Annotated in this window: 56 protein-coding genes and 3 tRNA genes (2 of these 59 cut by a window edge); 29 read left to right on the top strand and 30 right to left on the bottom strand. The window is 63.1% G+C overall.

The window, feature by feature from the left end:
- Together greB and C8C95_RS14935 are read right to left on the bottom strand one after the other, a co-directional pair.
- On the bottom strand, positions 1-442 hold the 5' portion of the coding sequence (gene greB / locus C8C95_RS14940) for a transcription elongation factor GreB (protein ID WP_116749087.1). It extends 125 nt beyond the left edge of the window; only the first 442 of its 567 coding nucleotides appear in the window; the start codon lies at positions 440-442; its stop codon lies beyond the left edge, outside the window.
- Between the two features lie 79 nt (positions 443-521).
- Positions 522-598 (bottom strand) — tRNA-Arg (locus C8C95_RS14935).
- A 429-nt stretch (positions 599-1027) separates the two neighbouring features.
- Between C8C95_RS14935 and C8C95_RS14930 the strand changes: the two genes are divergently transcribed.
- The 9 genes from C8C95_RS14930 (at position 1028) to C8C95_RS23855 (ending at position 6874) form a co-directional block, all read left to right on the top strand.
- A complete protein-coding gene (locus tag C8C95_RS14930; protein WP_116749086.1) occupies positions 1028-1651 on the top strand; it encodes a helix-turn-helix transcriptional regulator in 624 nt (207 codons plus the stop codon).
- Positions 1652-1782: 131 nt separating this feature from the next.
- The gene (locus C8C95_RS14925) at positions 1783-2427 is read left to right on the top strand and encodes a helix-turn-helix transcriptional regulator (protein WP_116749085.1); all 645 of its coding nucleotides are present in this window, start codon (positions 1783-1785) and stop codon (positions 2425-2427) included.
- Entirely contained in the window at positions 2424-2570 is a 147-nt protein-coding gene (locus C8C95_RS23715) for a hypothetical protein (protein ID WP_158274175.1), read from the top strand. Before C8C95_RS14925 ends, C8C95_RS23715 begins: the two co-directional genes overlap by 4 nt.
- A gap of 528 nt (positions 2571-3098) precedes the next feature.
- A complete protein-coding gene (locus C8C95_RS23710) occupies positions 3099-3260 on the top strand; it encodes a hypothetical protein (protein ID WP_158236081.1) in 162 nt (53 codons plus the stop codon).
- Positions 3261-3464: 204 nt separating this feature from the next.
- Entirely contained in the window at positions 3465-4697 is a 1233-nt protein-coding gene (locus tag C8C95_RS14920) for a phage/plasmid replication protein, II/X family (RefSeq protein ID WP_165836545.1), read from the top strand.
- A 25-nt stretch (positions 4698-4722) separates the two neighbouring features.
- Positions 4723-5031 carry a hypothetical protein gene (locus C8C95_RS14915; RefSeq protein ID WP_116749083.1) on the top strand — a complete coding sequence of 103 codons (309 nt, stop codon included), beginning with the start codon at positions 4723-4725 and terminating at the stop codon, positions 5029-5031.
- Positions 5032-5149: 118 nt separating this feature from the next.
- On the top strand, positions 5150-5662 hold the full coding sequence (locus C8C95_RS23705) for a hypothetical protein (RefSeq protein ID WP_165836544.1): 513 nt from the start codon (positions 5150-5152) through the stop codon (positions 5660-5662).
- Between the two features lie 10 nt (positions 5663-5672).
- Positions 5673-5897 (top strand): DUF4224 domain-containing protein, encoded by a 225-nt coding sequence (locus C8C95_RS23700; RefSeq protein WP_165836543.1) that lies wholly within the window; start codon positions 5673-5675, stop codon positions 5895-5897.
- Entirely contained in the window at positions 5897-6874 is a 978-nt protein-coding gene (locus tag C8C95_RS23855) for a tyrosine-type recombinase/integrase (protein ID WP_116749081.1), read from the top strand. The genes C8C95_RS23700 and C8C95_RS23855 overlap by 1 nt, the downstream gene beginning before the upstream one ends.
- Before the next feature lie 9 nt (positions 6875-6883).
- Here C8C95_RS23855 and C8C95_RS14900 read toward each other — a convergent pair whose 3' ends face one another.
- The 3 genes from C8C95_RS14900 to hrcA form a co-directional block, all read right to left on the bottom strand.
- Positions 6884-7363 carry a hypothetical protein gene (locus tag C8C95_RS14900; RefSeq protein ID WP_133246239.1) on the bottom strand — a complete coding sequence of 160 codons (480 nt, stop codon included), beginning with the start codon at positions 7361-7363 and terminating at the stop codon, positions 6884-6886.
- A gap of 70 nt (positions 7364-7433) precedes the next feature.
- Positions 7434-7510 (bottom strand) — tRNA-Ile (locus tag C8C95_RS14895).
- A 51-nt stretch (positions 7511-7561) separates the two neighbouring features.
- Positions 7562-8566 (bottom strand): heat-inducible transcriptional repressor HrcA, encoded by a 1005-nt coding sequence (hrcA, locus tag C8C95_RS14890; RefSeq protein WP_056060538.1) that lies wholly within the window; start codon positions 8564-8566, stop codon positions 7562-7564.
- A 28-nt stretch (positions 8567-8594) separates the two neighbouring features.
- Here hrcA and C8C95_RS14885 point away from each other — a divergent pair, with 28 nt between their 5' ends.
- Genes C8C95_RS14885 through rapZ form a run of 3 tightly spaced genes read left to right on the top strand, consistent with a single transcriptional unit; the run spans position 8595 to position 12066 of the window.
- Entirely contained in the window at positions 8595-9491 is an 897-nt protein-coding gene (locus C8C95_RS14885; RefSeq protein WP_056060503.1) for an NAD kinase, read from the top strand.
- A 2-nt stretch (positions 9492-9493) separates the two neighbouring features.
- A complete protein-coding gene (recN, locus tag C8C95_RS14880) occupies positions 9494-11203 on the top strand; it encodes a DNA repair protein RecN (protein WP_116750296.1) in 1710 nt (569 codons plus the stop codon).
- Entirely contained in the window at positions 11203-12066 is an 864-nt protein-coding gene (gene rapZ / locus C8C95_RS14875; protein ID WP_056060499.1) for an RNase adapter RapZ, read from the top strand. The genes recN and rapZ overlap by 1 nt, the downstream gene beginning before the upstream one ends.
- 116 nt (positions 12067-12182) lie before the next feature.
- On the opposite strand, the gene mutY is transcribed toward rapZ, so the two are convergent.
- The 3 genes from mutY to mutM all read right to left on the bottom strand — a co-directional run bounded on the left by mutY (position 12183) and on the right by mutM (position 16128).
- A complete protein-coding gene (mutY, locus tag C8C95_RS14870) occupies positions 12183-13253 on the bottom strand; it encodes an A/G-specific adenine glycosylase (RefSeq protein ID WP_116749079.1) in 1071 nt (356 codons plus the stop codon).
- Positions 13250-15211, bottom strand: a complete 1962-nt coding sequence (locus tag C8C95_RS14865; protein WP_116749078.1) for a dynamin family protein — start codon at positions 15209-15211, stop codon at positions 13250-13252. The genes mutY and C8C95_RS14865 overlap by 4 nt, the downstream gene beginning before the upstream one ends.
- A gap of 101 nt (positions 15212-15312) precedes the next feature.
- Entirely contained in the window at positions 15313-16128 is an 816-nt protein-coding gene (gene mutM, locus C8C95_RS14860; RefSeq protein ID WP_116749077.1) for a bifunctional DNA-formamidopyrimidine glycosylase/DNA-(apurinic or apyrimidinic site) lyase, read from the bottom strand.
- A gap of 29 nt (positions 16129-16157) precedes the next feature.
- Here mutM and C8C95_RS14855 point away from each other — a divergent pair, with 29 nt between their 5' ends.
- The 7 genes from C8C95_RS14855 to pth all read left to right on the top strand — a co-directional run bounded on the left by C8C95_RS14855 (position 16158) and on the right by pth (position 22126).
- Positions 16158-17936: a tetratricopeptide repeat protein gene (locus C8C95_RS14855; protein WP_116749076.1), complete on the top strand. Its 1779-nt coding sequence runs from the start codon at positions 16158-16160 to the stop codon at positions 17934-17936.
- Positions 17937-18046: 110 nt separating this feature from the next.
- Entirely contained in the window at positions 18047-18463 is a 417-nt protein-coding gene (locus C8C95_RS14850) for a lipoprotein insertase outer membrane protein LolB (RefSeq protein ID WP_243415697.1), read from the top strand.
- A gap of 70 nt (positions 18464-18533) precedes the next feature.
- Entirely contained in the window at positions 18534-19391 is an 858-nt protein-coding gene (ispE, locus tag C8C95_RS14845; RefSeq protein WP_116749075.1) for a 4-(cytidine 5'-diphospho)-2-C-methyl-D-erythritol kinase, read from the top strand.
- Positions 19392-19421: 30 nt separating this feature from the next.
- A tRNA-Gln gene (locus C8C95_RS14840) sits at positions 19422-19498 on the top strand.
- Positions 19499-19544: 46 nt separating this feature from the next.
- Complete coding sequence (locus C8C95_RS14835) at positions 19545-20519, top strand: ribose-phosphate pyrophosphokinase (protein WP_116749074.1); 975 nt, start codon at positions 19545-19547, stop codon at positions 20517-20519.
- Between the two features lie 160 nt (positions 20520-20679).
- Complete coding sequence (locus C8C95_RS14830) at positions 20680-21315, top strand: 50S ribosomal protein L25/general stress protein Ctc (RefSeq protein ID WP_056060476.1); 636 nt, start codon at positions 20680-20682, stop codon at positions 21313-21315.
- Between the two features lie 202 nt (positions 21316-21517).
- Positions 21518-22126: an aminoacyl-tRNA hydrolase gene (gene pth, locus C8C95_RS14825; protein WP_116749073.1), complete on the top strand. Its 609-nt coding sequence runs from the start codon at positions 21518-21520 to the stop codon at positions 22124-22126.
- Positions 22127-22227: 101 nt separating this feature from the next.
- On the opposite strand, the gene C8C95_RS14820 is transcribed toward pth, so the two are convergent.
- Positions 22228-22485: a YfhL family 4Fe-4S dicluster ferredoxin gene (locus C8C95_RS14820; protein WP_056060470.1), complete on the bottom strand. Its 258-nt coding sequence runs from the start codon at positions 22483-22485 to the stop codon at positions 22228-22230.
- A gap of 208 nt (positions 22486-22693) precedes the next feature.
- Here C8C95_RS14820 and C8C95_RS14815 point away from each other — a divergent pair, with 208 nt between their 5' ends.
- The 9 genes from C8C95_RS14815 (at position 22694) to C8C95_RS14775 (ending at position 33219) form a co-directional block, all read left to right on the top strand.
- Entirely contained in the window at positions 22694-23656 is a 963-nt protein-coding gene (locus tag C8C95_RS14815; protein ID WP_116749072.1) for an ABC transporter permease, read from the top strand.
- A gap of 5 nt (positions 23657-23661) precedes the next feature.
- Positions 23662-24540: an ABC transporter permease gene (locus C8C95_RS14810; protein WP_056060465.1), complete on the top strand. Its 879-nt coding sequence runs from the start codon at positions 23662-23664 to the stop codon at positions 24538-24540.
- Positions 24541-24573: 33 nt separating this feature from the next.
- On the top strand, positions 24574-25611 hold the full coding sequence (locus C8C95_RS14805) for an ABC transporter ATP-binding protein (RefSeq protein ID WP_116749071.1): 1038 nt from the start codon (positions 24574-24576) through the stop codon (positions 25609-25611).
- Positions 25608-26489 (top strand): ATP-binding cassette domain-containing protein, encoded by an 882-nt coding sequence (locus C8C95_RS14800; RefSeq protein WP_116749070.1) that lies wholly within the window; start codon positions 25608-25610, stop codon positions 26487-26489. The genes C8C95_RS14805 and C8C95_RS14800 overlap by 4 nt, the downstream gene beginning before the upstream one ends.
- 106 nt (positions 26490-26595) lie before the next feature.
- Entirely contained in the window at positions 26596-28086 is a 1491-nt protein-coding gene (locus C8C95_RS14795) for an ABC transporter substrate-binding protein (protein WP_116749069.1), read from the top strand.
- A 131-nt stretch (positions 28087-28217) separates the two neighbouring features.
- The gene (locus tag C8C95_RS14790; RefSeq protein WP_116749068.1) at positions 28218-29621 is read left to right on the top strand and encodes an amidase; all 1404 of its coding nucleotides are present in this window, start codon (positions 28218-28220) and stop codon (positions 29619-29621) included.
- Between the two features lie 106 nt (positions 29622-29727).
- Positions 29728-30336, top strand: a complete 609-nt coding sequence (locus C8C95_RS14785; protein ID WP_099731067.1) for a hypothetical protein — start codon at positions 29728-29730, stop codon at positions 30334-30336.
- A gap of 23 nt (positions 30337-30359) precedes the next feature.
- A complete protein-coding gene (locus C8C95_RS14780; protein WP_116749067.1) occupies positions 30360-31703 on the top strand; it encodes a tetratricopeptide repeat protein in 1344 nt (447 codons plus the stop codon).
- A 745-nt stretch (positions 31704-32448) separates the two neighbouring features.
- A complete protein-coding gene (locus tag C8C95_RS14775) occupies positions 32449-33219 on the top strand; it encodes a hypothetical protein (RefSeq protein WP_133246238.1) in 771 nt (256 codons plus the stop codon).
- Between the two features lie 15 nt (positions 33220-33234).
- Here C8C95_RS14775 and C8C95_RS14770 read toward each other — a convergent pair whose 3' ends face one another.
- From C8C95_RS14770 to C8C95_RS14735, 8 genes are all read right to left on the bottom strand, one after another.
- A complete protein-coding gene (locus C8C95_RS14770) occupies positions 33235-33906 on the bottom strand; it encodes a histidine phosphatase family protein (RefSeq protein WP_116749065.1) in 672 nt (223 codons plus the stop codon).
- Positions 33907-34296: 390 nt separating this feature from the next.
- Positions 34297-34527, bottom strand: coding sequence for a hypothetical protein (locus tag C8C95_RS14765; protein WP_116749064.1), 231 nt, complete (start codon positions 34525-34527; stop codon positions 34297-34299).
- A 91-nt stretch (positions 34528-34618) separates the two neighbouring features.
- Entirely contained in the window at positions 34619-35467 is an 849-nt protein-coding gene (locus C8C95_RS14760) for a DUF429 domain-containing protein (RefSeq protein ID WP_116749063.1), read from the bottom strand.
- Entirely contained in the window at positions 35464-36345 is an 882-nt protein-coding gene (locus C8C95_RS14755; RefSeq protein WP_116749062.1) for a DMT family transporter, read from the bottom strand. The genes C8C95_RS14760 and C8C95_RS14755 overlap by 4 nt, the downstream gene beginning before the upstream one ends.
- A 206-nt stretch (positions 36346-36551) precedes the next feature.
- Complete coding sequence (locus C8C95_RS14750; RefSeq protein WP_056060427.1) at positions 36552-36974, bottom strand: BLUF domain-containing protein; 423 nt, start codon at positions 36972-36974, stop codon at positions 36552-36554.
- Between the two features lie 2 nt (positions 36975-36976).
- Positions 36977-37702: a GTP cyclohydrolase I gene (gene folE, locus C8C95_RS14745; protein WP_056060424.1), complete on the bottom strand. Its 726-nt coding sequence runs from the start codon at positions 37700-37702 to the stop codon at positions 36977-36979.
- A 117-nt stretch (positions 37703-37819) separates the two neighbouring features.
- Positions 37820-39064, bottom strand: coding sequence for a cardiolipin synthase ClsB (gene clsB / locus C8C95_RS14740; protein ID WP_116749061.1), 1245 nt, complete (start codon positions 39062-39064; stop codon positions 37820-37822).
- 37 nt (positions 39065-39101) lie between these two features.
- A complete protein-coding gene (locus C8C95_RS14735; RefSeq protein WP_099731073.1) occupies positions 39102-39839 on the bottom strand; it encodes an endonuclease/exonuclease/phosphatase family protein in 738 nt (245 codons plus the stop codon).
- Positions 39840-40195: 356 nt separating this feature from the next.
- Between C8C95_RS14735 and C8C95_RS14730 the strand changes: the two genes are divergently transcribed.
- Positions 40196-41962 carry a tetratricopeptide repeat protein gene (locus C8C95_RS14730; protein ID WP_056060415.1) on the top strand — a complete coding sequence of 589 codons (1767 nt, stop codon included), beginning with the start codon at positions 40196-40198 and terminating at the stop codon, positions 41960-41962.
- Between the two features lie 52 nt (positions 41963-42014).
- On the opposite strand, the gene nudB is transcribed toward C8C95_RS14730, so the two are convergent.
- The 13 genes from nudB to C8C95_RS14665 form a co-directional block, all read right to left on the bottom strand.
- Positions 42015-42494 carry a dihydroneopterin triphosphate diphosphatase gene (gene nudB / locus C8C95_RS14725; RefSeq protein WP_116749060.1) on the bottom strand — a complete coding sequence of 160 codons (480 nt, stop codon included), beginning with the start codon at positions 42492-42494 and terminating at the stop codon, positions 42015-42017.
- Between the two features lie 10 nt (positions 42495-42504).
- On the bottom strand, positions 42505-43332 hold the full coding sequence (locus C8C95_RS14720) for a CsgG/HfaB family protein (protein WP_116749059.1): 828 nt from the start codon (positions 43330-43332) through the stop codon (positions 42505-42507).
- 138 nt (positions 43333-43470) lie between these two features.
- Positions 43471-45288: an aspartate--tRNA ligase gene (gene aspS, locus C8C95_RS14715; RefSeq protein WP_056060406.1), complete on the bottom strand. Its 1818-nt coding sequence runs from the start codon at positions 45286-45288 to the stop codon at positions 43471-43473.
- Between the two features lie 53 nt (positions 45289-45341).
- Positions 45342-45962, bottom strand: a complete 621-nt coding sequence (locus C8C95_RS14710; RefSeq protein ID WP_056747297.1) for a DUF502 domain-containing protein — start codon at positions 45960-45962, stop codon at positions 45342-45344.
- 8 nt (positions 45963-45970) lie between these two features.
- Positions 45971-46321 (bottom strand): FmdB family zinc ribbon protein, encoded by a 351-nt coding sequence (locus C8C95_RS14705; RefSeq protein ID WP_116749058.1) that lies wholly within the window; start codon positions 46319-46321, stop codon positions 45971-45973.
- Positions 46322-46386: 65 nt separating this feature from the next.
- On the bottom strand, positions 46387-47832 hold the full coding sequence (locus tag C8C95_RS14700; protein ID WP_056060397.1) for a sodium:solute symporter family protein: 1446 nt from the start codon (positions 47830-47832) through the stop codon (positions 46387-46389).
- A 99-nt stretch (positions 47833-47931) separates the two neighbouring features.
- On the bottom strand, positions 47932-49497 hold the full coding sequence (gene ubiB / locus C8C95_RS14695; RefSeq protein WP_056747295.1) for a ubiquinone biosynthesis regulatory protein kinase UbiB: 1566 nt from the start codon (positions 49495-49497) through the stop codon (positions 47932-47934).
- Positions 49494-50132 (bottom strand): hypothetical protein, encoded by a 639-nt coding sequence (locus C8C95_RS14690; protein WP_108498344.1) that lies wholly within the window; start codon positions 50130-50132, stop codon positions 49494-49496. The genes ubiB and C8C95_RS14690 overlap by 4 nt, the downstream gene beginning before the upstream one ends.
- Positions 50133-50193: 61 nt before the next feature.
- Entirely contained in the window at positions 50194-51231 is a 1038-nt protein-coding gene (locus C8C95_RS14685) for a Tim44-like domain-containing protein (RefSeq protein ID WP_056060388.1), read from the bottom strand.
- A gap of 36 nt (positions 51232-51267) precedes the next feature.
- A complete protein-coding gene (gene ubiE / locus C8C95_RS14680) occupies positions 51268-51999 on the bottom strand; it encodes a bifunctional demethylmenaquinone methyltransferase/2-methoxy-6-polyprenyl-1,4-benzoquinol methylase UbiE (RefSeq protein WP_116749057.1) in 732 nt (243 codons plus the stop codon).
- 214 nt (positions 52000-52213) lie between these two features.
- On the bottom strand, positions 52214-52636 hold the full coding sequence (locus tag C8C95_RS14675; RefSeq protein WP_099731079.1) for a DUF971 domain-containing protein: 423 nt from the start codon (positions 52634-52636) through the stop codon (positions 52214-52216).
- A 79-nt stretch (positions 52637-52715) separates the two neighbouring features.
- Positions 52716-53147, bottom strand: coding sequence for an HIT family protein (locus C8C95_RS14670; RefSeq protein WP_116749056.1), 432 nt, complete (start codon positions 53145-53147; stop codon positions 52716-52718).
- A protein-coding gene (locus C8C95_RS14665) for an FAD/FMN-binding oxidoreductase (RefSeq protein ID WP_116749055.1) crosses the window boundary here: on the bottom strand, positions 53147-56900 show its 3' portion. The gene runs 161 nt beyond the window's last position; the window shows 3754 of its 3915 coding nt (coding positions 162-3915); its start codon lies off the right edge, out of view; its stop codon occupies positions 53147-53149. The genes C8C95_RS14670 and C8C95_RS14665 overlap by 1 nt, the downstream gene beginning before the upstream one ends.

Genomic DNA, 56900 nt, shown 5'->3' with positions numbered 1-56900 from the left:
AAATCCAGCTGACCTGACCCATACGGCTGTCGGCCTCGTCGATGCCCATGATGGTGATCGTGCGCTCACCATCCTCGTCGTCCGAGTAGGTGACGGTAGACCCGAAGAAGACCTGCTCACTGCCTGCATGCAAACTGGGATCCACCACTTCGGCAATCTCCAGCCGCTTGGTCAAAAAACGGATGCGCCGATCAATTTCGCGCAGACGCTTCTTGCCGTAGAGGTAGTCGCCGTTTTCAGACCGGTCTCCATTGCTGGCAGCCCAGTGCACCACATCCACGATCTTCGGCCGCTCGTTGTCGATGAGATCCAACAGCTCCGCCCTTAGACGCGCATACCCAGACGGGGTGATGTAGTTTTTGCCGCCCGGTGGCAAAGGAGGTAGTGCCAATCCTTCGTCATCGTCAGCACTGTCGGTTTCCTTGGTAAAAGCCTTGCTCATTGCCAGAACTCTCCAATCAGCGCAAAGCGCCTGGACAAATGAAAAAGCCTGCAATCTCACGATTGCAGGCTTTAAACATTGGTGCGGCTGGCAGGAATCGAACCCACGACCCCTTGGTTCGTAGCCAAGTACTCTATCCAGCTGAGCTACAGCCGCTAAGCTTCGAATTATAGCATGATTTCTTGGCGACCCTTGAAATTTGCTTTCTTTCTGATTGCTTTCCTGAATCAGGCCATGCAAACAGACAGTCAATTCAACGCAAGCCGAGATTGTAATGCACGATGAAGGCTCCAAAAACAAACTGAGCGATTTGGATCACAAAACACATCGTTTTTTGATGGATTCACCCTGCAAGCGAGGGTGGTAGGGCGTGTTGGACTTGAACCAACGACCAAAGGATTATGAGTCTGCCCGGAAACTCTGGCCCAACAACGCTTTGGCACACGCCGCCATCTACAAAAGAATGCGGCTTGCCATGGCCGCAGAGCGCTCTGGTGCTTGCGTTCACAAAGAGTTGTAGAGGATCGCGGCTCCCCAAGAACCGCGGCTTGTTTGGCAGATAGGCTCGCGCTGTAAACTGCCACGATGGTGACTCGCAAGACCCCTCAACAACCTCAAGGTTCAGCCCTCGATAGCCTTGCTGGGTTAGCGGCTCAGGCCGACGCTTTAGCGATAGAAGCAGGGGAAAGGAGCAAGCGACAGCCGCCCGGAACGAGGCAACCCGGCAGATTCCGCAGTGCGCCAGAAGATGATCTTGGGCAGCGGATTCAAGAAAACCGCAAAGCAAAAAATCTAACGCAGGGCGATCTGGCCGATCTAACTCGCAGTCTCGACTCTGAAGACAAAGGCATCTCTCGTGCAGTTCTTTCACTGTACGAATCGGGCACCAACCGCCCTTCCCCCCGGGAAATTCGCTTGCTCTGCGAAGCTCTCACGATCACGCCTAACTATCTGATCTATGGCGACGATGCGCCATTTCACGAAAGCAATGACTACCAGAGGTACGGGATGCTCTCCCGTTCAGAGCCTGAAGGCTATGCCTGGATGGCCTACGTGCTGGCAAGCGCGCACCTGAGTCACGCCGAAGCTGCGATGCGCCTGCTGGTTGATCTAGCTCGCGGAACGAACAAGAAGTTTGATCAGGGCGCCCAAGAACGAGCCAATCAGTTACTGCTCGATATGGCCGACGAGCTACGCAAGCAACGCTAGAACACTCGCGATAGGCAATTTTTCATTTCACTCTTGCAATTAAAAATTGCAAGCGGTATTCTTCGCACATCCTCGAAACAATACATTGCAATCTCGCAATGATGCATTTCGCGGAATGACGAAGGAATCGTATGAGTGCATCAAAAAGGGGCGTCACGCCCGAACAGCTGCAGCAAGCAGCAAAAGACCTCAACCTGACGGTTGCGGCAATTGCAGAGGGTTCCGGCCTGTCAAAGGCCTACATCAGCGAGTTTCGCAACGGGAAGCGAAACTTCAAACCCTCAGAGCAAGCCCTGCTCCGCAGCTACCTTGAAGCTGAATATGCAGAACAGGGCGAGGACTTCCCCGAAGAGCAAGAGGCCAGCGACCAAGAGCTGCTGAATGGTCTGGGAGGCATGGTCAAGCGCATCACCCGCCCTGCCATCCTGCTGTCTGAGGATGTGCCCGCCGCCCAGGTGGAAAAGCTCACCGATCTGATCGAGGCCAACCGCCTCAAGGTGGGCGACATCCTGAACACCGAGTTCGCCAAGGGGGGTTTTTTCGGTGGCGAATTCTCGGAAACCACCGAGAACGCGATCCGCGAAATCTTCGCGCTGCTGGCCTTGAACTACGTGGCCATCCTGATGCTGCAGGGCCGGAACATCGCCCGCAAGTTGCCCGAAGGTGCCCAGCCCAAGACCATGGGGGACTGGCTGTCGGGCTACCTGGCGGCATCGCCACTGGCCGATCTGCTGCCCGAGGCTGACCCTGCCGATGCCGAAGCGGAGGCAGCATGAACACCTTCACCACGCCTATCTCGATGGTGGCTGGCTCAGGCAAGGGCGCAGCCTTGGCCGCTGGCGTGATCGGGCTGCTTTTGATGCTGGCGCTTGCGTCCAAGAGCGATCCGACAGCACGCAATCAGACCACCGGACGGTGATTTTGATGCGGTCAGAACCGTCAAAACCCAGTTCTGATGCGGGTTTCGGGTCTGTTGCGTCTGCGGCGGTCGCGCAGACAGCAGCGGGCACCGACTGGCCTACGCGCAACGACTGCGACCGTCGCGCGCGCAGCAGCCAGGCGGCCCCCTTCAATGCCGAACAGGGTGCCTTCGCATTCCCCCGCCCTGCCCAGACGTGGCGCCACAAGGCGCCGACCGGGGCACCCGCTTGCACGCCAGTGCATGCGGGGGGGGAGGGAACCAGGTCCGCCAGGGCGGTGGATCAGGCAGACGGCGGCGGGTGGATCGCCAGGGCCACGCTACCCGATGGCCGGTGCAAGCGCTTCCGCCAGCTTCAGTGCTTCGACGGCTACGTGGCCGTTTGGCGCGCTGCCGGTTTTCTCCTGACCTGGCAGGACCCCCGCACGGTTTTCATCACGCGCGGTGGGCTGGACGCAGGTCCACAGCGCCCCGCAGCAGACCCGGCCGAGGTCACCCCATCAACACCACACACAGAGGCTCTGAATCATGGTCAAGCTCGATTTGGGCATTGCCAAGCTCGATTGGTACGTGCTTTCCAACCCCTCGGCCAACACCGGCCCTTTCTCGTTCTCCATCGATCACGAGGGCGTCTTCCTGTTCCTCAAGCCCGTGCAGCTCGCGCTGCTGTGGCCCTGGGTGAAGGTATGAGCCAGAAGCCCGCACAGCCCTCCTTCGCCTGGTGGACCACCCCCACCACCCGCGCGTTGCATCGCGCGCCCACACAGCCCGCCACGGGCCCATATCGCCGTCCCTTTTCTGGCGCAAAGACCACGCCTCAACGCCCTCTGGAGGCTCGCCGTGCAACAGCACAAATTCTCCCCTTCACGGGCAGTAACACCCCGTATGAGTCTCATGAGTGAGACAGCAGCCAGCGAAGCGCAGCAGCTCATGGGACTCGATACGGTACGGATCAAAAGCCCTTACATGGCGAAGAACATCGTGGACAAAGTGAAAGCCAAAGGCATCAACTATTGCCAGGTGCTCAACGAAACCGGGGAAATGCAGTGGGAGATGACTCGCACCAGTCTCCAAGGGTCATTTGACTCTCGGATCATGGTGAAGCCGATGTACAAGGATTTCAGCAAGTCCAAGAGCGGGCGAGTAGAGGAGCATCCCAGTCCACCTTATGTGATCGTTGAATGCTCGATTCCCAAGGCCATGCACGGCCAGAACGTCTATGGCGTGATCGAGGACATGCAGACGGCCTGCGAGAACGTGCGCACGCTGCTGCAGCAACTCATGGGCATCGAACTGCCCCACACCGGCAATTGGACCGTGCAGCGTGTGGACTGGGCCGAGTCCTTCCGGTTGCCCTACCAGGCCGTGCAGGAGTTCTTTGAGGGCATCTACCACGTGGCCTTTCCGCGCCGGAAGATGCAGAAGTACGGCAACGAATCGATCTTCGTGCCAGGCACCACCACCACGATCAAGATTTATCACAAGGGACCGGAGTTTCAGAAGAACGACAGCAAGCGCTTGGCCTGGGTGCTACGCAATCTCTTCTTTCAAAACAGGCCACTCAATTCACCGTCGGATTGGGCGCAAAGACAGGCTTATCGCAAGGTTGCGGCTATACAGCGCCTAGCAAACAACCGTCTGCGCGCCGAAGTGGAGATCCACGCGGAAAAGCTCGACTACGACTTCGGCCACAAACCCAAGGTCCGCGAGGTGACCACGGAATACCTGCAGGCCGTTTTCGACAAGGAAATGGCTCGCCTGCTGCGTGAGGGTCGAGAGGGTGTGAACGTAGTCCGTTCCAGCTTGGCTGTGCGTGATCGACTTGAAGCCCGTTTCTCGCCCGAGCTGGCAGGGCTGCTGCATGGCTTTTGGCTGGGAATGTCCGCCCATGGCGAAGACGACATGAAGAAGCGCAGCACCCGCGCCACGTTCTACCGCCGTCGCAAACTGCTTGTCGATGCTGGTGTGTCCTGGCTCGCCACCGACATGCAACTCATTGAGCGTCAGGGGCAAATGCTGCCCGCTGATTTCTCCCCCGTTCGTGCAAACGCCAGGCGCTGTACCAGCCTGGTGCGCGAAAGACCCGCCTTCGACTACCGAAGCGGACTACTCCAACTGGCCGCGTAAGGCCATCTTTCCAAAGGAAATCATCATGAGCGAAACCGTTCTCGTATTACGTGCCGACCGGTACGAATTCCCCAGTGAAAAAACCGGCGAAATCATCAAGGGCGCCAACGTCTATTTCATCAGCGACACCCAGGTCGAAACGCCCAACGCTGTAGGCGACAAGCCGATGAAGGTTGCCATCAGCGACGAGGTATTCAACGACATCAAGCACTACGGCGCCCCGGCCATCTACGACATCACGACCAAGACCAGGCCGGGAAAAGATGGCACAGCCACTGTGACGCTGGTGAAAGCCAAGTTCCAGCAGCCATTCAAGCTGCCCGAGTCGGAATAAAAAAAGCGCTCACGTGCAGCAACACATGAGCGCCCACCGAACCACAAAAACCACTCCGTGATCGGCCCTGACAGCTTACTGCATGTAGGCCGTCAGAGGCCACGAATCGAGGTTCTCCATGTTCTTTCACGCACCCCACAACATCTATGGGCCCCAGCTCTTGCGCATGTTCATTGACGAGCTGGGCGGCGTCAAACACGTCCACAAATACTTGGGCGTTACAGAGCGATCTGTCCTCCGGTGGCTCGATACCGGCCGCGTCCCTCGCGCAGCCGTTCTCGCCTTGTTTTGGGAGTCGAAGTGGGGACGCTCGCACATTTTTACGGACCAGGTGAATGAAATTCGCATGCTGTATCAGCAACTCTGCCTGGTACGCGAGCAGTACCAAAAGGCCAAGGACATCATCACGGGACTGCGCGCCATGCACGTGGGGTCGGCGAATGAGCCGGTGTTTGATGAGCTGCCGAATCTCTCCTTCGCGCTCAATGTCGCTTTCAACCTGGGCGATGGCCTGCCGATGCCGCTACCGCCCGCCCCATCCAATCCCGACACCACGACCGCGCCTGTGTCCTCACGTGCTGCCAAGGCAATGCACGCACTCGATCGCACCCGCGCAGCAGCTCGCCGGTGAAGGATTCAACGTGGACGCGCCACTCTTTCTCACGTCCGATGAGCTCAGTACGCTCACGGGGTTTAAGACCCCGAAGAAGCAGGTGGACTGGCTGCGCTCGAAGGGCTGGCGCTTCGAGGTCAACGGCAATCGCCGCGCCATCGTGGCACGCAAATACGCCGAAAAGATGCTTGGATGCGGTGCACCCGAGGCCCATACCTATCAGCCGAACTTCGGCGCAATGCAGGGGGCGTGATGGGGCGGCGTAGACAGTCCAACTTCGATGATCCCCCGCGCTTTCACCGCAAGGGCAACGTCTGGTATCACGTGAGCGGCACCCTGCCCCGCGTTTGGACCAAGCTATCCAACGACCGGGCCGAAGCCCTGCGCCTCTGGGCCCAGCGTGAAGGGGTGCGCGAGGATGAATCCACCCGGCTTTTCTCGGTGGTGGCCAGGCGGTACGTGCGGGAGGTGTTCCCCACCAAGAGCGCTCAGACCCGGCGCGACAACGACAAGGAACTCGCCAACCTGCTGCGCGTGTTCGGCCACATGCCCATCGAGGCCATCGCGCCCATGCACATCCGTCAATACATGGACCTGCGCGGCCAGGTGGCAAAGGTGCGCGCCAACCGCGAGAAGGCCCTGTTTTCGCACATCTTCAACAAGGCCAGGGAATGGGGCTTCACCACCGCGCAGAACCCCTGCCAGGGCGTGAAGGGCTTCAAAGAAACGGGGCGATCACGCTATGTCACCGACGAGGAATTCGACCGCGTGCGGGCCAACGCACATTGCACTGTGGTGGATGCCATGGACATTGCCCTGCTCACCGGTCAGCGGCCCGCCGATGTGCTCAAGATCAAGCGCACCGACATTCGGGATGGGGCCCTATGGATTGTGCAGAACAAGACCGGGGCACGCCTGGGCATCGAGATAACCGGCGAGCTGGCGGCGGTCATCGACAGGATCAACCAACGGCCCAGGAAGGCCATCAGCGCGTTTCTGATTCAGGACGAGAACGGCCAGCCACTCAGCCAGGGGGCGCTACGCTCACGCTTTGACAAGGCCCGCACGCTGGCGAAGGTGGATTTTCAGTTTCGGGACATTCGGGCGAAGGCTGCGACCGATACGGGGGACTTGGCGCACTCGCAAAAGCTGCTGGCGCACAAGAACCGAGGTATGACCGAGCACTACGTCAAGGCGCGAACCGGGGAGCGAGTAATGCCCTTGCGGTAGCAGCGACAGTTAAGAATTCCTCAAGTCGCCACGGACAGCTTCATCTTTGACTTTGTCCCACTCTCTCTTAAGCATGACCTGAGTGGCTGATATGAGCGCTTTGCGTGTACCTTGGAACTCGTCCCCAGGCCCGTAAGTCCAACTTGGAAAACGGTCCAGCAAACCGGTGATTTGAAGGTCCAGAGGATCACTCGGATTCATCATCAGCCGCAGTTCATCTTGCAACTGGAACATCTGCTTCTGTCTCTCAAGCTCCATGTTTGAGCCTGACCTCATCCACTCATCGGACAAGGCACAGAGTTCGGAAACGATGCCCCTGACCTTGGATATCCACTTCACCCGCTCATTGGTGACTGTATTTACGAACGCCGCTCGCTTACCCGCGCGCAGGTTGAAATACAGGTTAAACAACCCAAGGAGCAACGTAACAACCACCCCGGCACCGAGAACAATGTCCTTTATCTCGATCACTGGTGGAGGTGCAGTCATTTTTGTAGAACAACCTCTGCTTTTGTAGAAACGCAACGCGGCATCTTTTGACGCCAACACTGCGGAATACTGGTAGGGCGTGTTGGACTTGAACCAACGACCAAAGGATTATGAGTCCTCTGCTCTAACCAACTGAGCTAACGCCCCCAAGCCATGCTCCAGCGCTATACAACGGGGCAAGCGCCGTATTGTAGGGGCTTACTTGCGGTGGCTGAGCGCGTTGGACACCAGCTTGGAGGTGATGTCCACAATCTGGATCATGCGGTCGTATGGCATGCGCGTAGGACCAATCACGCCCAAAGTCCCCACCACCTTGCCATCAACCTCATAGGGGGAGCTGACGATCGAAAGCTCTTCAAAGGGCACAACCTGGCTCTCGCCACCGATGTAGATGCGCACCCCTTCCGCTTGGCTGGAGATGTCCAGAAGGCGAAGGATTTGTGTCTTCTGCTCAAACAAGTCAAATGCCCTGCGCAGGTTGCCCATGTCGCTGGAGAAATCACTGACGGACAGCAGGTTGCGCTCTCCAGAAATCACCACCTCGTCCTGCGCCTCGGACAGTGCCTCAGAGCCTACGTTGACTGCCGCCTGCATAAGCGATGCGATCTCTCCGCGCAATACATCGACCTCGGACTTCAAACGTTCTCGCACCTGCTCCATTGCGAGTCCGGCGTAGTGGGCATTCAGGAAGTTGGAGGCCTCTACCAGTTGCGACTGGGAGTGATCCACCTCGGTGAAGATCACGCGATTCTGTACGTCACCTTCCGGCGACACGATGATCACGAGGAAGCGCTTTTCGGAGAGTCGAAGAAACTCTATGTGGCGAAATACCGAGGTACGCCGAGGTGCCATCACCACTCCAACGAACTGGGAGAGGTTGGACAACAGCTGTGCGGCGTTGGCGATGACTTTTTGCGGCTGTTCAGGTGCCAGCTGGGGCGGCATGACAGACTCCCGCTGCACCGTGAGCATCGTGTCCACAAACAATCGGTATCCACGCGCTGTGGGAATACGGCCAGCGGAGGTATGGGGACTCGCAATCAGCCCCAGCTCTTCCAGGTCCGCCATCACGTTTCGTATCGTGGCAGGCGACAAATCCAACCCGGACGCGCGCGAAAGGGTACGCGACCCTACGGGCTGCCCATCAGCGATGTAACGCTCGACCAGGGCTTTGAGCAACAACTTGGCACGGTCATCGAGCATGGAATGATTTTAATGATGTAATTTCGCGATGACGTCCAATTTCCGCCATGTCGCACTTATAGGCAAGTACCAGACTTCAGCTGCAGGCGCCCCCGGTGATGGCTCTCGCCGGGCTTTGGAGGATATTGCGCATTTCTTGGAGCGCCAGGGATGTGAGGTGGTGCTGGAAGCGGAGACCGCCAGCAATACCGGATTGACACACTACCCTTCCTTGAATGTAGACCAGATCGGTGCACGGTGCGATTTGGGGCTGGTGGTGGGGGGGGATGGAACGATGCTCGGCATTGGCCGACGCTTGGCGCGTTTCGGAACGCCGCTGATCGGCATCAATCAGGGCCGGCTCGGATTCATCACTGACATTCCCTTCGACACCTATCAGACCACATTGCCACCGATGCTGCGAGGTGCATACGAAGAAGACCAGCGGCCTTTAATGCACGCAACAGTCGTTCGCGATGAACGTGTGGTGTTCGAAGCCTTGGCCATGAACGATGTGGTGGTCAACCGTGGCGCGACATCGGGCATGGTGGAATTGCGTGTCGAAGTTGGTGGGCAGTTTGTAGCCAATCAAAGGGCCGACGGCCTCATCATCGCCTCCCCCACCGGATCGACCGCATATTCGTTGTCTGCGGGCGGCCCCATGCTTCACCCATCCATCCCGGGCTGGGTGCTGGTTCCTATAGCGCCACATACGCTGTCCAATCGCCCTATCGTGCTCTCCGATGCGACTGAGGTGGCTGTCGAAGTAGTGAGCGGGCGCGATGTCAGCGCGAACTTTGACATGCAGTCCCTTGCGTCTTTGCTGCATGGCGACCGCATCCTCGTCAAACGCTCTGAGCACCGCGTGCGATTTCTACACCCTCAAGGCTGGAACTACTTCGCGACTTTGCGCAAGAAGCTGCGCTGGAACGAAGGGGGCTCATGACCATGGCACTGCGGCGGATAACCCTGCGGGATTTTGTGATCGTTCAAACGCTGGAACTTGACTTGCGCAGCGGCTTTACCGTGTTGACTGGTGAAACCGGGGCGGGCAAGTCCATCTTGATTGACGCATTGCAACTGGCACTGGGAGCACGCGCGGATGCCGGGGTAGTACGGGAAGGATGCAGCAAAACCGACATTTGCGCGGAATTCGACTGCCCTGCCCATGCCCGCCCATGGCTGGAAGAAGCCGGGTTTGAAACCGATGACTGGCTGCTACTGCGCCGTACCGTCGACAAACAGGGCAAGAGCCGCGGTTGGATCAATGGGACACCAGCGACAGCTTCGCAGCTACGTGCCTTGGGCGAGATGCTTCTCGACATCCATGGTCAGCACGCATGGCAAAGCCTGACCCGCCCAGAGTCGGTGCGCGGCTTGCTGGACGCTTTTGCCGGTGTGAATACCCGCGATACAGCATCGCGTTGGACGCAATGGCGCGCTGACCTCAAGGCATTGCAGCAGGCACGCGCAGCACAGGCAACGCTTCAGCAAGAGCGCGAGCGCCTGCAGTGGCAAATCAGCGAAGTGGACAAACTCGCGCCAAGTGACCTGGAGTGGGAGGATCTTGACGCTCAACACAAGCGCCTATCGCACGCGCAGGCTTTGCTGGATGGGGCCCATGGAGCGCTTCAAGCTTTGCAAGAAGACGACGCGGGAGCCGTTTCCGCACTGACCCACGCACATTCGCTGCTTCAGGCGCAAGAACACATTGAGCCAGAGTTCGCCAATCTGGCCGATATCCTGGCGTCGAGTCTGGCGCAGACGACAGACGTGGTGCATTCTCTGCACACCTATTTACGCCATGCGGACATTGACCCCCAACGTTTGGCAGAACTGGACGAACGCATGTCCTTGTGGATGGGACTGGCTCGCAGGTACAAACGCCCTCCGGCGGAACTGCCCGCTCTGCTCAAGGACTGGAAAGCATCCATGCGCCAGCTTGATGCCGCCACCGATCTGGAAAAGCTGCAAGCCAACGAATCCGCCAGCGCCAAGGCGTACCATGCGGCGGCGCGCGCACTGTCTCTGGCTCGCGCCAAAGCAGCACCAAAGCTCTCCGTGTCCATCTCTCAGGCCATGCAAGGTCTCGGGATGGAGGGCGGCAAATTCGAGGTGTCAGTGACAAAGGCGTCGGAGCCCTCTCCAGACGGGATCGATGATGTCGTGTTTTTGGTGGCAGGACACCCCGGCATGACCCCCAAGGCGGTCGGCAAAGTCGCCTCCGGCGGGGAGTTGTCCCGCATTTCGCTGGCTATCGCAGTCACAACCAGTGAATTGGGCTCAGCCCCCACACTCATTTTTGACGAGGTGGACTCCGGCGTGGGTGGCGCAGTCGCCGAAACCGTGGGACGTTTGATGCAGCAGCTGGGACGCGACCGCCAAGTGCTGGCAGTAACTCACCTGCCCCAAGTAGCCGCATGTGCGCATCACCACCTCAAGGTGGAAAAAAATAAAAGCGCTCAAGGCACAACCAGCACCGTGCTGGTCGTGCAGCAAGACGAGCGTGTGGCAGAAATCGCCCGCATGCTGGGTGGGGAGCGCGCTACCGAAACCACGCTGGCGCACGCGCGTGAAATGCTGGGCACTGCGACACCGGAGTTGGTCGCGGCGCCTACCCCGCCCGCTCCCTCCTCTAACGCCGCTAGGAAACGCTGATGGCCCTTGAAATTGTTGTCATCACGGGCATGTCGGGATCTGGAAAATCCGTCGCCTTGCACGCACTGGAAGATGCTGGCTACTACTGCGTAGACAACCTGCCGCCGGAGCTACTGCCAGCCTTCGTAGCGCTCGAACACAAACACCATGGCAACCGCGTAGCCATTGCAGTGGATGTCCGCAGCGCAACGTCCTTACACCAAGTGCCTCAAGAGTTGAGCCGTTTGCGCAGTCAGGGCGTGGCCGTGAAATCCCTTTTTCTGGATGCCACGATTGATACCCTGGTGCGGCGTTTCTCCGAGACGCGCCGCCGCCATCCCCTGTCGCACGACGACCTCCAGCAAGGACGCAGGGCATTAGTTCAGATCATTGAGCTGGAGCGGGAGTTGCTGGCTGAACTGCGCGAACAGTCACACGTGATCGACACCAGCACCATCCGCGCCTCCCAGTTGCAAAGTTATGTCAAAGGCCTGATGTCCACAGCGCAAGGGCAATTGACCTTGGTTTTCCAGTCATTTGCTTTCAAACGCGGGATTCCCATGGATGCCGACTACGTCTTCGACGTCCGCATGCTGCCCAACCCACACTATGAGATCGCGCTCCGGGACCTCACAGGACTGGACCAGCCGGTGGCTGACTTTCTGGACCTGCAACCCGAGGTAGACCTGATGCGGGCCCACATTGAAAAATTTCTAGCGCACTGGCTGGACATGCTGGATCGCAATCACCGAAGCTACGTCACTGTAGCCATCGGCTGCACCGGCGGACAACACCGCTCTGTCTATCTGGTGGAGAAACTGGCGCAAGCGTTCAGCGACCGATGGACTGCATTGAAGCGGCATCGTGAACTGGATGGGCGCTGACCATTGCCTTCACAAGTGAGCTCTTGGAGCCAAACCCCTTGGGAACAAGTTGTAGAGCTTGGCGCCAACGAAACGAGACGAGCCCCCCGCGACTGAGAGCGCGCTCCCGTTTGAATTCACCATAGCGAAGATTGCGTAGTGTCCAGCAACTTACGAATGGGCGCCGGCAACCCCACCAAGGACCACTGATCTGGCCCCAGCCACTCTCCGCCCTCCACGGTAGGCACCATTCCGTCGGTCTGTATCACCAAGGGGTGAAGATGCAAGTCCCGGTGCGTGAGGACATGCACAAATGGCTGCAACTCTTGCTGCGCATACTGCCCATCGCTACCCAAAGCACTCACAAAAATATCCCGCGACTCCAGGTCAGCAAACACGGGCACGCAGTGCATTCCCGCCCAGATCCCAGTGGGTGGGCGGCGTTGCAGCCAGATGCGCCCCTCGCCATCGCGCAGGATCACCAATTGCCAGGATTCAGCCCGGCGTGACAGTTTGCGGGTTCTGACGGGATAGCGTTCAGCCCCCCCCTCCTTGAAAGCTGCGCAATCGCCCATCAAAGGGCAATCGGAGCATTTTGGAGAGCGGGGTGTGCAAAGGGACGCCCCCAGGTCCATCAGGCCCTGGGTGTAACGAGGCATCGCCACATCAAGATCGCGCACTGGCAACAGCGCATCGGCATGCTCCCATAGAAGGCGTTCGTTTTTGGCAGAAGCCAGATCTTGGCCAAAGCCCAGCAGGCGCGTGAGCACCCGCCGCACGTTGGCATCCAGAATGGGCACGCGCTCTGAAAAACAAAACGCGGCAATAGCGCCTGCGGTTGAACGCCCAATGCCCGGCAAAGACGCCAATAGCGACGCCTTTCGCGGGAAGGCGCCACCATGGTCGGTCATGATCTGCTGAGCGCAGCGATGGAGATTGCGTGCACGACTGTAGTAGCCCAAACCACTCCACAAGCCCAGGACCTCATCTTGAGGGGCTGCCGCCAGGGCGCTCACATCAGGAAATCGGCCCAGAAAGCGGGCGTAGTAGTCCAGCACAGTGGTGACCTGGGTCTGCTGCAACATGATCTCCGACAACCAAACCCGGTATGGATCGCGGGTCTGTTGCCAGGGCAGATGGTTGCGCCCATGTACAGCTTGCCAAGCGACTACCCGCGCGGCCACACCCTCCAGGGATTCAGCACTCATGCGGCAACCGGATGCGCGTCAGTCAATGCCGGTGCAGCCCCTGGCAGAGCCACCAACTTGGAAGTCAGCTCATGCAACTTGTTCTCTAACTGGCCGAGTTCCTCCTCGCCAGCCTCGATCTCCGAGATGCGCTCCACCAAGCCGCTGGCAGCCTGTTGTATGCGGTCTACGGCCTCCATGCGGCGAGTAAAGCTGCGACGCCGTTCTCGCAGCTGTGCGTCCAATTGCGCAGTGGCTGATTTGCTCCACAGTTCCAGGTCGTTGGCGGCCGACTCATAGACGGTACGCAAACGCATCGCCAAAGCGCGCACCAGACGCTCGGCAAACTCGGGTTGCGCCAGCTTGAGCGCATTGCCCATGCCCAGGTACTGCAAATGGCTCTGCTCGATCTGGTGCAGGTCTTGCGCAAAGTGTTCAAGCTGCGGCGGCGTGGGCACCTGCAAAGAAAAACCGAACTCTGCATTGAGCTGCCTGAAGGTGCCGCTGAGCATGGCCTGAATCTCGGTACCAGAGGCTTGCGCCTTGTCCAAGGTGCCGCGCAGTTTGTCAAAGGTCTGGACGTATATTTTCTTCACGCCCAGCTTGAGCCCCTTTTGCTGCAATGTCTGGGCCAGCTCAGCCAGCTCTGCTTTGAGCGCCTTGGCGCCCAACTGCTGAAAAACGTCACGCAGCAACTTGAGGTGAACCGCACGCACCGCCTGGATCTTGGCAGTGCTGAGATCAAACTCACGCTGCTCCTGCTCAATGCGATGGCGCATGGATTCGATCACCGATGCGTTCTTACCCCGCAGACTGCGCAACTCGGCCATTTGGTCATCGAGGTCGCGGCGTCGGATATTGATGACCCGCGACGTTTCTGTACGCAGGCTCGCCACCCCCGCTGCTACCGCGGCGCGCAGTATGGACTGCCGTCTGCCCATGATACCTTTGGCAAGGGCCTCTTCCAACGCTGGCAGTCCACTGGTTTCCAGCAGAACGTCGTCCGCAGTGATCTTGGCCACCAGGCCTTTTTGCGCAGACACAGGCACCACACGGTCTAGAGACACGCCGAGCATCTCAGCCGAGGTCGCGCACTGCCGCTCCATCTGCGCCTGGACCTGCTCGGCGCTGTTGAGCGTATCCCAAAGGGTGTCGATCTTGTTCAGCACCACCAAACGCGCTTCCATGCTCTCGGGAGAGATGGCCAGGTGCTCGCGCCAGATCGACAGGTCCGAGCGCGTCACGCCGGTGTCGGCACTCAGGATGAACACCACTGCATGCGCCTGGGGGATGAGGTTGACCGTCAGCTCGGGCTCTGCACCCACTGCGTTCAGGCCAGGCGTATCCAGAATCACCAAACCCTGCTTCAAGAGCGGATGGGGAATATTGATGATGGCGTGGCGCCACATGGGCACCTCTACCAAGCCCTGCGCGTCCGGCACAGGGTTTTCATCTGTCAGATCGTCATGCCAGAAACCCAGCGCACGCGCATTGTCCAGACTGACCTTGCGAACCTCGGCCACTTTTTCCAGTGCTTTGGCAATCTGGTCAGCGTTGCCAACATCCAGCGGGATCTCCTGCCAACGGTCGGTTTTGACCCGCCACTCCGCCAGGCTCTGCATCTGAAGTCGAGTCTCAATGGGCAATAGCCGCAAGCTGGGTGCAACATTGGCGTCATACCCCAGTTCGGTGGGACACATGGTCGTGCGGCCCGCACTGGCAGGCATGATGCGGCGACCATAGTCAGCAAAAAAGATCGCGTTAATCAGTTCGGATTTTCCACGCGAAAACTCCGCCACAAACGCCACCATGACCTTGTCGCTGCGTACCTGCTCTTCCAGCCGCTGCAGGCGCTCTTGCACTGCTGCATCCATCAGGTCGTGCGTGGCCATCCAATCGGCCAGCCGCTTGAGCTGCTGGGCGAACTCCCGTCGCCAGACGCCATGCTGGTCAAACTGTTCGTTGAATGAAGGTCCCACTTTGCTCCCAGAGATCTATGGATGGCCCGCGAGGCAGGTATACACAAAATATAGCATCGACCGTCCGCCAGCTGTCACAAACCGTCCATCGGCGGCAGCATCTATGGGCGCTGGCACTGGCGGCAGAAGTAAGTGCTTCTCTGTCCCTGGCGAATCAGCTCGATGGCGGTACCGCACACATGGCAAGGCTGACCATCGCGGCCATACACGTTCGCGGCCGTCTGAAAGTGGCCAGCCATTCCTTCGGCATTCGAAAAATCGCGCAGCGTGCTACCTCCCATCTCCACAGCGCGGGCCAGCACCGAGCGAATGGCCTGATGCAGCTTATGTACTCGTGCCGGACCAATGCGTGATGCAACGGTAGTAGGACGGATGCCAGACAAAAAAAGCACCTCAGAGGCGTAGATATTCCCGACCCCCACGACCACGCGCCCCGCCAGAAGCAACTGTTTGATAGGCATCCGGCTTTTCTTGAGTCCTGCCTGAAAAGTCGGAAGTAGAAACTCTTCAGACAAGGGCTCCATACCTAAGCCGCCCAGCAATTTGGCGGCTGCCGGCGAGTTCTCTGATGGCGCATAGACCACCGCGCCAAATCGGCGTGGGTCATGCAGGCGCAGCGTGCCCCGGTCGGTGACAAGGTCAAAGTGGTCATGCACCCCCGCTTCTGGCATGTCTGCAGCAAAACGCAGGCTTCCCGACATCCCCAAATGCAGAAGCAGAACGCCTTGGTTCATATCGAGCAACAGATACTTGCCCCGCCGGCGCAATCCGACCACTTGTTGGCCTCCCAGCAACTGCGGGTCACAACCCAGAGGCCACCGCAGGGGCTTGCCCATCATCACAGCCTCGATCCGGGCTCCAGCGATCGCGGTAGCAAAACTGCGCCGCGTCACTTCCACTTCAGGCAACTCAGGCATACAAACAACCGGGCAACGGCTTAACAGGCATGGATTATTATGGCCCGATGGTGTTATCCCACAGCTTTCGTACCGTCGCCTTGGTCACCGTGATTGCGGCGTCCGCCCACTCAGCTTGGGCCCAAAAGCCCGCCGGCGAAAACCGCCCCCCGAGCGAGCCCCCTGCGGTAGAGTCCAACCCCGCGTTGGACGCAGAGCTGTTCTACGAAATCTTTCTGGGCGAGATCAGTGCACGAACCGGGGACCCAGGCGCAGGCTACGCGTTCATGCTGGAGGCTGCGCGCCGAAGCGCTGACGGGCAGCTCTACCAAAGGGCTGCAGACATTGCATTGCAATCACGATCAGGCGAATACGCCCTGGCCGCAGCCCGAGCCTGGAAGGAAGCCCTGCCCCAGTCGCGCGAGGCCAATCAATATGTGCTGCAGATCCTGATCGCATTGAACCGCATCGCAGAAACACCGGACTTGCTGCGCCAGGAACTGGCACAAGCCTCTCCTAGGACCAAGGCGTCAACGCTGGCATCTTTGCCACAACTGTATGGACGCGCGAGTGACAAAGCGCTGGCCGCCAAGGTGGTGGAACAGGCCCTGGTCAATGAACTCACCAATCCCGCCACCGGGCCCGAGGCCTGGGTGTCGCTGGGCCGCTTAAGACTTGCAGCGGGCGACAAGGCCGGTGCGCTCGACGCAGCACGCAGGGCCCAGGGCCTGGACAATGCCAGCGAAAGCGCGGCCCGGCTGGCGCTGGAGCTGATGGACGAAGGCCTGCTGGACGCAGAGCCCATCGTGACGCAAACGCTGTCCAGGCAACCCATTCCGGACCTGCGCATGGCGTATGCCAGGGTATTGCTGGGCCTTCAGCGCTACCCCGAGGCTAGTCGCCAGCTGGAGACGGTCACCAAGGAAAAGCCTGACCTGGCAGAGGCATGGTTGGTGGCCGCCACCTTGCAGTACCAGGACAACCGCCTGCCTGCCGCAGAGGCATCGCTGCAACGGTTCATGGAACTGGCATCTGCAGCTGGTGACACCGACCTGCGGCAAAAGAGCCTCACGCAAGCGTACCTGCTGCACGCGCAGATTGCCGAGAAAAAGAAAGACTTTGCAGGCGCAGAAGCCTGGCTCGCACGGATCGACAACGCAGAGGAAGTCTTTGGTGCGCAGACGCGCCGCGCATCCTTGCTGGCACGCCAGGGCAAGCTCACCCAGGCGCGGGCCTTGTTGCGCAACCTGCCAGGCAATTCAGCAGACAGCCAACGCATGAAGCTGATGGCCGAAGTGCAGCTGTTACGCGACCAGCGCCTGTACCAGGAAGCCTACAAGGTACAAGTCGAACTGGTGGCCCTGGCGCCGGACGACGCCGAGCTGGTCTACGACCAGGCCATGCTGGCCGAAAAGGCGGGCCAGCCAGACACGATGGAGAAGCTGTTGCGTCAGGTGATCGCACGCCAGCCAGAGTACCACCACGCCTACAACGCCCTTGGCTATTCGCTCGCAGACCGCGGAGTGCGGCTGGCCGAGGCCAAACAGCTCATCTTGAAGGCATTGGAATTCGCCCCCAACGATCCCTTCATCATGGACAGCCTTGGCTGGGTGGAGTTTCGCCTGGGCAACAAGGCAGACGCCCGCAAACACCTTGAAGTAGCCTTCAAGGCACGGCCCGATGTGGAGATTGCTGCACATCTGGGCGAGGTGCTCTGGAGCATGGGCGACAGGGACGGTGCGGCACGCGTCTGGAAAGAAGGTCAGCGTGCCAGCCCTGACAACGACACCCTCAAAGAGACCCTGAAACGCCTCGGGGCCTCCCTCTGATGCAAGGCCTTTTCAGCGCCACTTCAAACAGTCGGCTACGGACTCTTCCTCACCGGTGGGCATGGTGGCTGGTGTTGTGGGCGCTGTGGCTCACAGGTTGTGCGCAGCCAATGGCCAAAGCCCCCCTGGCTGAAGACAGCTGGAGTGGGCGCATTGCCCTGCAGATCGACGGGCAGGCCTCGCAGTCTTTTTCCGCCATGTTCGAGCTGCGCGGCACCGCCCAGGCGGGTGGACTCGTTTTGCTCAGCCCCTTTGGCAATCGCATTGCGCAACTCGACTGGAAAGATGGTCACGCGCAGCTGCTTAGCGGTCAGGACACCCGTACCTCTGATTCCCTGGACACGCTGCTCCAGGACGTGACCGGCACTCGCATTCCCGTGACCGCCTTGTTCAGCTGGCTCAAGGGCACCCAGGCCAGTGCGACGGGGTGGCAAGCAGACCTTACCGGCATTGCAGACGGGCGGCTGACGGCACGCCGCAGCGACCCGCAGCCTACCGCCACGCTGCGCATTGCGCTGACTCCCTGACGGCCTGCAAACTGCTGCGGCCAGCAGAGCCGTTCGCACAGCAAAACCTCGCTCCCCACTCTTTCGCCCCATGCAAGCCTTGTATGACGTGCCAGCCCCGGCCAAGCTCAATCTTTTTTTGCACATCACCGGACGGCGTGCTGACGGCTATCACCTGCTGCAGTCCGTGTTCATGCTTGTGGACTGGTGCGACACCCTGCACTTCCAACGCCGCACGGATGGATTGATTTCGCGGGAAGACCTGTCCACAGCGCTGCCCGAAGTGGACCTCTCGGTCCGCGCTGCACATGCACTGCAGGCTGCAACGGGCTGCAGCGAGGGGGCTCACATTGGCGTTCTGAAACGCGTGCCTGCGCAGGCAGGCATGGGAGGCGGCTCTTCGGATGCTGCCACCACGCTGCTGGCTTTGAACCGGCTGTGGGGGCTGAACCTGCCAAGACACGCATTGGCAAAGATCGGTTTGCAGCTGGGCGCTGACGTCCCGTTTTTTTTATGCGGTCACAACGCTTGGGTGGAGGGAATTGGTGAGACAATCACGCCGCTTGAGAAAGTGCACCAGCTACCGCAAGCGAGCTTTGTGATCGTGAAGCCCGCAGCAGGTTTGGAGACAAAAGAAATTTTTTCGTCACCAAGTTTGAAACGCGATTCAGATAGTGCTACAATCTTAGGCTTTGCTGCAGCACACTTTGACTTCGGTCGAAACGACTTGCAGCCAGTTGCTCAGGCTCTTTGCCCCGATGTTTTACAAGCCATTGAATGGCTCAAAGATCGCGGCCTCAAAGGCAGAATGACAGGCTCAGGCAGTGCGGTGTTTGCGCATATGTCACACGCAGTTGACTTGAGCGGAGCCCCCGAGGGCTGGCAAGTGAAGGCATGTGAAAATCTGATGGTTCATCCTCTGGCAGGTTGGGCATCAGGAGAAATTTAAGGTTGGTTGCCCTCGGCAATTGACCTGTGTAGGGGAGTCGCCAAGCTGGTTAAGGCACCGGATTTTGATTCCGGCATGCGAAGGTTCGAATCCTTCTTCCCCTGCCAAACGCTTTCCGCGTACGGGCTTTTATTTCAGACTGCTGGGACGCTCATGCAAGCCAACCACCCCGACTTCATGGTTTTCACCGGCAATGCCAATCCTGGCATGGCAGCTGAAATTGCCCAACACCTCGGCACCACCCTCGGTGCGGCTGACGTGGGTCGCTTCTCTGACGGTGAAGTCACCGTCGAAATCAAGCAAAACGTGCGTGCACGTGACGTTTTCGTGGTGCAGTCCACCTGCGCACCCACCAACGAAAACCTCATGGAACTGCTGATCATGGTCGATGCGCTCAAGCGTGCATCGGCTGAACGTATCAGCGCTGTGATTCCTTATTTCGGTTACGCCCGCCAGGACCGCCGCCCCCGCTCGACCCGTGTGCCCATCACGGCCAAGGTGGTGGCCAACATGCTGCAAGCCGTGGGCGTGGCCCGCGTGCTGACCATGGACCTGCACGCCGACCAGATCCAGGGTTTCTTTGACATCCCCGTGGACAACATCTACGCGTCGCCAGTGCTGCTGGGTGATCTGCGCCAGAAGAACTACGAAGACCTGATCGTCGTTTCCCCCGACGTGGGTGGCGTGGTGCGAGCCCGTGCACTAGCCAAGCAGCTGGGTTGTGACCTGGCCATCATCGACAAGCGCCGCCCCAAGGCCAACGTGTCGGAAGTCATGCACGTGATCGGCGAAATCGAAGGCCGCAACTGCGTGATCATGGACGACATGATCGACACCGCCGGCACGCTGGTGAAGGCTGCCGAAGTGCTCAAGGAGCGCGGTGCCAAGAAGGTGTACGCCTACTGCACGCACCCCATTTTCTCGGGTCCTGCCATCGAACGCATCGCCAAGGGCACAGCCCTCGATGAAGTCGTGGTGACCAACACCATCCCGCTGAGCGACAACGCCAAGGGATGTTCCAAGATTCGCCAACTCTCCGTGGCCCCGCTGATCGCCGAAACGATCCAGCGCATTGCCAAGGGTGAGTCGGTCATGAGTCTGTTCTCGGACCAGGACAACCTGTTCTGACACGCTCCCCCGGGAGCGTTGCAGTCGGATTGCACGCAGGCCTCCTTCGGGAGGCTTGTCTGTTCGAGAGCAATGCGCAGGCCTGCCGCCATGAAGGCGTCACAGGTCTTTTTTAATCGGGGTACGACTGGTCGCGGTCCACCCTTTTCAGGAGCTAACTATGAACTTCGTCGCTTTTGAGCGCGCCAAGCAGGGTACGGGTGCGAGCCGCCGTCTGCGTAATTCGGGCAAGACGCCTGGCATCGTGTACGGTGGTGCTACCGAGCCACAACTGATCGAGGTGGACCACAACGCACTGTGGCACGCCCTCAAGAAGGAAGCGTTCCACTCCAGCGTGCTGGACATGGAAGTGGCTGGCGCCACGTCCAAGGTTGTGCTGCGTGACGTGCAATACCACCCCTACAAGCAACTGGTGCTGCACATCGACTTCCAGCGCGTGGACGACAAGACCAAGCTGCACCTGAAGGTGCCACTGCACTACAGCGGTGCAGAAGAGTCCAACGCCGTCAAGGTGGACAAGTGCATGGTCAACCCGATCGTGAACGAACTGGACGTGACCTGCATGCCTTCGGACCTGCCCGAATTCATCGCTGTGGACCTGTCCAAGCTGGAAAAGGGTGCTTCCCTGCACCTGAAGGACATCAAGCTGCCCAAGGGCGTGGTGGCCAAGGTCCGTGGTGGCCAGAACAACAACCCCGTGCTGGTGTCCGTGGTGCCTCCAGTCGTGGTCGTCGAGACCCCTGCTGAAGCCGCTCCTGCTGCCGATGCCAAGGGCAAGGGCAAGGGCAAGAAGTAATTCGCCGGTTAACGACCTCAATCACTTCACCCGGTCAACCTGCTTTGCGGTGTTGACCACGAAACGGCCCACCTTGCGTGGGCCGTTTTCATTGGTGTGGCGCACTTTGCACGCCGCACCTCTCTCTCGCCGACTGCATCCTCAGGCAGCGGCAGCAATGCTGTCGGCCTTTCTCCACCCCCAGCCACCGATAATCCCGCACATGATCAAGCTGTTTGTAGGCCTGGGAAACCCCGGGCCAGACTACGAGGACACGCGGCACAACGCCGGCTTCTGGTGGATTGATGCCCTGGCGCGCGAACTCAAGACCACGCTGGTGCCCGAGCGCAGTTACCACGGCCTGGTGGCACGCACCACGGTGCACGGCCAGAACGTGTGGCTGCTGGAGCCGCAGACCTTCATGAACCTCTCGGGCAAGTCGGTGGCCTCGCTGGCGCGCTTTTTCAAGATCCTGCCCGAGGAAATCCTGGTGGTGCACGACGAACTGGACATTGCACCGGGCCAGGTCAAGCTCAAGCGCGGCGGCAGCCATGCCGGGCACAACGGCCTGCGTGACATCCACGGACAGCTGGGCTCGCCCGACTACTGGCGCCTGCGCATCGGCATCGGCCATCCGGGCGTCAAAAGCGAAGTCGCCAACTGGGTGCTCAAGAAACCGTCGCCAGACCAGCGCACGCTGATCGAGGACAGCATCGCCCACTCGCTCAAGGCCTACCTCGCTCTGTTGGCGGGGGACATGGAAAAAGCCACGCTGCTCATCCACACCACCAAACCGCCGCGCCCCAAGCCCCCTCGGCCTGTGGAGGACTGAAGAGCCACCAGTCCATCCAGCCGTTGTGCTGTGGATATCGCTATTTATTCAATAGCACCCAAGGCATGACCCACTAGCGCAAGCGGTCGGTTTGGCTCAAATTACGTCGGCGTGGACGCCTGCAGCCGCTGGAACTTCTGCCACAGGGTTTCGCGGCTTTCCACGTGCTGCGGGTTCACTGGAATGCAGGCCACAGGGCAGACCTGCACACACTGGGGCTCGTCGAAATGCCCTACACATTCTGTGCACTTATTCGGGTCGATTTCGTAGATCTCCTGCCCCAGGTAGATCGCCTGGTTGGGGCACTCGGGCTCGCACACATCGCAGTTGATGCACTCGTCCGTGATCATCAGCGCCATACAGCCTCCCAGTGCACGGGGCCAAAAACAGGGGCAACGGAGCGAGCGGCGCAGTTCATGCTCCGTATTATCCCGCGCCGGTGGCATGTGCCTTGCGTGCCACACTGCGACCCACCACCGCTGACGGGGACGTTTTTACCGTTATGCTGTGTATACACATTAATTTTGACGCCCCTGCGTCTGACCCACCTGCCAACGCACCCCACCCATGGGCCTGTTTTTTCTCAAGCGGTTTGTCACCCTCCTGGCCACGTTGATTGGCGCCTCCATCGTCGTGTTCCTGGTGCTGGAAATCCTGCCGGGCAATGCCGCGCAGATTCTGATGGGTCCCGATGCCTCTCCCGATGCGGTGGCGGCTCTGGCCACCAAGCTGGGTCTGGACCAGCCCGCCAGCCTGCGCTACTGGCAATGGGTGAGCGGCCTGGTGGTGGGCAACATGGGCGACAGCTACGCCTACAGCTCGCCCGTACTCGACCTGGTGCTGGAGCGCCTGGCGCTTACCGTGCCGTTGGCCCTGATGGCCATGGTGATCACCACGGTGCTGGCATTGGCCGCCGGTGTGTACGCCGCGGCGCGCCACAACAAGCTGGGTGACGTGGGCGTGATGGGCCTGGCGCAGATCGGCATTGCCATCCCCAACTTCTGGTTCGCCATCCTGCTGATCCTGCTGTTCTCGGTGAAGCTGCAGTGGTTCTCGGCCGGTGGCTTTCCGGGCTGGACTGAAGACGCTGGCGGCAGCCCGCTAGAAGCCCTCAAAGCCCTGCTGCTGCCCGCCATTGCGCTGGCCGTAGTGCAGGCAGCCATCCTGGCGCGCATCACCCGCTCGGCCGTGCTGGAGGTGCTGCGTGAAGACTTTGTACGCACCGCCCGCGCCAAGGGCCTCACGCAGCGCGCTGCACTGTGGGGCCATGCGCTGCGCAACGCCATGATCCCGGTGGTCACCGTGATGGGGCTGCAGTTTGCCAACCTGCTGGCGGGCACCATCGTGGTCGAGAACGTGTTCTATCTGCCCGGCCTCGGGCGCCTGATCTTCCAGTCCATCTCCAACCGCGACCTGATCGTGGTGCGCAATTGCGTGATGCTGCTCGCCGCCATGGTGGTGATCGTGAACTTCGTCGTGGACATCCTCTATGCCGTGATCGACCCCCGCGTGAAGGCTTCCGACATCTGATCCCCATGAGCGCCGCTGTATCCCCCCCCTCCTCTTCCACGCCCTCCGCCCCCGGCTGGCTGCACCGCGCGCTGCGCCACCGCAGTTTTGTCATCGGCGCCGTGTTGTCGGCGCTGCTGATCCTTGCTGCGCTGCTCTCCTTTGTCTGGACGCCTTGGTCGCCCTACGAGATGGACTTGGCCAACAAGCTGGCGAGTCCCTCCGGTACCCACTGGCTGGGCACGGATGCCTTTGGCCGTGATGTGGCCTCGCTGCTGCTGGTGGGCGCCCGCAACTCCATCCTGGTGGGGGTGATCGCGGTGGGCATCGGCCTCACCATCGGCACGGCCCTGGGCCTGCTGGCCGCCGCCAAGCGCGGCTGGGTGGAAGAGCTGATCATGCGGCTGGCGGACTTCACGTTTGCCTTCCCAGCCATCCTCTCAGCCATCATGATGACGGCGGTGTTTGGTGCAGGCATTGTGAATTCCATCATCGCCATCGGCATCTTCAACATCCCGACGTTTGCACGCGTCACGCGCGCATCGGCCAACGCCGTGTGGTCGCGCGAATACATCCTGGCCTCACGTGCCTGCGGCAAAGGCAGCTGGCGCATCACGCTGGAACACGTGCTGCCCAACATCCTGTCGGTGCTCATCGTGCAGGCCACCATCCAGTTCGCCATCGCCATCCTGGCCGAGGCCGCCCTGTCGTACCTGGGCCTGGGCACCCAGCCGCCCCAGCCTTCCTGGGGCCGCATGCTGAGCGAGGCACAGACGTTGATGTTCCAGGCCCCGCTGCTGGCGGTGTGGCCCGGCATGGCGATTGCGCTGGCGGTGCTGGGGCTGAATCTGCTGGGCGACGGGCTGCGCGATTTGCTCGACCCCCGCCTCTCCCGCAAACGCTGACAGCTCCGCACCGAAGACCACCTGCATTCCACGATGTCTCTGTTAGAAGTCTCCAACCTCCGCATCCGCCTGCAGACGCACCGGGGCCCCGCCGATGCCGTGCGCGGCGTGAGCTTTTCGCTGGCGCGCGGTGAAACCCTGGGCCTGATCGGTGAGTCCGGCTGCGGCAAGTCCATCACCGCCATGTCGCTCATGGGCCTGCTGCCAGAGAGCGCACAGGTCACCGGCAGCATCCGCTTTGATGGGCAAGAGCTGGTGGGCCGCACCGATGCACAGATGTGCAAGATGCGCGGCAACCGCATTGGCATGGTGTTCCAGGAGCCCATGACGGCCCTCAACCCCGTGCACACCATTGGCCGCCAGGTGGCCGAGCCGCTGCGCCTGCACCGGGGCATGAATGCGGCAGCCGCACGCACCGAAGCCATTGCCCTGCTGGACCGCGTGGGCATCCCCAACGCCGCGCAGCGTTTTGACGCCTACCCGCACCAGTTCTCGGGCGGGCAGCGCCAGCGCATCACCATTGCGATGGCACTGGCCTGCGGGCCAGACCTGCTGATTGCCGACGAGCCCACCACAGCGCTGGACGTGACCATCCAGCAGCAGATCCTGGACCTCATCAGCGACCTGGTGGCCGAGCGCAACATGGCGCTCATCCTCATCTCGCACGACCTGGGCGTGATCTCTCAGAACGTGGACCGCATGATGGTGATGTACGGCGGCAGCGTGGTCGAAAGCGGCTCCACCGCCTCGGTCTTCTCGGCCATGGCGCACCCCTACACACGCGGGCTGTTCGCAGCACGGCCCCACCTGGGTGCCGTGCATGCGCCCGGGCAACGCCCGCGCCTGTCCACCATTCCGGGCACGGTGCCCGAGCTGGTGGACCTGCCCGCTGGCTGCCCGTTTGCAGGGCGCTGCAGCTACACGGTGGATGACTGCCACTACAAGCAGCCCGAGGCCACGCTGGTGGCCACCGATGCCGACGGCGACCACCTGGTGCGCTGCCTGCGGCGCGAAGCCATTGCCGAGGCGCAGAGTGCGAGCGTGGTGAACGTCATCGGAGTGGCTGCATGACCCAGGCACCCCACACCACCGGCGCGCCAACCACCGCGCCGCTGCTCCAGGTGACCGACCTGGTGCGCGAATACACACTGCCCCGCGAGCACCTGTTTCGCCCGCCGGGCAAGGTGCATGCGCTCAACGGCGTGAACTTCTCGATTGCCGCAGGCCGCAGCCTCGGCATCGTCGGCGAATCGGGCTCGGGCAAGTCCACCCTGGCACGGCTGGTGATGGCGCTCGATGCGCCCACCTCCGGCACGGTGGAACTGCTGGGCCGCAACCTGCACCAGCTGCCCGCCGAGCAGCTGCGCCAGGCGCGCCGGGATTTTCAGATGGTGTTCCAGGACCCGTACGGGTCGCTGGACCCGCGCCAGACGGTGGAGCGCATCGTGACCGAGCCGCTGCAGGCGCAAGGCCAGACCACGCGCGCCGAGCAGCGCGAGCAGGCTGCCCAGGTGCTGTCGCAGGTGGGCCTGCGCACCAACGACCTTGGCAAGTACCCGCACGAGTTTTCCGGCGGCCAGCGCCAGCGCATTGCCATTGCGCGCGCCCTCATCACCCGGCCCCGCCTCATCGTGGCCGACGAGCCGGTGAGCGCGCTCGACGTGTCGGTGCAGGCCCAGGTGCTCAACCTGATGCAAGACCTGCAGCAGCAGTTCGGCATCACCTACATGCTCATCAGCCATGACCTCGCGGTGGTCAACCACCTGTGCGACGAGGTGGTGGTGCTGTACCAGGGACGCATCGTGGAGCGCGGCTCGCCGGGCGAGCTGTTCCGCAACGCGCAGCACCCGTACACACAGTCGCTGGTGGGCGCCGTGCCGCAGGTGCAGCCCGGCCGCGCGCGGGCGCGCCGTGCGGCAGCCGCTGCGGCAACGGCAAAAACCGCATAACCACATGCAGGTGTGATGGTGTAAAAAGCTTCTTTCCTCCCCGGTAACAAATTGCACCGGGGGTCTTTATGGTTGTTGTCTGGTTTTTTGTCTGGAGAGTCCGAACATGCTGAACCGCCGTACCGTCCTTGCCACTGGCGCCATCGCCGCTGTGCCCTTGACCACCTCGCTTGGCGCCCTGGCGCAAGGCCGCAAAGATGCGGTGACGCTGGCGATGACGCTGGAGCCCCCAGGCCTGGACCCCACCGCCGGTGCGGCCTCCGCCATCGCCGAGATCGTTCAGTACAACATCTTCGAGACGCTCACCAAGATCAACCCCGACGGCAGCGTGTCGCCCCTGCTGGCCGAAAGCTGGGAGGTCTCGCCCGACCTCAAGACCTACACCTTCAAGCTGCGCCGTGGCGTGAAGTTCCAGAACGGCGAGCCCTTCACCGCTGCGGCCGTCAAGTTCTCGTACGACCGCGCAGGCGGCGAGAAGAGCACCAACAAGGACAAGCGCACCTTTGCAGGCATCACCACCCAGGTGGTGGACGACTACACCGTCGTGCTGCTCAACAAGGAGATCGACCCCGACCTGCTGTTCGTGCTGGGCCAGGCCACCTCCATCATCGTGGAGCCCAAGAGCGCCGACACCAACGCCAACAAGCCCGTGGGCACCGGCCCCTACCAGCTGCAGGCGTGGAACAAGGGCTCGTCGGTCGTGCTGACCGCCTGGGCCGACTACCGCGATGCCAAGGCCATCAAGATCAAGCGCGCCACCTTCCGCTTCATCTCCGACCCGGCTGCCCAGGTGGCGGCCCTGCTGGCGGGCGACGTGGACGCCTTCCCGCGCGTCACGCCGCGCAGCGTGGCGCAGTTCAAGGCCAACCCCAAGTTCCAGGTGGTGGTCAGCGGCTCGCGCGCCAAGACCATCCTGGCCATCAACAACGGCAAGAAGCCGCTGGACGACGTGCGCGTGCGCCGCGCCATTGCCGCCGCCATTGACCGCAAGGCCGTCATTGAAGGCGCGGGCGACGGCTACGGCGCGTCTATCGGCAGCCACTACGTGCCCGGCGCGTTTGGCTACGTGGACACCACGGGCGTGAACCCCTACGACCCCGAGAAGGCCAAGAAGCTGCTGGCCGAAGCCGGCATCAAGACGCCGCTGGAGCTGACGATGACGCTGCCCCCCACGCCCTACGCCCGCCAGGGTGGCGAGGTGATTGCAGCCCAGCTGGCCAAGGTCGGCATCGTCGCCAAGATCCAGAACGTGGAATGGGCGCAGTGGCTCAGCGGTACCTACGGCAGCAAGAACTACGACCTGACCGTGATCAGCCACGTGGAGCCCTTTGACCTGGGCAACTTTGCCAAGCCCGACTACTACTGGGCCTACAACTCGCCCAAGTTCAACGACCTGTTCAACCAGATCAAGAACGCCGCCCGCCCCGCCGACCGCGCCAAGCTGCTGGGCGATGCGCAACGCCTGCTGGCCGAGGACTCGGTGCACGCCTTCCTGTACTCCAACCAGTGGATCACGGTGGCCAACAAGAACCTCAAGGGCCTGTGGAAAGACATGCCCGTGTTCGTGAACGACATCTCCGCGCTGTCCTGGTCCTGATAGCCACGCGCCGCAACGCGGCGCGTGCAGGAGCCAATACTCCTAAAACAATAGCTGCCAGCGCTTGATCCACTAGCGCTTGCAGCCTTTTTTTATTGATAAACGCCGCTACGGCGACCACCCACCACGCCATGACCGAACTGCACGACCTGCCCGCCCACGACCTGATTGCCGCCTACCGCCAGCGCAAGCTGTCACCGGTTGAGGTCACGCAGGCCGTGCTGGCCCACATCGAACGGTGGGAGCCCCACATCCAGGCCACCTACCTGCTGCGCCCCGAGGCCGCCCTGGCCCAGGCGCGTGCCTCCGAGGCCCGCTGGCTGCGCGGCGAGCCCAAGGGGCTGCTCGACGGCGTGCCCAGCACCATCAAGGAAAACATTGCCACCGAAGGCGACCCCACCCCGCTGGGCACGGCCGCCGTTGAGCTGGTGCCCGCCGCAGCTGACGCCCCCCCCGCCGCCCGCATGCGCGAGGCAGGTGCCGTCATCGTCGCCAAGACCACCATGCCCGACTACGGCATGTTGTCATCCGGCCTGTCCACCTTTCACCCGCTGTCGCGCAACCCCTGGGACGTGAGCAAGGGCCCGGGCGGCTCCAGCGCCGGCGGTGGCGCGGCGGCCGCTGCGGGCTACGGCCCGCTGCACATCGGCACCGACATTGGCGGCTCGCTGCGCCTGCCCGCCAGCTGGTGCGGCATCTTCAGCCTCAAGCCCAGCCTGGGCCGTATCCCGATTGACCCACCTTACACCGGCCGCGCCGCCGGCCCCATGACCCGCACCGCGGCCGACGCCGCGCTGATGATGCAGGTGCTGAGCCTGCCCGACGCGCGTGACAGCATGAGCCTGCCCTACCAGGACATCGCGTGGAGCCAGTTCAACAAGGGCGCCGAACGCCTGCGCGGCCTGCGCATCGGCCTGCTGCTGGATGCTGGCTGCGGCCTGCCCGTGGAGCCCGAAGTGAAGGCCGCCGTGGAGCGCGCAGCAAAACTCATGGAAGCCGCCGGCGCCACCATCGTGCCCATGGCGCCCTTCATGACCCAGGCCATGCTCGACGGCATGGACCATTTCTGGCGCATGCGTTCCCACATAGACCTGCAGGCCCTACCTGCGGCGCGGCGCGACAAGGTGCTGCCCTACATCCGCACCTGGGCCGACAGTGCCGCCGGCATGAGCGGCACCGAGGTCTTCACCGCCAGCCACCAGTTCCACCTGACGCGCGTGGCCGCCGTCAAGGCCTGCAGCGCGTTCGACTATGTGATCTCGCCCGTGGCGCCCAACGTCGCCTTCCAGGCCGAGCTGCCCTCGCCCACCAACGACCCACTACGGCCGCTGGAGCACATCGGGTTTACCGTGCCATTCAACATGTCCGAGCAACCTGCGGCCTCGGTCAACTGCGGCTACACCCGCGCTGGTTTGCCCATCGGCCTGCAGATTGCGGGCGCACGTTTTGACGACCTGGGCGTGCTGCAGGTGGCGCACGCGTTCGAGCTGATCCGCGAACCCCAGCGGGCATGGCCCCAGCCGCCTGCGGCATAACCCTGCATCTGTCGTGCGTTGTTGTTGGTAACCTTGGGGGAATACGCTCTGACGCTGGCACCACCGCTGGAGCCCCCCCGCCCTACCAACCACCACCCCACACCGCATGGACATCATCATCCTGGCGATCCTCATCGCCACCGGCACCTTCATGCTCAATGCCAAAGAGCAGCGCAAGCGCATTGCGCTGCTGGGCAAACACCTGGCCAACTACCAGATCGAAAAGCTGATGGAGGCGCTGACCGACGGCTACCTGCGCGCCCTGGGTGAAAGCACCGACGAGCGCCGCAGCCAGATTTGGAGCCTGCTGAGCACCACCGAGTCGCAGCTGAGCGAGCAGTTCAGCCGCTTTGCCGCCGACTTTGCCAAGGTGGACGAAGCCCACGCGCGCGTCAGCCGGCTCTCCGTGCCGATCCCGTTTGCCGACAAGCTGCTGCCCGCCATGACCTTTGACGTGCGCCGAGCCCTGGCCATCCACGCGCGCGGCATTGCCCATGTGGTGCAGAACACCAGCCACCTGTCGCCCAAGGACCGCGCCTACATGATGACGGCCGAGCTGTTTCTGATGCAGCACACCTGCCACTGGTACTGCAAGTCCAAAACGGTGGCCAGCGCCCGCATGCTGGCGCGGCACCAGACGCCGCATGAACAGCTCGTGGCGTCGGTGTCTGCCGAAACCCGCAACGCCTACGTGACCTTGATCAACGGCGGCTGAGCCCAGCGACCCAACAATGCCCCATGCCATCCTCCACGCACACCCGCATGACCGACAGCCTGGGCAACCCCATCACGTTGCACGACGCCACCAGCGCGGCAGCGCTGAATGACTTTGTAGAAGGCTTCATCGCCTGCGAAGCCCGCGCGGTGAACGTGCTGAACGCAGCGGCCGACACCAGCCCCATCGTTCAGGCCAGCTGCGCGGCGCTGCACATGTTTGCCGAGTCGGCAGACGCCCCGCGCAACGCGCGCCCCTTCATCGACCAGGCCCTGGCCCGTGCCGCAGATGCTACCGAGCGTGAGCAACGCTTTGTGGCCGCCATCGCTGCCTGGGTGGATGGCGACCTGCCCCGCGCCATTGCACTGCACGAAGAGCAAGCCCGCCTGCACCCGCGCGACCTCGCCTCCCTCAAGCTCGGCCAATACCATCTGTTCAACCGGGGCGACTCCCCGGGCATGCTGCGCCTGGCGCTGCAGGCCCTGCCCGCAGCGGCCGAAGTGCCGTACCTGCACGGCATGCTCGCCTTTGGCTGGGAGCAATGCCACCGCCTGCCAGAGGCCGAAAACGCCGCCCGCCACGCCATCAGCCTGTGCCGCAAAGAGCCCTGGGCCCACCACGCGCTGGCCCACGTCATGCTGACCCAGGGCCGCATCCGCGAAGGTACCGACTTTATGGCTAGCGTGGGCAACACCTGGACGGGCCTGAACTCCTTCATGGTCACGCACAACTGGTGGCACCAGGCGCTGTTTTTGCTGGAGCAGGACCGGCACGCCGAGGTGCTGGCGCTCTACGACAGCCAGGTCTGGGGCGTGGTCAAGGAATACACCCAGGACCAGATCAACGCCGTGTCCCTGCTCGCACGGCTGGAGCTGGCAGGCGTGGATGTCGGTGACCGCTGGACCGACGTAGCCAACCACCTCGCGCAACGCCTTGCCGACCATGTGCTGCCCTTCCTGGACCTGCAATACCTCTACGGCCTGGCCCGTGCCGGGCGCATGGAGGCAGCACGCACGCTGCAACAAGGCATCGAGGCCCACGCCGCCACCCGCACCGAGGCGCAGGAGCGCACCGTGTGGCAACAGGTGTGCGTGCCCGCCGCCCACGGCCTGCTGGCACATGCGCAGGGCGACTGGGCGACGGCGGTGGAGAAACTGGGCGTGGCCCTGCCCCGGCTGGTGGAGATTGGAGGCAGCCATGCGCAACGGGATTTGTTTCACCAGATCTGGTTGGACGCACTGCAGCGCAACGGGCAGTGGGCGGCGGTGCAGAACGTGTTGCAGCCGATAGTGAATGGGCAGCCGGAGTCGGTGAGGCTGGCGCGGCAGATGGGGGTGATTAACGCAGCGCTTAGTTTGCCTAGTTGAACCTAGACATCACCTACTGCGGCCCTTTGAGACTGGTACTGACCGAACCGAGAGTGCCTTAACAACCTTCACACGCAGATACAGTCAAAGCTTGGTCAATTAGGATTTCTCGAGTGTTCGGGAATGACAATCGAGGGCTTTTTTCTGAGCGTTGAACGGGAAGCAGTGTGTTTGACTCAGCAGAATGCCACTACAACCCTCACCGCCCCCACGTTGTGCCTTCCAGAGAGAAGGTTTTCGCAATTTGGTGACCGGACTAAATCGCGCTCGTACCTCGTAAGGGCTACCCGCCTTGTCAGTGTCACTACCGGACTACGCAAGAGCAGCTTGGGTTGGACACACTTCGCGCTTCAACGGATATGCCAATGGCTTGAACGAATGCAAGGTACTTCGCCCAATCGGACTTCTGAACGTGCTGACAACCTCTGATTCCACTGCGGCTCGCCCACGCGGTCTGCTAGCTGCCTCCGGCGTACTGGCCTTGTCTTGGCTTCTCGCGGCATGCTCCCCCGAGACTACAACCACCGCTTCTCCAACAGGCGCGCCTGCGACGACCAGCGGTACAAAGAACGCACAACATCTGTATGTGGTGTATTGCAACGGCACCGTTGACCACCTGGATCTGGCGAAGCAGACCAAGGTAGCAAGCTTCCAACTGTCAGACCGCAGCGGTAGCCCTCCCGCCGTGGCCAAGCTGCCGGCAGCAGGCGCGCGACCTGACAGTTGCTTGGCCAGACCAGTCTCGTTGACCGAAGCCTTCCCTCAAGATGAGGGGATGGCGTTCGTCGTTGCGTCAGCTCGGTTGCAGCGCGACGACACAAGCGGGCGCATGCCCTACAGCCTCCTCCACTTTTCAGTGCCTGCATGGACTTTTCAGGGCCGACAGGATCTGGGCAGCTTTGACGTACTCAACGGAACCCCGCCACGCATTGCACGCAGCTCCGACGGGCGGCTAAAGCCGCAACCGGCTGACATCGACACTGCTTCTGAACTGCATGCAGAGCTCAGCCAGTACGAAGGCGGCACCACGTTGACATTTGCCACCCCGCTCGCGACATCTGCCAACACGGTGCTGATTGGATACACCGCGTCTCAGGATGCCCAGAGTGCGGCTTATGCATTACTGCACCGCACGCGGCGCAGCATCGTACGGATCGAGAGAATTCCTGGCGGCGATCCTGAACCTGCACTCAGCCTGGCCCCTGGCGGACAGTTTGTACTGCACTCGGTGCGCGCTTTCAACGCCAAGCAAGGCATCCGCCAACTTGCGACTACAGGAGAACTAAGACTGTACGGAGCGGACGGTAAGCTGGTCAGCCAGCAAACCGACGAACGTGTTGCTGGAGACTGGTATCCCATCGCACTGACTCCGCAAGGAGTTGCCGTCTATACCGACCGGCAGGGCAACTACCGTTTTGTTTCACTGGGGCGAATGTTTGGTACGGAGCCCGTGCAGGACCCCAGCACTGACGACCTGGACGGTACACGCCCGGGTGTCATCTATGCAGGCGGGTAAAGACCACGGTCAAACTCACCGCACCACCAACTTCGTCTGGTCATACACGGGCTGCTCCGGCAAATCCGCCAGGTGCCGCACGTCGGCCCAGTCCAGAACTTCCACCGCCTCGCCACTCACCCGCACCCGGTTAAGCCCTGCATTGGGGATGTCGCTCTGGCGCGGGCCGTCCAGCCCCGTGCCCCGTGCCGTGCGCCAGATCATGTCTAGCACGCCGCCGTGGGTCACGACCATCACAGTCTGGTCGCTGTGCTGCTGGGCGATGCGGTAGACGGCGTCCATCACGCGGGTGTGGAACTGGCGGGTGGTCTCGCCGCCCGGCATGCCGTAGTCGGCTTCAAAGCGCAGCCACTGGCTCCAGGCGTCGGCGTGGTCCTGCTTGACGTCGTCCACGCGCTTGCCGTCCACCACGCCAAAGTTTTGCTCGCGCAGGGCGCTGTCGGTGAAGGTGTCGATGCGGGCCTCAGGGAACAGCACCTGCAGGCTGGGCGTGGCGGTCTGCTGGGTGCGGATGAGGTCGCTGCAGATGAGGTGGTGCACCACGGGGCGCTCTGCGGCTAGGCGCTCGGCCAGGCGGCGGGCCTGTTCGTGGCCGGTGGCGTTCAGGGGCACGTCCACATGGCCCTGAAAGCGCAGCTCGCGGTTCCAGTCGGTCTCGCCGTGGCGGATCAGGATGAGTTCGGTCATAGGAGCGTGCTATGTGCTTTTACGTGTCCACGAAAGCCGGGGAAAGGCCCGGCAACTAGGCGCAAGGCGCGCCGCAGTATGCATACTGCAAGCGGCTTGTAACAACGTTGCCGGGCCTTTCCCCGGCTTTCCCACAGGGTTGGGCCAGTAGGCCAGCGCTCGCGGCGTTGCAGACCTTGCCAAGGCCACCAGCCTTGGCGGCAGTCCGCGCCTTGCGATCACTGGCCTACTGGCCCAATGTGGGCACGTAAAAGCACATAGCACGCTCCCGCCATTATCGAATGTACACACAGCATTGCAAGCTCTTTTGCCCGCAAGCGCTTATGTAATAAGCGCTGATAGCTATGTTTTTTATAACAACCGCCTGTACACCACCTACCGAGCGACCCGTCACCGCATGGGCACAACCAGTACCTTGCGGCGCGGCTGGCAGCCGGGGCCTTCGTAGGCGGAGCTGTCCTGCTCCCAGCCCGAGCCGGGCGAGGTTTGGGCGCACACACGCTGACCGTCGACCAGGCTGCGCCAGTAGTACCAGGGCGCGGGGGCGGCCTGTACCAGCAGCGGGGCCAGCAAGACGACCAGCGCGAACAGCGCGCACGGAAGGCGGGGGGCGATAGGCATGGGCAAACAATGCATTCAACGTGTCCCGCCCATGCTACGCAGCCTGCGGCGTGCCGATGCCCGGAAAAGCGGCGGGATCGTCAGTCAGGGCTCAGGGCTTGTCAGCCGTGACGATCCAGCCTTCCAGCGGGTCGAGCCCCGGCGGCAGGCCATAGAGCGCATCGCCCTCGGCATGGCGCTGCTCGGCCCAGGCGGCTTGCAGCAGGCACAGCACGGCGTCCAGGCTGTCGCCGCTGGCGTCTTGCACCAGCGCGTCGCGCTGGGCATGGCTGAGCTTGAGGCGCAGGCCGAGGCGGGTCTGGCCCAGCTCCAGCGCGTTGACCAGGTCTTTGCGGGCGATGAGGCGGTCGGGCGTCTGCTTGGCGCGGTCGTCGCTTTTGTAGCTGCGGCGCTGCAGCACCTCGCGCGCGAGCAGGCCGGGGTAGGCCTCCAGCGCCACGCGGCGGGGGTCGCCTGCGTGCAGGCTGGGCAGGTGCACGCCCGCGTCCAGCAGCAGCGGCAAGCCTGCGTGCAGCATGTAGGCCACGGGCGGGTTCACCCATTTCATGGAAGGACTGGAGCCTGCGGGGCCGTCGGTGGCGCGGTGGGCAAACTTGCCACCCACGGGGCGCGCATCGCAGAACGCCGCAAACTGCGCGCGGATCTGCTCGCGGCTGAGGCTGCGGTAGTGCTGCATACACGCCAGCCAGTCAGTGGGCCACCCCAGCGCCTGCACCAGCTCGCGCGGCAGGCCAAAAGGCAGGTCGAACCCGCCCACCCAGTCGCCGGGCTGCGCCAGCCACTGGCCAAACGCGGCCAGGGTGTCGAACGGCTGCAGCGTGGTGAGCGACACGCGCGCGCCCTGGCGCTGGCCCAGCGCAAGCACGATGGGTTTGCGCCGCGTGGGGCTGCTGGAGAAGTCGCAGCCCAGCAGCAGAGGTTGTGGTGCGGCGGCCGTCATCCCAAGGCCAGGGCCGTGACGCCTGTCGCAATGCACAGCGCGCCAAAAATGCGCGCCACGCGGTCACCCTCGCCCAGCAGATGCCCACCGATCAGCGCTGCAAACAGCATGGACACCTCGCGCGCTGGGGCCACGTGCGACAGGGGCGCCTGCTGCATGGCGTACAGCACCAGCACATAGGCCACCGGGCTGACCACCGCCACGGCCAGCGCAAAACGCCACTGGGCCAGCCAGAGCGTTCGGGCCGTGGGCAGGTCGCGCAGCACCACCGGCGCCAGCAGGCCCACGCGCACAAAGTTGCCCATGTAATCCACCAGGATGGGCGACATCAGCAAAAACTTGACCGCATAGCCATCGACCACCGTGTAGCTGGCAATGAACGCGCCTGTGAGCAGGCCATACAACATGCCCTTGTGCACCCGAGCCCGCGCAGCGGGGTCGTGGGCGGCGCGCAGCAGGCCCGGGCCGCCCGCAATCAGAAACACGCCCCCGACCACACCCACGATGCCCAAAGCGCCCAGCGCGGAGATCTGCTCGCCCAGTAGCGTGATGGCCACCAGCGACGACAAGAGCGGCCCCGAGCCGCGCGCCAGCGGGTACACCACGGTGAGGTCCGCCACACGGTAGCCGCGCAGCAGGATGACGAAGTACGCCACATGCAGCAGCCCGCTGGCGGCCACGAAGCCCCACTCCACCGCGCCCCACTGCGGCACCGCGTCGCGCCCCAGGTACCAGCCCAGCGGCGCCCAGACGACCATCATGATCACCGAGGTGAAGAACGCAAACCGCGAGTCCCCCCCGGCCTTCTTGGCCACGATGTTCCAGCACGCGTGGATGAGGCCGGCGAGGATGATGAGGGCGAAGGCGGTGAAGGTCACGGGTCAGAAAGAGAGAGGGCTGGAATGCAAAAAGCCGCAGCCCCTGTGGGCTGCGGCTGCAATGACGAGTTCAGGACAACGAAGAAAAGTGGGGTGATTGGCGTAGCGAGCGGCCTCAGCCTGGGTGGAGGAACGCAGCCGCACTCCCGTGCGGCGAGTACCGCAGGCCCGGGATCAGGCCGCGCAGTAGCCAAGCGCCCCGCTTTTCAAGCTCGGCCGATGATGGAGGCGGTGGCCATCAACTCTTCAAGCAGCGCAAACGACACCTTGCCCGACACCGCATACGGGTCCAGTTCGGGCTTTTCGGAGTATTTGAGCAGGATGGAGTGGTTGATCTTGGACAGGTTGACCTGCCCCATGGTCCAGCCGCCAAAGCGGCGCTCGGCGATTTCTTCGTAGTGCAGCAGCTCCACGTTCTTGTGGCGCGTATCCTTCTGGATGTGGCCGTACAGCTCGCTCACCGCAGAGCGTCCGCCCTCGATGGCTTGCAAAAACACGCCGCCGCCGTAGCACAGCACGCCGGTGATGCCGCTGCCGGGGTTGTGCTGGCGCGACTGCGTCAGGATGGCTTCAATGGCGGCGGGCGAGGTATCGACCGCGCGACTGGCGTAAAGCAGGCGTACCAGCATGGTCAGTTCTTTCCAGGGATGAGGGACAAAAATTCACGGCGCAAGGCGCTGTCCTTGAGGAACACGCCACGCATGACCGAGTTGATCATGCGGCTGTCGTTGTCGCGCACGCCGCGCCAGGACATGCAGAAGTGGCTGGCTTCCATGACGATGGCCAGGCCGTCGGGCTGGGTCTTTTCCATGATCAGGTCGGCCAGCTGCACCACGGCTTCTTCCTGGATCTGGGGGCGGCCCATGATCCAGTCCACCAGGCGCGCGTATTTGGACAGGCCGATCACGTTGGTGTGCTCGTTGGGCATCACGCCGATCCAGATCTTGCCGATGACGGGGCAGAAGTGGTGGCTGCAGGCACTGCGCACGGTGAGCGGGCCCACGATCATCAGCTCGTTCAAGTGCTCGGCGTTGGGGAACTCGGTGATGGGCGGCTGCGCCACATAGCGGCCGCGGAACACCTCGTTGAGGTACATCTTGGCCACGCGGCGCGCGGTGTTGTTGGTGTTGTGGTCGCCCTGGGTGTTGATCACCAGGCTGTCGAGCACGCCTTGCATCTTGACCTCGACCTCGTCGAGCAGCTTTTCCAGCTCGCCGGGCTCGATGAATTCGGCAATGTTGTCGTTGGCGTGAAAGCGCTTGCGCGCGGCGGCAAGGCGTTCTCGGATCTTGACGGAAACGGGCGTGCCTTCGTCCGGTGAGGTGGGCGTCATATCGGCGGCAGGTTGGCTGGACATGGCTGGCATCGTACCAGCGAACCCAGTTTGATCAATTACAAGGGTTTTAGGCAGCAAGCGCTAGTGGAATATGCCTGAGAAGCTATTAATAATATAGCAATCTCGGCAAAGGCGCCCTCAGTACCGCTTGCCAGTCACCCACAGCGCCAGGCGCATGAGACCAAACGCCACGCGGTCCAGCACCCGCTGGCGCAGCGGGCGGCCGGCATAGCGCGCAGGGTCCATGCGGCGGCCCGCGTGCTGCATGGCGTGCACCAGGCGCTGGCGCAGGTCGATGGCAAAGGCGGCGTCTTCCACCACCACGTTGGCCTCGCGCGCCAGCAGCAGGGAAAGCGGGTCGAGGTTGGACGAGCCCACCGTGGCCCAGGGCCGGTCACCCTGCGCGTCGATGACGGCCACCTTGGCGTGCAGAAAGCTGGGGGCGTACTCGTAGATCTCGACCCCGGCCTCCAGCAGCGCGCCATACACGGGCCGGGCTGCGTGGTACTGCATGAAGTATTCGTACCGCCCTTGCAACAGCAGACGCACGCGCACGCCCCGGCGCGCGGCCATCACCAGCGCGCGGCGCAGCTTGCCGCCGGGCATGAAGTAGGCATTGGCAATGATGACCTCGTGCCGTGCTGCGCCGATGGCGCGGCGGTAGGCCTTCTCGATGCGGCTGCGGTTGCGCACGTTGTCGCGCAGCACCAGGGTGGCGCGCACAGGCGGGCCTGCGCCGGGGTTGCCGCCCTGCTCCGCGTGCCGTGCCGCGCTGGCCGCGCGCAAGGCCTGCAGGGCCTCCGGCAAGCGGCGCTGGCGTGCGTCGCGCACGGCCTGCATGCGCCACCAGAGCTGGTCCATGGTGTCGCTGGCCGATGCCACCAGGCTGCCCGTGGCCCGCACGGCAAAGTCAAAACGGGGGGCCTCCAGCGCGCCGTGGTTGGGGTCGTGAAAGTCGTCCAGCACATTGATGCCGCCACAAAACAGCACCCGCCCATCCACCACACACAGCTTGCGGTGCAGGCGCCGCCAGCGGTGTGGCAGCAGCAGCCCCAGCGGCCCCAGCGGCGAATACACGCTGCACTGCACCCCGGCGGCCTGAAACTGATCGGCCCAGGCCTTGGGCAACGCGCCCGTGCCCACGCCATCGACCACCAGATGGGTGCGCACGCCGCGCGCTGCAGCGCGCATCAGCGCCTGGGCCACGGTGGCTCCGGCGCCGGTGAAGTCAAAGATATAGGTCTCGAACTGGATGTCCGCCATCGCAGCATCCATGGCCTCGGTGAGCGCCGGAAAGAACTCCTCGGCGCCTTGCAGCAGCCGGACCTGGTGGTCGTCGGCGGGCCCGGTGCCCGGGGCCTGCGCAAAGGACTTGCGCCTCATCCCGTCACCCCGCCACCGCGCACACCACGGCAACGCCTCACAGCCGGAACTCCGCGATCAGGGGCAGATGGTCCGACATGCGCCACCAAATACGGCCACGCGGCACCTGTAGCGACAGCGGCGTGAGCCCGCGCGCATACACATGGTCCAGCTGCGCCAGGGGCAGGCGTGCGGGGTAGGTGAAGGTGCGGGGCGCATCCCATTCATACAGGCCAAAGCCTGCCAGCATGCGCTTGAGCTGCTGCCCCCAGTCGTTGAAGTCACCGGCCACCACCAGCGGCGTACCGGGGGGCACCTCGCGCTCGATGAAGCCCTGCAGGCGCTCGACCTGGCGGATGCGGCTGCCAGGGATCAGGCCCAGGTGCACCACGATCACGTGCACGTTGCGGCCCTGCACATCCACCTCCACATGCAGCAGCCCGCGCTGCTCGAAACGGTGGTCCGAGATGTCTTCATGCTGGTGCCCGATCACCGGCCAACGGGTGAGCAACGCGTTGCCATGTTCGCCGTGTTTGGTGACCGCATTGGTGCGATACACCGCCTCGTAGCCTTCGGGCGCCAGGAACTCGGCCTGCGGCAGATCAGGCCAGCGCTGAAAGTAGGCCGCCTCGCGCCGGTGCAGTTTGCGCACCTCCTGCAGGCAAACGATGTCGGCGTCGAGCTGCTCCACCGCCAGGCCCAGGTTGTGAATCTCCAGCCGCCGCGCGGGCCCGATGCCTTGCACACCCTTGTGGATGTTGTAGGTGGCTACGCGCAGGATGTCGTCGTGTTGCATGGTCCTAGGAGGGGTAATTGAACGCGCTCGCCAGCGTCGCGATGGGTGCGCCAGGCAAGGCGCGAGGACGCGGCGGGCTCATGCCCGCAAAAAGGAGCAACGCCGCATGGCGCGCCCAGCGCGGTGCTGGCAAATGCGTAGCGTGCCCACTCGACAAGCGAACGTCAACGAAGCAGCGAGAGTCAGTATCCATGAGGCGCCCTTGAAAACGGCAAGCGGTCAAATGCCGCTCCTAGGACTGGAGATTGTGTCGCAAGCCGTGGTGGCAAGGGGTTTGCCCGACGCAGGCAGGGGGCGGCAGCGCTTTACACTGGAGACTCCAACATTTTGAGCACGCAGGGACGGCCCCGACCCCCATGGCTACCGAGAGCGGCCCCAATCCCGCCCCACAGACCCAGGCGCTGATCGTGGACAGCAATGCCACATCGCGCAGCATTCTGGTGGGGCAGCTGCGCGAGTACGGCGTGACCCGCATCGTGCAATGCTCCCGTGTGCAGGACGCGCGCGCCCGGCTGGAGCACACGGTGTTCGACTACGTGCTATGCGACCAGTTTTTTGGCGAATCCAACTACTCGGGCCAGACCCTGCTGGACGACCTGCGGCGCGCACAGCTGCTGCCGTTTTCCACGGTGTTCTTCATGGTCACGGCCGAGGCGTCGTACGCCGCAGTGGCCGAGGCCGCCGAGTCGGCCCTGGACGGCTACCTGCTCAAGCCCTTCACGCCCAGCGCGCTGTTCGAGCGCCTGAGCCTGGCGCGCCTGCGCAAGATCCACCTCAAGCCCATTTTCGATGCCATCGAGGCCGAGGACTTTGAGCAGGCCGCCGCGCTGTGCGTGGAGCGTTTCGAGGCCCGCAAGCCCTATTGGCTGTACGCCGCCCGCATCGGGTCGGAGCTGCTGCTGCGCCTGGGCCGCCACGACGAGGCGCGCACCCTGTTCGAGGCCGTCATCGCGGCACGGGCCCTGCCCTGGGCCAAGCTGGGCGTGGCCCGCGCACAGATCGAATCAGGCCAGGCCGCGCGCGCCATCACCACCTTGCAAGAGCTGATTGGCGAAGACGCGTCGTTCGCCGACGCCTACGACGTGCTGGGCCGCGCGCAGGTGGAGATGGGCAATTTTTCGCAGGCCATCGAGACCTACCGCACGGCCAGCACCCTCACGCCCGACTCGGTGGTGCGGCTGCAGAAGCTGGGGATGATGTCGTACTACATGGGCGACCGCGCCACCGCCACCAAGGTGCTGGCACGCGCCACAGTGCTGGGCATTGACTCCAAGCTGTTCGACTACCAGTCGCTGGTGCTGCTGACGTTTGCGTATTACGCCGAGAACGACCGCAAGGGCATCGAGCGCTGCATGGCCGACTTTGCGCGCATCCTGGAGCGCCACTACGGCAGCGCGCGCATCCGGCGTTTTGCCGAGGTGGCGCGGGCGCTGCAGCTCATCCAGCAGCGGCAGTTCTCGCAAGCGGTTGAATCGGTGCGTGGCATGGCCCGCGAGATCACGTCCAGCACCTTCGACTTTGAGGCTGCCTGCAACCTGGGCAGCCTGCTGGCCGTATTGGCCGTCACGTCGATCGAGCTGCCCGAGGGCGACAGCTGGGTGCTGGCACTGGGCATGCGCTATGCCAACACACGCGGCTTGACCGAGCTGATGGCCAACGCCTGCAATCTGCATGAGCCTTATAGCCAACTGGTGCGAGACTGCCTGCAACGCGTCAACAAGACGGCCGAAGTCGCCATGGCGCAAAGCCTGGGCGGCGACCCTGGCGGTGCCGTGCAAAACCTGCTGGCCGAAGCCGAACGCACCCTCAACTCCAAACTGCTCGATATGGCACAGCAAGTGCTGCTACGCCATGGCGCGCGCATGGCCGCCCCCCAACCGCTGCAAGAGAGCATCGACGCACTGCGCGCACGCATGGGCAGCACCCCGGCGAGGGCCATCCTGGGGCAAGACAGTGAACGTCACCCCGGCGGAGTGGCACTGAGGGTGCGGGGCAGCAGTGACAACACGCCCACGCGCACTCCGCAGCCATCGCCCGACAGCTCGGCCCTCGGCCCGTCGCCCGCAGACGATGCCGACGATCCTGCTGCCGCCCTGCGCTTGCGGCCTCCAGACGCCTCTTGAGGCGACGCCGCCCGGCCTTGCCCCCGTTGCCGCCGGGCCATTCGGAGTCCACTCACCCGAGATGCAAAAACCGGGGGAGTAACAGGCACGCCTCGGCATTGGACGCTGAAAAACACCGGTCAGCGGCCTGCTGCCAGGGCAGCCACTCATAGGCATCGTGCTCACGCGGGCTCAGCACCACGGGCGTGGCTGCGGGCACACGCAGGCCAAACACGCGCTCACGGTTGCGCACCACGCCAGGTGCATAACGGTGCAGCCATTGGGGCCAGATGTCGTACACGTTCTCCAGCGCCCAGTCGGTCAACAGGCAACCCGGTGCCTGGGTGTCTATCCCGGTTTCTTCGGCCACTTCACGGCGTGCGGCCTCGGCAAAAGGCTCATCCAGCGCATCCTTGCTACCGGTGACCGACTGCCAATGCCCCTCGCCCCCGGTGCGGCGGATCAGCAGCACCTCCAGCGCGGGGGTGTGGATCACCACCAGCACCGACTCTGGAAGCTTGTAAGGCCGCGGTGGCCCGGCGGCGGCTACCATGGCTGTGCCTTCAGCCCCCCTTGGAGCGCTGGGCTGCCGTGGTGGTGGGCACGGGCGGGGGCAGCTCCTTGGCCTGCAACGCACGCGCCTGCACCACCAGCTGGTTGTGCGCGTCCAGAAACGCCGCAGCAATGACCTTGCCTTCATTGGTATTGCTCCAGCCAGCGCCCGCCGCACCGCCCAGCTTGCCGAACACCAGGCCGCCCACCCCCAGGTCGGTGGTGCGCGCTGAGCCTGTGGCCGCAGCTACCTGTTCGGTGGTTTCGTTGTCGGACAGCAGCAAGGCCGTCTGTGCTTCCTTGAACTTGACCTGCTCCACCAGCCCGGCCAGGCCTGCGATGTCGCGCAGTACCGGGATCATGGCGATCACCCCGGCCAGGCCCCGGCCCGCATCCTGCTCGCTGAACGTGAGGCTGGGCGTGAGCGTGTACTGCGCCTCGTACCCCTTGCCCTTGGCCACGGTGGAGTTGTTCTTGCGCAGGATGCCGGCGTCCTTCAATTCCTGCTCCTGCACAGTGCCCTTCAGGCCCGCTGCCCGGTCCACCACGCGGAAACACCCGCTCTGCTGGGCCAGCAGCTTGACCAGCGGCACCGGCGACGCGGGCAGCTGGTAGCCCGAGCCCATGATGTAGCCATTGGGGTTCTCGGCCAGCGCCAGCGTGGCCACGGGCGCATCGCAACGCACCAGCTCACGTGCCGCGTTCTGCGCGCCCTGGGGCCCGGCCGAGCCCGTGACCACCGAACCGCCCTGTCCCAGTTCGGTCTTCTTCTCGCCGCATCCGGCCAGTGCGATGCATGCGGCCGCAAGCAGCCAATGGGAGCGTGTCAACAAACGCATGGAAGTACCTCTTTCAGTCCGCGCCCGGCGGCCAGTGCCCGATGCGCCGCGCATGAAAAAAGCGGCCAGGGCGCAAGGCCCGAGCCGCTTGGTGTGCGATGCATGGCTGCATGCGCGAAGGACGTGATGCGTCCGGAATCAGGCCGCAGTCTTGACCGCGTCGGGGTTGCGCAGGCGGATGTGCAGCTCGCGCAGCTGCTTTTCGTCCACGGGGCTGGGCGCCTGCGTGAGCAGACACTGGGCGCGCTGGGTCTTGGGGAAGGCGATCACGTCGCGGATTGACTCAGCACCGGTCATCAGCGTCACGATGCGGTCCAGGCCAAAGGCCAGACCGCCGTGCGGAGGCGCGCCGTACTGCAGCGCATCCAGCAGGAAGCCGAACTTGAGTTGGGCTTCTTCAGGCGTGATGTTGAGGGCGTCAAACACCTTCTGCTGCACGTCGGCGCGATGGATACGGACGGAGCCGCCACCCATTTCCCAGCCGTTGAGCACCATGTCGTAGCCCTTGGAGATGCACTTCTCGGGCGCAGTGACCATCCAGTCTTCGTGACCATCCTTGGGGCTGGTGAAGGGGTGGTGCACCGAGTTCCAGCGCTGGTTTTCCTCGTCGTACTCAAACATCGGGAAGTCGACCACCCACAGCGGGGCCCAGCGGTTCTCGAACAGGCCGTTCTTCTTGCCGAACTCGCTGTGGCCGATCTTGATACGCAGCGCGCCAATCGCGTCGTTGACGATCTTTTCCTTGTCGGCACCGAAGAAGATCAGGTCGCCATCCTGTGCGCCAGTGCGCTCCAGCACGGCTTGCAGGGCTGCGTCGTGGATGTTCTTCACGATGGGCGACTGAAGACCGTCACGGCCCTTGGCCAGTTCGTTGACGCGGATGTAGGCCAGGCCCTTGGCGCCGTAGATCTTGACAAACTCGGTGTAGGCGTCGATTTCGCCACGGCTGATGCCGCCGCCTTCGACCGAGCCACCGGGCACGCGCAGGCCGACCACGCGGCCATTCTTCATGTTGGCGGCGCCCGAGAACACCTTGAAGTCCACGTCCTTCATCACGTCGGTCAGCTCGGTGAATTCGAGCTTCACGCGCAGGTCGGGCTTGTCGGAGCCATACAGGCGCGCAGCGTCCTGGTAGGTCATGACGGGGAACTCGCCCAGGTCCACGCCCAGCGTGTTCTGGAACACCGTCTTGATCATGCCCTGGAACATGTCGCGGATGTCCTGCTCTTCCATGAACGATGTCTCGATATCGATCTGGGTGAACTCAGGCTGGCGGTCAGCACGCAAGTCTTCGTCGCGGAAGCACTTGGTGATCTGGTAGTAGCGGTCGAAGCCCGCCACCATCAGCAGCTGCTTGAACAGCTGGGGCGACTGGGGCAATGCGAAGAAATGGCCGTCGTGCACGCGGCTGGGCACGAGGTAGTCGCGCGCGCCTTCGGGCGTGCTCTTGGTGAGCATGGGGGTTTCGATGTCAATGAAGCCATTCGCATCGAGGAACTTGCGCACCTCCATCGCCACCTTGTAGCGCAGCATCAGGTTGTTCTGCATGTACGGGCGGCGCAGGTCCAGCACGCGGTGCGTGAGGCGCGTGGTTTCCGACAGGTTTTCCTCGTCAATCTGGAACGGAGGCGTGACGGAGGGGTTGAGCACGTTCAGCTCATGGCACAGCACTTCGATCTGGCCGGTCTTGAGCTTGTCGTTGGTGGTGCCTGCGGGGCGTGCGCGCACCACACCCTTGACCTGCACGCAGAACTCGTTGCGCACGCCTTCGGCGACCTTGAACATCTCGGCGCGGTCGGGGTCGCACACCACCTGCACGTAGCCTTCACGGTCGCGCAGGTCGATGAAGATCACGCCACCATGGTCACGGCGGCGGTTCACCCAGCCCGACAGGGTAACGGTTTGGCCCAACAGGGCTTCGGTCACAAGACCGCAATAGTGGGAACGCATGGCCATGACAAAACTTCCGGCGCCGCAGGGCGCGTTGACGTTGAAAGAGATTGCTTTTCTTACTTGGGTGGGGGCAGCGTAGGGTCCGCTGGAGCCACCACACCCATGGAGACGATGTACTTGAGGGCGCTGTCCACACTCATTTCGAGCTCGACACAGTCGCTCTTGCGCACCATCACAAAATACCCCCCCGTGGGGTTGGGGGTGGTGGGCACGTACACGCTGACGAACTCGTCGCGCAGGTACGCAGCCACTTCACCATTGGGGGCGCCGGTGACGAACGCCACGGTCCATACCCCTTCGCGGGGCCACTGCACGAGCACGGCCTTGCGAAAGGCATTGCCGCTCTCGGAGAACAGCGTGTCCGACACCTGCTTGACGCTGGAGTAGATAGAGCGCACCACCGGAATGCGGTGCACCAGCGCGTCGCCCCACTGCACAAGCTTGCGGCCCGCAAAGTTGCTGGCAATGGCGCCCACCACGAGCAAGATGGCCAGCGTGAGGACCACACCAAAGCCCGGGACATGCACTCCGAGCAGCTTGTCGGGCTGCCACGCGCCGGGCAGGATCTGCAGGGTCTGGTCGAGCGTGCTCACAATCCAGTTGAGCACCCAGGCCGTGATGACACCGGGCACGATGACCAGAAGGCCTGTCAACAGCCATTTGCGCAGGGCAGCCATGCAGGTCCTCAGCTCGAAGAGGAAGAAGTGCCACTGGTACCCGCGGTGCCGGTAGCGCTGGCAGTGCTTGTGCTAGCCGCTTCCTTTTTAGGAGCATCACCGCCACTGGCAGGTGCCGCTGATTCAGTCTTGGACTCCGACTTGGCCTCGGTGGCCGGGGCGGAGTTGCCACCGTTTCCGCCACGGAAATCGGTCACGTACCAGCCCGAGCCCTTGAGCTGAAAACCTGCGGCAGTGACCTGCTTGGAGAAGGCTTCGGCGCCGCAGGCGGGGCACACCGTCAGGGGTGCGTCGGAGATTTTTTGCAGCATATCCTTGGCATGGCCACAGGAGCCGCATTTGTAGGCGTAAATAGGCATGTCAGTGTGTTGAGGGAAAGTGCAAAACCCTCAATTATAGGCGGCATGCCCCTTTACCCCCCGCGTTACTCGACCCCAACCATCTTGTGGTGGGAGGCATGGCTGTTGCGGATGGCCTGTGGCCCGAGGGAGCCGATCAGCATGCCCGCCAGCGCGGCCAGCAAACCCGCCAGCTGCGCAGGAAAGATTGCCCCCGCCGGAGTAGACAGGAACAACAGCCAGGTCACCAGGCCCAGCACGATGGCAAAGATGGCGCCCTGCGTAGTGGCACGCTTCCAGTACAGGCCGAACACCAGTGGCACAAACGCTCCCACCAGCGGCACCTGATAGGCACCCGACACCAGCTCATAGATGGAAGTACCCTGCATGTAGATGGCATAGGCCAACACGCAGGCGCTGAAAACGAGCGTGGTGATGCGCATGGTGCGCAGATGCTGCTTGTCCGAGCTGTGCGGACGGAACTGGCGCCAGATGTTTTCGGTGAAAGTGACGCTGGGCGCCAGCAGCGTGGCAGAGGCCGTGGACTTGAGCGCCGACAGCAGGGCCCCAAAGAACAGCACCTGCATCACAAATGGCATCTTCTCCAGCACCAGCGTGGGCAGCACCTTTTGCGGGTCGTCCTTGAGCAGCGCAGCCGTTTCCGTGGGCATGATGATGAGCGCGCTGGCCACCAGGAACATGGGCACAAAGGCGAACAGGATGTAGCAGATGCCACCAATCACGGGGCCGCGCGTGGCTGCCTGGATGTTGTTGGCCGACATCACACGCTGAAAGACGTCCTGCTGCGGGATGGAGCCGAACATCATGGTCACGCCCGCGGCGATGAAGAACACCACGTCATGGAACTTGGGCTCAGGCAGGAACCGGAACAGCTCACGGCTGGACGCGAACTCGATCACTTTGTCTGCCCCCCCGGCCATGTTGCCCGCAAACACGGCAATGACGGCCAGGCCCACCACCAGGATGATCATCTGGATGAAGTCGGTGACCGCCACCGACCACATGCCGCCGAACAGCGTGTACGCCAGGATGGAGACCACACCAATCGTCATGCCCACCGGAATGCTGATGGCACCGCCAGACAGCAGGTTGAACACCAGGCCCAGCGCTGTGACCTGGGCAGAAACCCAGCCCAGGTAGCTCAACATGATGATCAGCGAGCAGACGATTTCCACCGTGCGGCCATAGCGTTCGCGGTAATAGTCGCTGATGGTGAGCAGCGTCATGCGGTACAGCTTGCCGGCAAAGAACAGGCCGACCAGGATCAGGCAGAAGCCCGCGCCGAATGGGTCTTCCACCACATTGCCCAGACCGCCCTCGATGAACTTGGCGGGAATGCCCAGCACGGTCTCCGACCCAAACCAGGTGGCAAACGTGGTGGTGATGATCATGTACAGCGGCAGGTGGCGCCCGGCAATGGCAAAGTCCGCAGCGTTCTTCACACGTCGGGCTGCCAGCAAGCCGATGCCGATGGTGATCAGCAGGTAAACGATAACCAGGGTCAGCAGCACAGCGCGCTCCTCTCTCTTTTTGTCTCGGTCGGTCCAGGGTGAAGAAATCCGACCTGCACCCCGGCGCTCCCCACACCGGGGCACCGGGCATGCAGATCGTCAGAAAAGCCGGATTCTGATCAGCAGTTGGATGAGCAGCAAGCCCAGCACAAACCCGACCCCAGCAAAAATGATGCCTTGCAGCAGCCGGTTGGTGCGTTTTTGCGCTTCCAGCAGTTCACGCAGTGCAGGCTCGTGGTCTGCCGGGCGCTGGCGCAGCGCGTCGTAGATGAGTCGTGGCAGCTCGGGCAGCAGCTTGGCATAGTGCGGCGCCTCGGCCCGCAGCTCGCGCCACAGGCGCTGGGGGCCCATCTGCTCCAGCATCCACTTTTCAAGGAAGGGCTTGGCCGTGCTCCACAGGTCCAGGTCCGGGTCCAGCTCGCGGCCCAGGCCCTCAATGTTGAGCAGGGTCTTTTGCAGCAGCACCAGCTGGGGCTGAATCTCGACATGAAAGCGGCGCGAGGTCTGGAACAGCCGCATCAGCACCAGGCCCAGCGAGATTTCCTTGAGTGGGCGGTCAAAATATGGCTCGCACACGGCGCGGATGGCCGACTCGAGGTCATTGACCCGCGTTTCGGGCGGCACCCAGCCGCTTTCGATGTGCAGCTCTGCCACCCGCTTGTAGTCGCGCCGGAAGAACGCCACAAAGTTCTGCGCCAGGTATTCCTTGTCCACTTCGGTCAGCGTGCCCACGATGCCGAAGTCCAGCGAGATGTAGCGGCCGAACGTGGCAGGCTCCAGACTCACCTGGATGTTGCCCGGGTGCATATCGGCGTGAAAAAAACCGTCGCGAAACACCTGGGTGAAGAAGATGGTGACGCCGTCGCGCGCCAGCTTGGGGATGTCCACACCGGCCTCCCGCAGGCGGTCGATCTGGCTGATGGGCACACCGTTCATGCGCTGCATCACCATGACCTCGGGGTGGCAGAAGTCCCAGAAGATCTCTGGGATCAGCACCAGGTCCAGCCCGGTCATGTTGCGGCGCAGCTGCGCAGCGTTGGCAGCCTCGCGCACCAGGTCCAGTTCGTCGTGCAGGTAGTTGTCAAACTCTGCCACCACCTCACGGGGCTTCAGGCGCTTGCCATCGGCAGACAGGCTCTCCACCCATCCCGCCATCATGCGCATGAGGCTCAGGTCCTTCTCGATCACCGGCAGCATGCCAGGCCGCAGTACCTTGACCGCTACCTCGCGCTCAATGCCCTGGCGGTCGCGCAGCGTGGCGAAATGCACCTGGGCGATGGACGCGCTGGCCACCGGTGTGCGGTCGAAGGAGGTGAACACCTCGTCCACCGGACGACGGAAGGCACGCTCGATGGTGGCGATGGCGATGTCGGGGTCGAATGGCGGCACGCGGTCCTGCAGGCGGGCCAGTTCGTCGGCGATGTCGGGCGGAAGCAGGTCGCGGCGGGTGGACAGCACCTGGCCGAACTTGACGAAGATAGGCCCCAGGCTTTCCAGCGCCTCGCGCAGGCGTTGCCCACGCGGCGCATCCAGATTGCGCCCGATGGACACGATGCGCGAGATCATGCGCAGCCAGGGCTTTTGAAAGCTGTCGAGCAGCAAGCCATCCAGGCCGAACCGGAACACCACCCACAGGATGGCCGCCCCCCGCAAGAAGCGCTTCATGCGTCGGCCCGGTCCGAACCAGCCGAAGGTGACAGCGGCGCCGCCGCCGGCGCGCCGGGCGCCACCGGTGCCGTCGACACGACCACTGCAGAAGACGCCGCGCTGGCGGCAGCCATGCGCGAACCCACAAACTGGCGCAGCGCCTGCGCAGCCCGGCTGGCGAACTGTGCCAGCGTATGCGCAGGGGCATCGCCAATCACGCGGGCCAGGTCTTCCTCCACGTCCCAGCGCACATGGTCCACCAGCCAGTTGATCTCGGCCGCCAGTTGCACATCGCCCTCAATGCGGATGGAGGGCTTATCGCCCCGCAACGCAGCCTGGGCCAGGGTGATGGGGGAGGTATCGGTCACTTCCAGCCGCAGGTCTGGCACCGCGGATTCGGGCGCCAGGTTGAACAGGCCCGCAGGGGTGATCACCAGCGACAGGGAGTAGGCCCGCCACTGCACCCTGGCGATGCGGCCCTTTTGGCGCACCAGCCGGTCCGTGGCTTCTTTCTCCTGCATCAGCACATGGTTGAGAAACAGCACCAGGCGCTGCTGCACCTCGTGGACCAGCCATTGCGGGGGCTGCGGGCCGGCTGCCAGGCGCTCGAAGAGGCCGTCCAGAAAAGGAAAAGGGGACTGTGGTGTTGCCATAGTCCCCGATTATTCCCTGAACTGGAATGCCCCTGGCACGCAGGGGCCCCGTGGGCGGTGTTTACTGCAGGGCTTGCACGCCTGCCACCAGCCAGCCGGTGTTGCCTGCCTTGGGCTTGGTCATGTTCCAGACCTCACGGAAGGGGCTGGGCCCGGCCGAGGGTTCTTCGCGGATCATGCCCGAGAACTCGACGCTGGCCATGTAGCCGTCGCCCAGGTCTTCGATGCCCAGCAGCTGCGCTTCGATCATGACCACATCGGTGTGATTGGGCTGCGTGCCCCGGTGGGCTTCGCGCTCGGTCAGCTGGGTGCGGATCTCATCGAGCATGTTGTCCGTCATCATGGACCGCAGGGTGGCGATGTCCGAGCGGTCCCACGCGCCCTGCAAGGTCACGAAGTTGCGCTTGGCGGCCGCCAGGAAACCCTCGGTGTCGAAATCGGCGGGCACACCCCAGTTCTGCGAACCCGACAGGCCCGAACCGATCACCACACCCGAACCCACGCCACCCTGCCCGGCACGCGAGGCATCAAATGCCATGCTGCTGCGCTCCCAGGGGCGGGCCGATGCGTCGTTGCCCACGTTGTTGGGGCTGTACTGCGGCGGCACCTGGGCAGCGGCGGGCGTTGCAGCCCCTGCGCCCTGGAAGGCGAACGGGGCACCACCTGCAGCATTGCCCGAGCCATTGCTACCGCCGTTGCGCGACCGCATGACCATCTTGAAGATGGCAAACGCCGCCAGCGCCAGCAGCGCAATCATCAGGATGTTGCCAAAGCCCGCGCCCAGGCCCAGCGAGTGCGCCAGCCAGGCCAGACCCAGACCCGCCGCCAGGCCGCCCAACATGGCACCCCAGGGCTTCTTGGCCGGCGCGGCCGGAGCCGCTGCCGGCGTGGCGGTAGCAGGCTTGGCTGCCGCAGCCGTGTTGGTCGCGCTTTGTGCCGGTGCGCCCGGCGTGGCGGGCGGCGTGGCCGACTCGCGCTGCGTCACATTGCTGGACTGCTTGCCCACCGATTTGCCACCACCCAGTCGCCGCGCGGCGTCGGCATCGGCGTGCGCAAACGCCAGCATCGCGACCAACACCACAGACCACAGTTTCATCATGACTTCTCCGTCTCCGTTATCGACCGAGCAAACCGCTCAGCACTTGATTCCAACATGGAGGGCCACAATGCCCCCCGTCATGTTGTGATAGTCCACATGCCCAAAACCATTTTTCTGCATGAGGCTTTTGAGTTCTTCCTGCCCCGGGTGCATGCGGATGGACTCCGCCAGATACCGGTAGCTCGCGTCGTCGCCCGCTACCAGCTTGCCCAGCTGGGGCAGCACCTTGAACGAGTACCAGTCGTACACCTTGGTCAGCGGCTGCGCCACTTTGGAAAACTCCAGCACCAGCAGCTTGCCGCCGGGCTTGAGCACACGGCACATTTCGGCAATGGCCTGGTCCTTGTGGGTCATGTTGCGCAAGCCAAAAGCCACGCTCACCACGTCGAAATGCGCGTCGGGAAACGGCAGCTTTTCAGCGTCGCAGACCAGCGTAGGCAGCACCACGCCCTCGTTGATGAGACGGTCACGGCCCACACGCAGCATTGCCTCGTTGATGTCGGTGTGCACCACACGGCCCGACGCCCCCACCTTCTTGGAAAACGCCACTGCCAGGTCACCGGTGCCCCCCGCAATGTCCAGCACCTGGCTGCCTTCGCGCAGGTTGGCCACCATCACGGTGTAGGCCTTCCAGGCACGGTGCAGGCCCGCCGACATGAGGTCGTTCATCACGTCGTACTTGGAGGCCACGGAATCAAACACACCGCGCACGCGGCGCGCCTTTTCCTGCTCGTCCACCGACTGAAAACCGAAATGCGTGGTGCTCATAAGAATCATGCTAGGCGCGTGAACGCCAGAGGTACAGCGACAACCCCGCACTGAATTGGGGCATCTGTCGCAATTTGGAGAACACTATTGAAACAAAAACAGCCGCTAGCGCAAGCAAATATTGCGCTGATAGCTATATTTTCAGTAGCACCTTGCCGCACAGGGACTTGTGCGGCTTTTGGCGGCGGGCCCCTGAACAGGCCTGCCGAGGGCGTCAGTGACTGCCGCAGGCGTGGCCCCCTGCACCACCCTTGGGCGCCATGGGTGCATCACGGTCGGCCCCCGCCGCAGCCAGCCGCTCGGTGTACTGGGCCCACAGTGCGTCCTGCTTCTGGCCCAGCTCGTAGAGATAGTCCCAGGTGAAGATGCCGCTGTCGTGGCCGTCGGAGAACGTGGGCTTGACCGCGTAGTTGCCCACAGGCTCTAGGTTGATGAGCGCCACATTGCGCTTGCCCGTCTGCAGCACCTCCTGCCCCGGGCCGTGGCCTTGCACCTCGGCCGAGGGCGAGTACACGCGCATCAGCTCGAACGGAATGCGGAATGTGGCGCCATCCGAAAAACCCACCTCCAGCACGCGCGACTGTTCATGCACCGTCAGGGCCTGCGGCGTGGGAGCGCCCGCTTTCAAACCTGCCATGGAATCACCTTGAGAAAACTGTTGTCAGAAACGACGGCTGCCATTGTCCCACCCGCCCCGGCACACGCTGCCAGCAAGGTTACCGGGCGGCCCACTGCGCCAGCTGGGACTGCAGCTGCGCTTCCAGCGCGGGCAACAGGGCCCGCAGGGCGGCCTCTTGCTCGGCCGGGCTGGGCCGCTGCGCAGCGGCCCATACCGGGGCCGGGAAGTGGCTGTCCCAGTCAAACCGCGCAATCACGTGCCAGTGCAGGTGCGGCACCATGTTGCCCAGCGCTGCGATGTTGACCTTGGTCGGCGACAGGTGCTGGCGCAGCGCCTGCTCCACCAGGGTCACGGCTTCCATGCAATGCGCACGGTCAGCGGCGGCCAGGTCCGAGAACTCGGCCACATGCGCGTTCCAGACCACGCGGTAAAAGGCGGGGAACCCCGCCTCCTGCGCACGGATGACACGCAGGCGCTCGCCACGCCAGACCAATGCGCCGCCGTCTTCAGCGCACAAGGGGCAGGTCATCAGACCAGCACCCGCTCAATGCCGCCGTTGTTGGCTCGGTGTACGTACTCAGGCATCCAGTTCTCGCCCAGGATCTCGCGCGCCATCTCGACCACGATGTAGTCGGCTTCGAGCAAGCCGTTGTTCAGGTCGCCTTCGTAGCGGTTCAGGCCCTGCAGGCAGCTGGGGCAGCTGGTGAGGATCTTCACGTTGTCCTGCGCGCCGACAGCACCGCTGGCACGCAGCTGGGCTTCGCCCTTCTTGATCTCTTCTTCCTTGCGGAAGCGCACCTGCGTGGACACGTCGGGCCGGGTCACACCCAGCGTGCCCGACTCGCCGCAGCAACGCTCGCTCTTCAAGACCTGCTCGCCCACCAGCGCCTTCACGGTCTTCATCGAGTCCTGCAGCTTCATGGGGTTGTGGCAAGGCTCGTGGTACAGGTAGGCACCCTTGCCCTGCAGCTGGATGCCCTTTTCCAGCAGGTACTCGTGGATGTCGATGATGCGGCTGCCCGGGAAGATCTTGTCAAACTCGTAGCCCTGCAGCTGGTCGTAGCAGGTGCCGCAACTCACCACCACGGTCTTGATGTCGAGGTAGTTGAGCGTGTTGGCCACGCGGTGGAAGAGCACACGGTTGTCCGTGATCATCTTCTCGGCCTTGTCGAACTGGCCCGAGCCGCGCTGGGGGTAGCCGCAGCACAGGTAGCCCGGCGGCAGCACCGTCTGCACACCCGCGTGCCACAGCATGGCCTGGGTTGCCAAGCCCACCTGCGAGAACAAGCGCTCCGAGCCACAGCCCGGGAAGTAGAACACCGCCTCGGTCTCGGCCGTGGTGGCCTGCGGGTTGCGGATGATCGGCACGTAGTCCTTGTCTTCGATGTCGAGCAGCGCACGCGCCGTCTTCTTGGGCAGGCCGCCGGGCAGCTTCTTGTTGATGAAGTGGATCACCTGCTCCTTGATCGGAGCCGTGCCCACCGTGGCCGGCGGCTTGGCCGTCTGCTTGCGGCCCACCTTGCGCAGCAGGTCCACGGCCATGCGCTGGGCCTTGAAGCCCACGTCCACCATGGCCGAGCGCATCAGCTTGATGGTGTCCGGGTTGGTGGCGTTGAGCATGGTCATCGCCAGCGCGTTGCCGGGGCGGAAGGTCTTCTTGCCCATCTTGCGCAGCAGGTTGCGCATGTTCATGGTGACGTCGCCGAAGTCGATCTTCACCGGGCAAGGGCTCTCGCACTTGTGGCACACCGTGCAGTGGTCGGCCACGTCTTCAAACTCCTGCCAGTGCTTGATGCTCACGCCCCGGCGGGTCTGCTCTTCGTACAAAAACGCCTCGACCAGCAGCGAGGTCGCCAAGATCTTATTGCGCGGGCTGTACAGCAGATTGGCGCGTGGCACGTGCGTGGAGCACACGGGCTTGCACTTGCCGCAGCGCAGGCAGTCCTTGACCGAATCGGCAATGGCGCCGATGTCGCTCTGCTGCATGATCAGCGACTCGTGGCCCATCAGCCCGAAGCTGGGCGTGTAGGCGTTGGTCAGATCGGCATGCAGCGCAGGTTTTGAGGCCAAATCGGCGCCAAGCGCTAGTGGAACATGCCCGGATTGCTCCTGATTTCGGAGCAACTTGCCCTTGTTGAAACGGCCTTCCGGGTCCACCTTGCGCTTGTACTCGGCAAAGGGACGCAGCTCGTCGTCGGTCAAAAACTCCAGCTTGGTGATGCCAATGCCGTGTTCGCCCGAGATCACACCATTGAGGCTGCGCGCCAGCACCATGATGCGCGCCACGGCCTCGTGCGCCGTCTGCAGCATCTCGTAGTCGTCGCTGTTGACGGGGATGTTGGTGTGCACATTGCCGTCGCCAGCGTGCATGTGCAGCGCCACCCACACGCGGCCCTTGAGCACGCGCTTGTGGATGGCCACGGCCTCGTCCAGGATGGGCTTGAACGCCGCACCGGTGAAGATGGCCTGCAGCGGCGCCCGCAGCTGGGTCTTCCAGCTGGCGCGCAGCGTGTGGTCCTGCAGCTGGGGGAACAGGGTTTCCACATCGTGCAGCCAGCCTTGCCAGAGGGCGCGCACCTCTTCCACCAGGGCGATGGCCTGGGCCACGCGGTCTTGCAAAAGCTCGGGAGAAGGCACCTCGTCGTCGGCGTCGTGCTTGCCCAGGGGCAGGTTGCCACGCTCGAAGAACTCGGTCAGCGCGTCGCAGAGCTTGAGCTTGTTGCGCAGGGAGAGTTCGATGTTGATGCGCTCGATGCCGTCGGTGTACTCGGCCATGCGCGGCAGCGGGATCACCACGTCTTCGTTGATCTTGAAGGCGTTGGTGTGGCGGCTGATAGCCGCCGTCTTCTTGCGGTCGGCCCAGAACTTCTTGCGCGCATCGGCCGTGATGGCCACAAAGCCTTCGCCGCTGCGGGTGTTGGCCAGGCGCACCACTTCGCTGGTCACGCGGGCCACGTCATCGGCGTTGTCGCCGGCAATGTCGCCAATCAGCACCATCTTGGGCAGGCCGCCGTTGCCTTTCTTGCTCTTGGTGGCGTAGCCCACGGCCTTCAGGTAACGGTCGTCCAGGTGCTCCAGGCCCGCCAGCAGCACGCCACTGCGCTTTTGCTCGGCAAACATGAAGTCCTTGATCTCGACGATGCTGGGCACGGCGTCCTTGGCGTTGCCGAAGAACTCCAGGCACACGGTGCGCGTATGCTCGGGCATGCGGTGCACCACCCAGCGCGCGCTGGTGATGAGGCCGTCGCAGCCTTCCTTCTGGATGCCGGGCAGTCCGGCGAGGAACTTGTCCGTCACGTCCTTGCCCAGGCCTTCCTTGCGGAAAGTCTTGCCCGGAATGCTCAGGCGCTCGGTGCGCACGGGCGTCTTGCCATCGGCCTCGAAATACTGCAGCTCGAAAGTGGCCACTTCCACGTCATGGATCTTGCCCATGTTGTGGTCCAGGCGCGTCACCTCCAGCCACTGGGCGTCGGGCGTGACCATGCGCCAGCTGGCCAGGTTGTCCAGCGCAGTGCCCCAGAGCACGGCCTTCTTGCCGCCCGCGTTCATGGCGATATTGCCGCCAATGCACGATGCCTCGGCGCTCGTCGGGTCCACCGCAAACACAAAGCCCGCACGCTCGGCCGCATCGGCCACACGCTGGGTGACCACGCCGGCCTCGGTCCACACCGTGCCCACCTCGCGGTCCAGGCCCGGCAGGCGGCGCATCTCCACCTCGGTCATGGCTTCGAGCTTTTCGGTGTTGATGACCACGCTCTTCCAGGTCAGCGGGATCGCGCCGCCGGTGTAGCCGGTGCCGCCCCCACGCGGAATGATGGTCAGGCCCAGTTCGATACAGCCCTTGACCAGGCCTGCCATCTCTGCCTCGGTGTCGGGCGTGAGCACCACAAAGGGGTACTCGACGCGCCAGTCGGTCGCGTCGGTCACGTGGGACACGCGCGAGAGGCCGTCGAACTTGATGTTGTCCTTGGCCGTGAGGCGGCCCAGGGTTTTCTGGATCTGGCGGCGCAGCTGCGCGGCCTGCTCGAAAGTGGCGTTGAACTCGGCCACCGCACGGCGCGCGGCGACGACGAGCTCGCCCACGAGGCGGTCGCGGTCGGCGTCGTCGGCGGGGGTGCGGCGCTTTTCGATCTCGGCCAGCCGGTGGTTCAGCGCATCAACCAGCAGCTTGCGGCGGCCGGGGTTGTCCAGCAGGTCGTCCTGCAGGTAGGGGTTGCGCTGCACCACCCAGATATCGCCCAGCACCTCATACAGCATGCGGGCCGAGCGGCCCGTGCGGCGC

The sequence above is a fragment of the Acidovorax sp. 99 genome, from assembly GCF_003096455.1.
GTDB lineage: Bacteria > Pseudomonadota > Gammaproteobacteria > Burkholderiales > Burkholderiaceae_C > Acidovorax > Acidovorax delafieldii.
The sequence above is the reverse complement of the archived record's forward strand: the minus strand, read 5'-3'. Positions and strand labels throughout refer to the sequence as shown.

Coding starts and splice junctions, on each gene's coding strand:
- C8C95_RS14930 (WP_116749086.1), top strand. CDS start 1,028: ATGGTGACTCGCAAGACCCCTCAACAACCTCAAGGTTCAGCCCTCGAT.
- C8C95_RS14925 (WP_116749085.1), top strand. CDS start 1,783: ATGAGTGCATCAAAAAGGGGCGTCACGCCCGAACAGCTGCAGCAAGCA.
- C8C95_RS23715 (WP_158274175.1), top strand. CDS start 2,424: ATGAACACCTTCACCACGCCTATCTCGATGGTGGCTGGCTCAGGCAAG.
- C8C95_RS23710 (WP_158236081.1), top strand. CDS start 3,099: ATGGTCAAGCTCGATTTGGGCATTGCCAAGCTCGATTGGTACGTGCTT.
- C8C95_RS14920 (WP_165836545.1), top strand. CDS start 3,465: ATGAGTGAGACAGCAGCCAGCGAAGCGCAGCAGCTCATGGGACTCGAT.
- C8C95_RS14915 (WP_116749083.1), top strand. CDS start 4,723: ATGAGCGAAACCGTTCTCGTATTACGTGCCGACCGGTACGAATTCCCC.
- C8C95_RS23705 (WP_165836544.1), top strand. CDS start 5,150: ATGTTCTTTCACGCACCCCACAACATCTATGGGCCCCAGCTCTTGCGC.
- C8C95_RS23855 (WP_116749081.1), top strand. CDS start 5,897: ATGGGGCGGCGTAGACAGTCCAACTTCGATGATCCCCCGCGCTTTCAC.
- C8C95_RS14900 (WP_133246239.1), bottom strand. CDS start 7,363: ATGACTGCACCTCCACCAGTGATCGAGATAAAGGACATTGTTCTCGGT.
- hrcA (WP_056060538.1), bottom strand. CDS start 8,566: ATGCTCGATGACCGTGCCAAGTTGTTGCTCAAAGCCCTGGTCGAGCGT.
- C8C95_RS14885 (WP_056060503.1), top strand. CDS start 8,595: ATGACGTCCAATTTCCGCCATGTCGCACTTATAGGCAAGTACCAGACT.
- recN (WP_116750296.1), top strand. CDS start 9,494: ATGGCACTGCGGCGGATAACCCTGCGGGATTTTGTGATCGTTCAAACG.
- rapZ (WP_056060499.1), top strand. CDS start 11,203: ATGGCCCTTGAAATTGTTGTCATCACGGGCATGTCGGGATCTGGAAAA.
- mutY (WP_116749079.1), bottom strand. CDS start 13,253: ATGAGTGCTGAATCCCTGGAGGGTGTGGCCGCGCGGGTAGTCGCTTGG.
- mutM (WP_116749077.1), bottom strand. CDS start 16,128: ATGCCTGAGTTGCCTGAAGTGGAAGTGACGCGGCGCAGTTTTGCTACC.
- C8C95_RS14855 (WP_116749076.1), top strand. CDS start 16,158: ATGGATTATTATGGCCCGATGGTGTTATCCCACAGCTTTCGTACCGTC.
- C8C95_RS14850 (WP_243415697.1), top strand. CDS start 18,047: ATGGCCAAAGCCCCCCTGGCTGAAGACAGCTGGAGTGGGCGCATTGCC.
- ispE (WP_116749075.1), top strand. CDS start 18,534: ATGCAAGCCTTGTATGACGTGCCAGCCCCGGCCAAGCTCAATCTTTTT.
- C8C95_RS14835 (WP_116749074.1), top strand. CDS start 19,545: ATGCAAGCCAACCACCCCGACTTCATGGTTTTCACCGGCAATGCCAAT.
- C8C95_RS14830 (WP_056060476.1), top strand. CDS start 20,680: ATGAACTTCGTCGCTTTTGAGCGCGCCAAGCAGGGTACGGGTGCGAGC.
- pth (WP_116749073.1), top strand. CDS start 21,518: ATGATCAAGCTGTTTGTAGGCCTGGGAAACCCCGGGCCAGACTACGAG.
- C8C95_RS14820 (WP_056060470.1), bottom strand. CDS start 22,485: ATGGCGCTGATGATCACGGACGAGTGCATCAACTGCGATGTGTGCGAG.
- C8C95_RS14815 (WP_116749072.1), top strand. CDS start 22,694: ATGGGCCTGTTTTTTCTCAAGCGGTTTGTCACCCTCCTGGCCACGTTG.
- C8C95_RS14810 (WP_056060465.1), top strand. CDS start 23,662: ATGAGCGCCGCTGTATCCCCCCCCTCCTCTTCCACGCCCTCCGCCCCC.
- C8C95_RS14805 (WP_116749071.1), top strand. CDS start 24,574: ATGTCTCTGTTAGAAGTCTCCAACCTCCGCATCCGCCTGCAGACGCAC.
- C8C95_RS14800 (WP_116749070.1), top strand. CDS start 25,608: ATGACCCAGGCACCCCACACCACCGGCGCGCCAACCACCGCGCCGCTG.
- C8C95_RS14795 (WP_116749069.1), top strand. CDS start 26,596: ATGCTGAACCGCCGTACCGTCCTTGCCACTGGCGCCATCGCCGCTGTG.
- C8C95_RS14790 (WP_116749068.1), top strand. CDS start 28,218: ATGACCGAACTGCACGACCTGCCCGCCCACGACCTGATTGCCGCCTAC.
- C8C95_RS14785 (WP_099731067.1), top strand. CDS start 29,728: ATGGACATCATCATCCTGGCGATCCTCATCGCCACCGGCACCTTCATG.
- C8C95_RS14780 (WP_116749067.1), top strand. CDS start 30,360: ATGCCATCCTCCACGCACACCCGCATGACCGACAGCCTGGGCAACCCC.
- C8C95_RS14770 (WP_116749065.1), bottom strand. CDS start 33,906: ATGACCGAACTCATCCTGATCCGCCACGGCGAGACCGACTGGAACCGC.
- C8C95_RS14765 (WP_116749064.1), bottom strand. CDS start 34,527: ATGCCTATCGCCCCCCGCCTTCCGTGCGCGCTGTTCGCGCTGGTCGTC.
- C8C95_RS14760 (WP_116749063.1), bottom strand. CDS start 35,467: ATGACGGCCGCCGCACCACAACCTCTGCTGCTGGGCTGCGACTTCTCC.
- C8C95_RS14750 (WP_056060427.1), bottom strand. CDS start 36,974: ATGCTGGTACGCCTGCTTTACGCCAGTCGCGCGGTCGATACCTCGCCC.
- folE (WP_056060424.1), bottom strand. CDS start 37,702: ATGTCCAGCCAACCTGCCGCCGATATGACGCCCACCTCACCGGACGAA.
- clsB (WP_116749061.1), bottom strand. CDS start 39,064: ATGAGGCGCAAGTCCTTTGCGCAGGCCCCGGGCACCGGGCCCGCCGAC.
- C8C95_RS14735 (WP_099731073.1), bottom strand. CDS start 39,839: ATGCAACACGACGACATCCTGCGCGTAGCCACCTACAACATCCACAAG.
- C8C95_RS14730 (WP_056060415.1), top strand. CDS start 40,196: ATGGCTACCGAGAGCGGCCCCAATCCCGCCCCACAGACCCAGGCGCTG.
- nudB (WP_116749060.1), bottom strand. CDS start 42,494: ATGGTAGCCGCCGCCGGGCCACCGCGGCCTTACAAGCTTCCAGAGTCG.
- C8C95_RS14720 (WP_116749059.1), bottom strand. CDS start 43,332: ATGCGTTTGTTGACACGCTCCCATTGGCTGCTTGCGGCCGCATGCATC.
- aspS (WP_056060406.1), bottom strand. CDS start 45,288: ATGGCCATGCGTTCCCACTATTGCGGTCTTGTGACCGAAGCCCTGTTG.
- C8C95_RS14710 (WP_056747297.1), bottom strand. CDS start 45,962: ATGGCTGCCCTGCGCAAATGGCTGTTGACAGGCCTTCTGGTCATCGTG.
- C8C95_RS14705 (WP_116749058.1), bottom strand. CDS start 46,321: ATGCCTATTTACGCCTACAAATGCGGCTCCTGTGGCCATGCCAAGGAT.
- ubiB (WP_056747295.1), bottom strand. CDS start 49,497: ATGAAGCGCTTCTTGCGGGGGGCGGCCATCCTGTGGGTGGTGTTCCGG.
- C8C95_RS14690 (WP_108498344.1), bottom strand. CDS start 50,132: ATGGCAACACCACAGTCCCCTTTTCCTTTTCTGGACGGCCTCTTCGAG.
- C8C95_RS14685 (WP_056060388.1), bottom strand. CDS start 51,231: ATGATGAAACTGTGGTCTGTGGTGTTGGTCGCGATGCTGGCGTTTGCG.
- ubiE (WP_116749057.1), bottom strand. CDS start 51,999: ATGAGCACCACGCATTTCGGTTTTCAGTCGGTGGACGAGCAGGAAAAG.
- C8C95_RS14675 (WP_099731079.1), bottom strand. CDS start 52,636: ATGGCAGGTTTGAAAGCGGGCGCTCCCACGCCGCAGGCCCTGACGGTG.
- C8C95_RS14670 (WP_116749056.1), bottom strand. CDS start 53,147: ATGACCTGCCCCTTGTGCGCTGAAGACGGCGGCGCATTGGTCTGGCGT.